This is a genomic window from Methylobacterium sp. AC433 (assembly GCF_979253015.1).
The window spans coordinates 1-55993 of the sequence record NZ_CEEDBN010000013.1; the positions used below are offsets into that span (position 1 = coordinate 1).

55 protein-coding genes, 1 pseudogene and 1 riboswitch (1 of these 57 cut by a window edge) are annotated in these 55993 nt (G+C 68.0%); of the genes and pseudogenes, 12 read left to right on the forward strand and 44 right to left on the reverse strand.

Features of this window, described 5'->3' with window-relative positions:
* Window positions 1–79 precede the first annotated feature (79 nt).
* Window positions 80–511: pseudogene (locus tag AC0IWM_RS17035) on the forward strand (IS5 family transposase); the annotation flags it as partial.
* A 268-nt stretch (window positions 512–779) separates the two neighbouring features.
* A complete protein-coding gene (locus AC0IWM_RS17040; RefSeq protein WP_471756946.1) occupies window positions 780–1292 on the forward strand; it encodes a helix-turn-helix domain-containing protein in 513 nt (170 codons plus the stop codon).
* A gap of 451 nt (window positions 1293–1743) precedes the next feature.
* Here AC0IWM_RS17040 and gcvP read toward each other — a convergent pair whose 3' ends face one another.
* From gcvP to gcvT, 3 genes are all read right to left on the reverse strand, one after another.
* Entirely contained in the window at window positions 1744–4590 is a 2847-nt protein-coding gene (gene gcvP / locus AC0IWM_RS17045; protein ID WP_471756948.1) for an aminomethyl-transferring glycine dehydrogenase, read from the reverse strand.
* A gap of 163 nt (window positions 4591–4753) precedes the next feature.
* Window positions 4754–5116, reverse strand: a complete 363-nt coding sequence (gene gcvH, locus AC0IWM_RS17050; protein WP_471756950.1) for a glycine cleavage system protein GcvH — start codon at window positions 5114–5116, stop codon at window positions 4754–4756.
* A gap of 48 nt (window positions 5117–5164) precedes the next feature.
* Complete coding sequence (gene gcvT / locus AC0IWM_RS17055) at window positions 5165–6295, reverse strand: glycine cleavage system aminomethyltransferase GcvT (RefSeq protein ID WP_471756952.1); 1131 nt, start codon at window positions 6293–6295, stop codon at window positions 5165–5167.
* Window positions 6296–6449: 154 nt separating this feature from the next.
* Window positions 6450–6564, reverse strand: a riboswitch (glycine riboswitch).
* Window positions 6565–6711: 147 nt separating this feature from the next.
* On the opposite strand from gcvT, the gene AC0IWM_RS17060 reads away from it, so the two are divergent.
* Window positions 6712–7503, forward strand: coding sequence for an endonuclease III domain-containing protein (locus AC0IWM_RS17060; protein WP_471756954.1), 792 nt, complete (start codon window positions 6712–6714; stop codon window positions 7501–7503).
* 149 nt (window positions 7504–7652) lie between these two features.
* On the forward strand, window positions 7653–8720 hold the full coding sequence (gene trpS, locus AC0IWM_RS17065; RefSeq protein WP_056469647.1) for a tryptophan--tRNA ligase: 1068 nt from the start codon (window positions 7653–7655) through the stop codon (window positions 8718–8720).
* A gap of 46 nt (window positions 8721–8766) precedes the next feature.
* Here the strand turns inward: trpS and AC0IWM_RS17070 are convergent, their stop codons facing one another.
* The 7 genes from AC0IWM_RS17070 to AC0IWM_RS17100 all read right to left on the reverse strand — a co-directional run bounded on the left by AC0IWM_RS17070 (window position 8767) and on the right by AC0IWM_RS17100 (window position 15518).
* Window positions 8767–9420, reverse strand: a complete 654-nt coding sequence (locus AC0IWM_RS17070) for a pyridoxamine 5'-phosphate oxidase family protein (RefSeq protein WP_471756956.1) — start codon at window positions 9418–9420, stop codon at window positions 8767–8769.
* A gap of 342 nt (window positions 9421–9762) precedes the next feature.
* Window positions 9763–10782: a ketol-acid reductoisomerase gene (gene ilvC / locus AC0IWM_RS17075; protein WP_056469640.1), complete on the reverse strand. Its 1020-nt coding sequence runs from the start codon at window positions 10780–10782 to the stop codon at window positions 9763–9765.
* A 26-nt stretch (window positions 10783–10808) separates the two neighbouring features.
* Window positions 10809–11456: a TetR/AcrR family transcriptional regulator gene (locus tag AC0IWM_RS17080; protein WP_471756958.1), complete on the reverse strand. Its 648-nt coding sequence runs from the start codon at window positions 11454–11456 to the stop codon at window positions 10809–10811.
* A gap of 84 nt (window positions 11457–11540) precedes the next feature.
* The gene (locus AC0IWM_RS17085) at window positions 11541–12179 is read right to left on the reverse strand and encodes a glutathione S-transferase family protein (RefSeq protein ID WP_471756960.1); all 639 of its coding nucleotides are present in this window, start codon (window positions 12177–12179) and stop codon (window positions 11541–11543) included.
* A 306-nt stretch (window positions 12180–12485) separates the two neighbouring features.
* Window positions 12486–13028, reverse strand: a complete 543-nt coding sequence (gene ilvN, locus AC0IWM_RS17090) for an acetolactate synthase small subunit (RefSeq protein ID WP_056183565.1) — start codon at window positions 13026–13028, stop codon at window positions 12486–12488.
* A gap of 118 nt (window positions 13029–13146) precedes the next feature.
* Window positions 13147–14922 (reverse strand): acetolactate synthase 3 large subunit, encoded by a 1776-nt coding sequence (locus AC0IWM_RS17095; protein WP_471756962.1) that lies wholly within the window; start codon window positions 14920–14922, stop codon window positions 13147–13149.
* 326 nt (window positions 14923–15248) lie between these two features.
* Window positions 15249–15518: a PepSY domain-containing protein gene (locus AC0IWM_RS17100; protein ID WP_471756964.1), complete on the reverse strand. Its 270-nt coding sequence runs from the start codon at window positions 15516–15518 to the stop codon at window positions 15249–15251.
* A gap of 226 nt (window positions 15519–15744) precedes the next feature.
* Between AC0IWM_RS17100 and AC0IWM_RS17105 the strand changes: the two genes are divergently transcribed.
* The 8 genes from AC0IWM_RS17105 to AC0IWM_RS17140 all read left to right on the forward strand — a co-directional run bounded on the left by AC0IWM_RS17105 (window position 15745) and on the right by AC0IWM_RS17140 (window position 27009).
* A complete protein-coding gene (locus AC0IWM_RS17105; protein ID WP_471757116.1) occupies window positions 15745–16215 on the forward strand; it encodes a chemotaxis protein CheW in 471 nt (156 codons plus the stop codon).
* Between the two features lie 28 nt (window positions 16216–16243).
* On the forward strand, window positions 16244–17695 hold the full coding sequence (locus AC0IWM_RS17110; protein ID WP_471756966.1) for a CheR family methyltransferase: 1452 nt from the start codon (window positions 16244–16246) through the stop codon (window positions 17693–17695).
* Window positions 17692–18240, forward strand: coding sequence for a chemotaxis protein CheW (locus AC0IWM_RS17115; protein WP_471756968.1), 549 nt, complete (start codon window positions 17692–17694; stop codon window positions 18238–18240). The genes AC0IWM_RS17110 and AC0IWM_RS17115 overlap by 4 nt, the downstream gene beginning before the upstream one ends.
* A 108-nt stretch (window positions 18241–18348) precedes the next feature.
* Window positions 18349–20019 (forward strand): methyl-accepting chemotaxis protein, encoded by a 1671-nt coding sequence (locus AC0IWM_RS17120; RefSeq protein WP_471756970.1) that lies wholly within the window; start codon window positions 18349–18351, stop codon window positions 20017–20019.
* A 120-nt stretch (window positions 20020–20139) separates the two neighbouring features.
* A complete protein-coding gene (locus tag AC0IWM_RS17125; protein WP_471756972.1) occupies window positions 20140–22350 on the forward strand; it encodes a hybrid sensor histidine kinase/response regulator in 2211 nt (736 codons plus the stop codon).
* Between the two features lie 53 nt (window positions 22351–22403).
* Complete coding sequence (gene cheB, locus AC0IWM_RS17130; protein WP_471757118.1) at window positions 22404–23447, forward strand: chemotaxis-specific protein-glutamate methyltransferase CheB; 1044 nt, start codon at window positions 22404–22406, stop codon at window positions 23445–23447.
* Window positions 23444–25150, forward strand: a complete 1707-nt coding sequence (locus AC0IWM_RS17135) for a response regulator (protein ID WP_471756974.1) — start codon at window positions 23444–23446, stop codon at window positions 25148–25150. Before cheB ends, AC0IWM_RS17135 begins: the two co-directional genes overlap by 4 nt.
* 2 nt (window positions 25151–25152) lie before the next feature.
* Complete coding sequence (locus AC0IWM_RS17140) at window positions 25153–27009, forward strand: response regulator (protein ID WP_471756976.1); 1857 nt, start codon at window positions 25153–25155, stop codon at window positions 27007–27009.
* Between the two features lie 70 nt (window positions 27010–27079).
* Here the strand turns inward: AC0IWM_RS17140 and rplQ are convergent, their stop codons facing one another.
* The 34 genes from rplQ to rpoB form a co-directional block, all read right to left on the reverse strand.
* A complete protein-coding gene (gene rplQ / locus AC0IWM_RS17145) occupies window positions 27080–27490 on the reverse strand; it encodes a 50S ribosomal protein L17 (protein WP_055949338.1) in 411 nt (136 codons plus the stop codon).
* Window positions 27491–27685: 195 nt separating this feature from the next.
* On the reverse strand, window positions 27686–28705 hold the full coding sequence (locus AC0IWM_RS17150; protein WP_056183544.1) for a DNA-directed RNA polymerase subunit alpha: 1020 nt from the start codon (window positions 28703–28705) through the stop codon (window positions 27686–27688).
* Window positions 28706–28825: 120 nt separating this feature from the next.
* A complete protein-coding gene (locus AC0IWM_RS17155) occupies window positions 28826–29701 on the reverse strand; it encodes an MBL fold metallo-hydrolase (protein ID WP_471756978.1) in 876 nt (291 codons plus the stop codon).
* A 44-nt stretch (window positions 29702–29745) separates the two neighbouring features.
* A complete protein-coding gene (gene rpsK, locus AC0IWM_RS17160; protein ID WP_056091630.1) occupies window positions 29746–30135 on the reverse strand; it encodes a 30S ribosomal protein S11 in 390 nt (129 codons plus the stop codon).
* A gap of 170 nt (window positions 30136–30305) precedes the next feature.
* On the reverse strand, window positions 30306–30674 hold the full coding sequence (gene rpsM, locus AC0IWM_RS17165; protein WP_019904471.1) for a 30S ribosomal protein S13: 369 nt from the start codon (window positions 30672–30674) through the stop codon (window positions 30306–30308).
* Window positions 30675–30905: 231 nt separating this feature from the next.
* Window positions 30906–31505: an adenylate kinase gene (locus AC0IWM_RS17170; RefSeq protein ID WP_056469616.1), complete on the reverse strand. Its 600-nt coding sequence runs from the start codon at window positions 31503–31505 to the stop codon at window positions 30906–30908.
* A 111-nt stretch (window positions 31506–31616) separates the two neighbouring features.
* The gene (gene secY, locus AC0IWM_RS17175) at window positions 31617–32954 is read right to left on the reverse strand and encodes a preprotein translocase subunit SecY (RefSeq protein WP_056469611.1); all 1338 of its coding nucleotides are present in this window, start codon (window positions 32952–32954) and stop codon (window positions 31617–31619) included.
* Window positions 32955–33075: 121 nt separating this feature from the next.
* Window positions 33076–33579 (reverse strand): 50S ribosomal protein L15, encoded by a 504-nt coding sequence (rplO, locus tag AC0IWM_RS17180; RefSeq protein WP_056469608.1) that lies wholly within the window; start codon window positions 33577–33579, stop codon window positions 33076–33078.
* An 11-nt stretch (window positions 33580–33590) separates the two neighbouring features.
* Window positions 33591–33782 carry a 50S ribosomal protein L30 gene (rpmD, locus tag AC0IWM_RS17185; protein WP_056469605.1) on the reverse strand — a complete coding sequence of 64 codons (192 nt, stop codon included), beginning with the start codon at window positions 33780–33782 and terminating at the stop codon, window positions 33591–33593.
* Window positions 33783–33794: 12 nt separating this feature from the next.
* Window positions 33795–34382 (reverse strand): 30S ribosomal protein S5, encoded by a 588-nt coding sequence (gene rpsE / locus AC0IWM_RS17190; protein ID WP_055949312.1) that lies wholly within the window; start codon window positions 34380–34382, stop codon window positions 33795–33797.
* Between the two features lie 93 nt (window positions 34383–34475).
* Window positions 34476–34838 (reverse strand): 50S ribosomal protein L18, encoded by a 363-nt coding sequence (rplR, locus tag AC0IWM_RS17195; protein WP_056469602.1) that lies wholly within the window; start codon window positions 34836–34838, stop codon window positions 34476–34478.
* Between the two features lie 12 nt (window positions 34839–34850).
* The gene (rplF, locus tag AC0IWM_RS17200) at window positions 34851–35384 is read right to left on the reverse strand and encodes a 50S ribosomal protein L6 (RefSeq protein WP_055949306.1); all 534 of its coding nucleotides are present in this window, start codon (window positions 35382–35384) and stop codon (window positions 34851–34853) included.
* Between the two features lie 24 nt (window positions 35385–35408).
* Complete coding sequence (gene rpsH, locus AC0IWM_RS17205) at window positions 35409–35804, reverse strand: 30S ribosomal protein S8 (protein WP_055881679.1); 396 nt, start codon at window positions 35802–35804, stop codon at window positions 35409–35411.
* 12 nt (window positions 35805–35816) lie between these two features.
* Window positions 35817–36122, reverse strand: coding sequence for a 30S ribosomal protein S14 (gene rpsN, locus AC0IWM_RS17210; RefSeq protein WP_056183527.1), 306 nt, complete (start codon window positions 36120–36122; stop codon window positions 35817–35819).
* A 40-nt stretch (window positions 36123–36162) separates the two neighbouring features.
* Window positions 36163–36729, reverse strand: a complete 567-nt coding sequence (rplE, locus tag AC0IWM_RS17215; protein ID WP_056469600.1) for a 50S ribosomal protein L5 — start codon at window positions 36727–36729, stop codon at window positions 36163–36165.
* Window positions 36722–37039 carry a 50S ribosomal protein L24 gene (gene rplX, locus AC0IWM_RS17220; protein WP_056183523.1) on the reverse strand — a complete coding sequence of 106 codons (318 nt, stop codon included), beginning with the start codon at window positions 37037–37039 and terminating at the stop codon, window positions 36722–36724. Before rplX ends, rplE begins: the two co-directional genes overlap by 8 nt.
* A complete protein-coding gene (rplN, locus tag AC0IWM_RS17225) occupies window positions 37039–37407 on the reverse strand; it encodes a 50S ribosomal protein L14 (RefSeq protein ID WP_055949294.1) in 369 nt (122 codons plus the stop codon). The genes rplX and rplN overlap by 1 nt, the downstream gene beginning before the upstream one ends.
* Window positions 37408–37756: 349 nt before the next feature.
* Window positions 37757–38020 (reverse strand): 30S ribosomal protein S17, encoded by a 264-nt coding sequence (gene rpsQ / locus AC0IWM_RS17230; protein ID WP_056469597.1) that lies wholly within the window; start codon window positions 38018–38020, stop codon window positions 37757–37759.
* A gap of 10 nt (window positions 38021–38030) precedes the next feature.
* A complete protein-coding gene (gene rpmC / locus AC0IWM_RS17235) occupies window positions 38031–38246 on the reverse strand; it encodes a 50S ribosomal protein L29 (RefSeq protein WP_018044221.1) in 216 nt (71 codons plus the stop codon).
* 13 nt (window positions 38247–38259) lie between these two features.
* Window positions 38260–38673 carry a 50S ribosomal protein L16 gene (gene rplP, locus AC0IWM_RS17240; RefSeq protein ID WP_055949287.1) on the reverse strand — a complete coding sequence of 138 codons (414 nt, stop codon included), beginning with the start codon at window positions 38671–38673 and terminating at the stop codon, window positions 38260–38262.
* Window positions 38674–38720: 47 nt separating this feature from the next.
* Complete coding sequence (gene rpsC, locus AC0IWM_RS17245; RefSeq protein WP_055949284.1) at window positions 38721–39461, reverse strand: 30S ribosomal protein S3; 741 nt, start codon at window positions 39459–39461, stop codon at window positions 38721–38723.
* Window positions 39462–39471: 10 nt separating this feature from the next.
* The gene (gene rplV, locus AC0IWM_RS17250; RefSeq protein ID WP_055949281.1) at window positions 39472–39858 is read right to left on the reverse strand and encodes a 50S ribosomal protein L22; all 387 of its coding nucleotides are present in this window, start codon (window positions 39856–39858) and stop codon (window positions 39472–39474) included.
* A gap of 2 nt (window positions 39859–39860) precedes the next feature.
* Window positions 39861–40139 carry a 30S ribosomal protein S19 gene (rpsS, locus tag AC0IWM_RS17255; protein ID WP_055949278.1) on the reverse strand — a complete coding sequence of 93 codons (279 nt, stop codon included), beginning with the start codon at window positions 40137–40139 and terminating at the stop codon, window positions 39861–39863.
* A gap of 5 nt (window positions 40140–40144) precedes the next feature.
* Window positions 40145–40981 (reverse strand): 50S ribosomal protein L2, encoded by an 837-nt coding sequence (rplB, locus tag AC0IWM_RS17260; protein WP_055949274.1) that lies wholly within the window; start codon window positions 40979–40981, stop codon window positions 40145–40147.
* Window positions 40982–41008: 27 nt separating this feature from the next.
* Window positions 41009–41305 carry a 50S ribosomal protein L23 gene (locus AC0IWM_RS17265; protein WP_018044227.1) on the reverse strand — a complete coding sequence of 99 codons (297 nt, stop codon included), beginning with the start codon at window positions 41303–41305 and terminating at the stop codon, window positions 41009–41011.
* On the reverse strand, window positions 41302–41922 hold the full coding sequence (rplD, locus tag AC0IWM_RS17270) for a 50S ribosomal protein L4 (RefSeq protein ID WP_056469592.1): 621 nt from the start codon (window positions 41920–41922) through the stop codon (window positions 41302–41304). Before rplD ends, AC0IWM_RS17265 begins: the two co-directional genes overlap by 4 nt.
* Entirely contained in the window at window positions 41922–42662 is a 741-nt protein-coding gene (gene rplC / locus AC0IWM_RS17275; protein WP_055949264.1) for a 50S ribosomal protein L3, read from the reverse strand. Before rplC ends, rplD begins: the two co-directional genes overlap by 1 nt.
* Window positions 42663–42712: 50 nt before the next feature.
* Complete coding sequence (gene rpsJ, locus AC0IWM_RS17280) at window positions 42713–43021, reverse strand: 30S ribosomal protein S10 (protein ID WP_018044230.1); 309 nt, start codon at window positions 43019–43021, stop codon at window positions 42713–42715.
* A gap of 90 nt (window positions 43022–43111) precedes the next feature.
* Window positions 43112–44302, reverse strand: coding sequence for an elongation factor Tu (gene tuf, locus AC0IWM_RS17285; RefSeq protein ID WP_471756979.1), 1191 nt, complete (start codon window positions 44300–44302; stop codon window positions 43112–43114).
* A 69-nt stretch (window positions 44303–44371) separates the two neighbouring features.
* Window positions 44372–46447 (reverse strand): elongation factor G, encoded by a 2076-nt coding sequence (gene fusA / locus AC0IWM_RS17290; protein ID WP_471756981.1) that lies wholly within the window; start codon window positions 46445–46447, stop codon window positions 44372–44374.
* A 30-nt stretch (window positions 46448–46477) separates the two neighbouring features.
* Window positions 46478–46948, reverse strand: coding sequence for a 30S ribosomal protein S7 (rpsG, locus tag AC0IWM_RS17295; RefSeq protein WP_056183508.1), 471 nt, complete (start codon window positions 46946–46948; stop codon window positions 46478–46480).
* A gap of 105 nt (window positions 46949–47053) precedes the next feature.
* The gene (rpsL, locus tag AC0IWM_RS17300) at window positions 47054–47425 is read right to left on the reverse strand and encodes a 30S ribosomal protein S12 (protein ID WP_018044234.1); all 372 of its coding nucleotides are present in this window, start codon (window positions 47423–47425) and stop codon (window positions 47054–47056) included.
* A 448-nt stretch (window positions 47426–47873) separates the two neighbouring features.
* Window positions 47874–52082 carry a DNA-directed RNA polymerase subunit beta' gene (rpoC, locus tag AC0IWM_RS17305; protein ID WP_471756983.1) on the reverse strand — a complete coding sequence of 1403 codons (4209 nt, stop codon included), beginning with the start codon at window positions 52080–52082 and terminating at the stop codon, window positions 47874–47876.
* A 172-nt stretch (window positions 52083–52254) separates the two neighbouring features.
* Window positions 52255–55993, reverse strand: partial view of a DNA-directed RNA polymerase subunit beta gene (gene rpoB, locus AC0IWM_RS17310; RefSeq protein ID WP_056473103.1) — the 3' portion only. It continues 386 nt past the right edge of the window; the window shows 3739 of its 4125 coding nt (coding positions 387–4125); its start codon lies off the right edge, out of view; the stop codon is at window positions 52255–52257.

Below are 55993 nucleotides of genomic sequence, written 5' to 3' on the forward strand. Positions count from 1 at the left end.
TCGGTCCGCTCCATCCCTCGTGTGAGCCACACTGCAAACCTAGCAGTGAAGCCCAGTGAGGGGCGGGCCATCCATAAGGGGGGCGCGGGCGCAAGGCATCGGCCCGTCGCGCGGGGGCCAGACCACCAAGATCCACGCCCTCACCGATGTGCTCGGTCGCCCCGGCGTCCTCCTGCTGACCGCAGGCAACGCCAGCGACGTGAAGACTGCCCCGGAGGTGCTGGCCGAAGCCCCCGGACGCATCCGCCGCCTCAGCGCCGACAAGGGCTACGACGCCGAGTGGCTGCGCGCCGACCTTCGGAAGAACGGCATCACGCCCATCATCCCCGGCAAGCGCGGACGCAAACGCAGGATCCGCCATGACAGGCGCCGCTATCGTGAGCGCTGGCGCTTCGAGGCCACCTTCTGCCATCTGAGGGATTTTCGTCGCATCGCAACCCGCTACGACAAACTTGCCCGCAACTACGCCTCAGCCGTCGCGCTCGCCGCCGTCATCGTGTTCTGGTGCTGATCGAGTCCAGACCCTAACGGCACGATCTTGTTTGTCAGGATTACGCAGTTTCATATCGATATCGCGAAAACTTGACATTTATCTTGGTTGGTCATACTATAGCCGAAGTACCATGCTGTTGACGCTCCGGTGGCTGTAGCGATAGTACTTAGAGGTATGGGCGGGGGGCGTATTGATGTGCTGTCGCTGTCTCGGTTGTATCTGCTGTCCTATCCTATGATGTGCGTTGTGAGCTCTCCGTCGATGGTCAAGCCTCACGTGTCGCCAGATGCCGTATACTGAACCCACCCTCGCTTGGCTCGAGAATCTGAATCGGCGCGAACTCGTCGCGCCGCAGTCGTGTGCCAAGGACACCGCGGCGGGCCCGATCGGGACCCGAACGCCGTCCGTCGACGTCGTTCCCGCCGGCCTCGAGGACGAACTCCAGAAGCGCCTCGGACAGGTCGTGTTCTCGACGCTCTGCGAGAAGCTCGGCAGGCCGAATGTGGTGCCGACGGAGGTGATTCCGACGGAGGCCGACGCCGAGGCCGACGGGCTGACGGCCGACCACCTGCGGGCCGCACGGGCGTTGCTCAACTGGTCGATGTCCGATCTGGCCCTGAAGAGCGGTCTGTCCATCTCGACGATCAAGCGCGTCGAAGTGGAACCGCAGGACGTGACCCGGCGGAGCTATCGGCTCGTGGTCGAGACGTTCCGGCGGGGCGGCATCCGCTTTCTCACCCTCGATGACGGCACCATCGCGGTCGCCAAGGTCGTCCCGACCACCCCCGGCGTCGCTTAACTCCCGCACCTGCAAGGCTCCACGTCTCCGCGCCGCACCGGGTGATCCAGTCGACCGGACCTGGCTTGGCTTAGCTTCCCCGCGGCGTCGTGGGCCGGGTGCACCCCCGGCTCGGACGATCGCGGTCGCCGGAGGCGATGTCGCGTGGTCCGCGCATCCGCGTGTTTCCCGACCTTCGATGCCGGTGGTCGGGAGGCGGGTTTCGCTGCGGGATGGAATGTATTCCCCGGTGATCAACAGGCTCGATGCTTGTGGATAACCCTAAGGTCAAGTTCCAGCCACAATCGAGCGAAAGGTTCGGCGCTCGGCTGTTTCAGCGGAGGCTGTCATGACAGTGACGATCTTTGATCCTCTGACCGGGAAGATGGTAACCATCACGCTGCCCGACCGTGTCTAGGCCGGGTCGGCGCTCCCGCCCCGGGGTGGGACGGGAGCGTTCGACGGACGGGCGCTACTCTGCCGCCTCATTGTAGGACTCCACGGGCGGGCAGGCGCAGACGAGGTTGCGGTCGCCATAGGCGTTGTCGACCCGGTTGATCGGGGGCCAGTACTTGTCCATCCCCAGGCTTCCGGAGGGGAAGCACGCCGCCTCGCGCGAATAGGGGCGTTCCCAGGTCCCGACGAGATCGCGCACCGTGTGGGGGGCGTGCTTGAGGGGATTGTTCGCCTTGTCCATCCGCCCCTCCTCGATCGCGCGAATTTCCTCGCGGATCGCCAGCATGGCGTCGCAGAAGCGGTCGATCTCCCCCTTGGTCTCGGATTCGGTGGGTTCGATCATCAGGGTGCCGGCCACCGGCCAGGACATGGTCGGCGGGTGGAAGCCGCAATCGATCAGGCGCTTGGCGATGTCGTCGACGCTGACGCCGGCACTCTTCTGGAAGGGCCGCACGTCGACGATGCACTCGTGCGCCACCCGGCCGTTGGCGCCGGAATACAGCACCGGGTAGGCGCCCTTCAGGCGGCAAGCGATGTAGTTGGCGTTGAGGATGGCGATACGGGTCGCCTGGGTCAGGCCGCGACCGCCCATGAGCAGGCAGTAGCTCCAGGAGATCGGCAGGATCGAGGCCGAGCCGTAGGGTGCGGCCGAGACCGCGCCCTCCTCTCCGTTGCGTGGGTCGGAGGGCAGGAACGGGATCAAGTGCGCCTTGACGCCGATCGGACCCATGCCGGGGCCGCCGCCGCCATGCGGGATGCAGAAGGTCTTGTGCAGGTTGAGGTGGCTGACATCGGCGCCGATGTCGCCGGGTCGGGCGAGGCCCACCAGGGCGTTGAGGTTGGCCCCGTCGAGGTAGACCTGCCCGCCATGGCCGTGGACGATGTCGCAGATCGCGCGGACCTGGACCTCGAACACCCCGTGGGTCGACGGGTAGGTGATCATGCAGGCGGCGAGCTTTTCGGAATGCTGCTCGGCCTTCCGGCGGAAATCGTCGAGATCGACGTTGCCCTGCGCATCCGCGCCGACGACCACCACGCTCATGCCGCACATCTGCGCCGAGGCCGGGTTGGTGCCGTGGGCCGAGGACGGGATCAGGCAGACGGTCCGGTGCGCGTCGCCCCGCGACAGGTGGTAGGCGCGGATGGCCAGCAGCCCCGCGTACTCCCCCTGCGCGCCGGAATTCGGCTGCATCGAGATCGCGTCGTAGCCGGTGATGGCGCAGAGCTTCTCGGACAGATCCCCGATGAGGGCCTGATACCCTTGCGCCTGATCCACCGGCACGAAGGGGTGGATCTCGGCGAATTCCGGCCAGGAGATCGGCAGCATCTCGGCGGTGGCGTTGAGCTTCATCGTGCAGGAGCCGAGCGGGATCATCGCCCGGTCGAGGGCCAGGTCCCGGTCGGCGAGGCGGCGCATGTAGCGCGTCATCTCGCTCTCGGCCCGGTTCATGTGGAAGATCGGGTGCGTCAGGTAGGGCGAGGTCCGCACCAGCCCGGCGGGCAGGCGGGTCTCGGGCCAAGCCTCGTCATAGGCCGGGTCCGTGGCCCCGAAGGCGCGCCAGACGGCCTGGAGGATGTCGGGGCGGGTGCGCTCGTCCACCGTGATGCCGATGCGGTCCGCGCCGACCTTTCGCAGGTTGACGCCGTTGGCCACCGCCTGTCCGAGGATCAGGCCCTGGAAGGCGCCGACCCGCACGGTGATCGTGTCGAAGAAGTGCTTTGGCTCCACCGTGAACCCGAGGGCTTCCAGGCCGCCGGCGAGGCGCACGGCGTCGCGGTGGACCCGGGCGGCGATGGCCTTGAGCCCGCGCGGGCCGTGGAACACCGCATACATGCCGGCGATGACGGCGAGCAGCACCTGCGCGGTGCAGATGTTCGACGTCGCCTTCTCGCGGCGGATGTGCTGCTCGCGGGTCTGGAGCGCCAGGCGGTAGGCCCGGTTGCCGCGGGCATCCACCGAGACCCCGACGAGGCGCCCCGGCAGGGTGCGCTTGTGCGCGTCGCGGGTGGCCATGTAGGCCGCGTGCGGGCCGCCATAGCCCATCGGCACGCCGTAGCGCTGCATCGAGCCCACGGCGATGTCGGCGCCCATCTCGCCCGGCGAGGTCAGGAGCGTCAGGGCCAGGGGGTCGGCCGCCACGACCGCGACCGCACCGGCCGCGTGCAGGTCGGCGATGGGCCGGGTCAGGTCGCGGATGCCGCCGCAGACGCCGGGATACTGGAAGATCGCGCCGAAGACCTGGGCGGGGTCGAGGTCTCTGGTCGGATCGCCGACCACGATGGTCCAGCCCAGCGGCGCGGCGCGGGTGCGCAGCACCGCGATGGTCTGGGGCAGGCACTCGGCATCGACGAAGAAGGTGGTCTTTCCATTGGCACAGATCCGCTGAGCCATGCCCATGGCCTCCGCGGCGGCGGTGGCCTCGTCGAGGAGCGAGGCATTGGCGATGTCGAGGCCGGTCAGGTCGCAGACCAGGGTCTGGAAGTTCAGGAGCGCCTCGAGGCGGCCCTGGCTGATCTCGGGCTGGTAGGGCGAGTAGGCGGTGTACCAGGCCGGGTTCTCGAAGATGTTGCGCTGGATCACCGGCGGCATGGTGGTGCCGTGGTAGCCCTGCCCGATCAGCGAGACGAGGAGCCGGTTCTTGTCGGCGATGCCGCGCATGTGCTCGATCACCCGGCGCTCGGTCATGGCGACCCCGAAATCGAGGCGCTCCTCCTGGCGGATGTCGGCCGGTAGGGTCTCGTCCATCAGGGTGTGAAGGCTCTCGGCGCCCACGACGCCCAGCATCGCGTCGATTTCCTGCGTCGTCGGGCCGATATGGCGGCGGTTGGCGAAATCGTAGGGGTCGTAGCGGTCGTGGGGCATGAGGGCCTCGTCGGGAGGGATGAATTCAAATGCGCCTCGTGCGCGTCCCTCTCCCCACCGCAAGTCGGGCCTGCCCGACTTGCGCACGCGAGAGACTTGCGCACGCGAGATCGGATCTCGGGCAAGCCCGAGGTCTGTGGGGGGAGGGTCTGGGGTCCGCGCGTTACTTCGCGAACTCGGCGTAGGCGGCCTCGTCCATCAGCCCCTCGATGCTGGCCGGATCGTCGAGGCGGATGCGGTAGAGCCAGCCGGCGCCCTGCGGGTCGGCGCCGACGCTGGACGGGTCGGCCACCGCCGCCTCGTTGACCTCGGTCACCTCGCCGGAGACCGGCGCGTAGACGTCGGAGGCCGCCTTCACCGACTCGACCACGGCCGCGGCCTCGCCCTTTGTCAGCTTGGCGCCGACCTTCGGCAGCTCGATGAAGACGAGGTCGCCGAGCTGCTCGGCCGCATGGGTGGTGATGCCCACCGTGGCGACGTCGCCGGCGCAGTCCAGCCACTCGTGCTCGTCCGTGAACTTCCGCATCGCTCTCTCCTGGTTGATGGCAAGGTCGGGGTGATGGAACGGGCCGGATCAGGTCCGCTTGAAGCCCGCCGGCACGAAGGGCAGGCCCGCCACCGTGACGGCGAGGCGTTTGCCGCGCACCTCGGCGAAGACGCGGGTGCCGGGGGCGGCGAGCGCGGCCGGCAGGTAGCCCATGGCGATCGGCGCCTGCAGGCTCGGCCCGAAGCCGCCGGAGGTCACCTGGCCGACCGCCGCGCCGGTCTCGTCGGCGAAGAGCGGCGCGCCCGCCCGCACGGGCGTCGGTCCGTCGGGGGCCAAGCCGACGCGCCTGCGGGCCGGGCCGGCCTCCAGGGCGTCGAGGATGCGCCCGGCGCCGGGAAAGCCGCCGGCCCGGGCGCCGCCGCGCCGGCGCACCTTCGGAATGGCCCAGGACAGGCCGGCCTCCACAGGGTCGGTGCCGGGATCGATGTCGTTGCCGTGCAGGCACAGGCCCGCTTCGAGGCGCAGGGAGTCGCGGGCGCCGAGCCCGATCGGCAGCACGGCCGGATCGGACAGCAGCGCTTCGGCCAGGGCCTCGGCCCTGTCCTCGGGTACGGAGATCTCGAAGCCGTCCTCGCCGGTATAGCCGGAGCGGGTGACGATGGCGGATGTGCCGAGGAGGCCGAGCATCCGCACGTCCATGAAACGCATCTCGGCCACCTCCGGTGCCAGGCGGGCGAGGACCCCCTCCGCACCCGGCCCCTGCAGGGCGACGAGGGCACGGGCCAGCACGGTCACTTCGCAGATGTCCGACAGGTGCGCTCGGAGGTAGGCCTCGTCGGCCGCCTTGTTGGCGGCGTTGACCACGAGGAACAGGCTGTCGCCGCAATGGGCGACCATGAGATCGTCGCGGATGCCGCCCGAGCCGTCGAGCAGGAGTCCGTAGCGCTGTCGGCCCGGCTTCAGGCCGAGCACGTCGATGGGAAGCAGGGTCTCCAGGGCGCGCGCGGCATCGTCGAGGTCGCCCGAGCGCGGGGTGAGCCGGATCTGGCCCATATGCGAGACGTCGAACAGGCCGGCCTGCGCCCGCGTGTGCAGGTGCTCCTTGAGCAGGCCGGCCGGGTACTGCACCGGCATGGCATAGCCCGCGAACGGAACCATCCGGCCGCCATGGCGGAGGTGCAGGGCATGCAGGGGGGTGCGGGCCACATCAGGGGACATCGGATCTCTCCACGACACAAAGCCTCCGGAAGCTCGAATGAGCGTTTCCGGCTGCCCCCATCTGTCGCGGTTACCTGAGAGCTTCTCCCCAACCGCGAATGCGGTTCGGGATTTCTCCTTCGGTGGACGCCGTCAGGCGCCTCTCTCCAGATTGTCCAACGGTACGGTGATTGTGCCTGAGAGTTTCCGGGGGTGGTTGCTCCGTCGGCGCCATGGTTCAAGGCTTCTGAGTGTGAAACGCTCGACCTGGGCTCTCCCGTATCGTCTTTGATGACCCGTTCAGGGTTTCACATTGCACTGCATCATGCAAGGCGCTCAGCCCGGCTGGCACGTTACGCTTTGCCAGATCCGTCAGCACCGGCATGGTCCGGCATGGCCGTCGGGAACCACGAAGACTCGGGCTGGATTCCTCCAGCATGCCGATCGCATCAGGGCACGACCTCGCCGGCCCCCGCCCCCGCCGGACCCGCTCCGCAAAGCCCGCAACGGCTGCGGTCGACCCGGCCCTGACCGACAAGGCGCTGGCGATCCACGCGCGCCTCTGTCCGGTCTACGGCTGCCCGATCCCGTACTTCCATAGCCTCGACCCGTTGAGCGAGCTCGTTTCCTCGCTCCTCTCCCATCGGACCCGCAACGCCGAATCCGGCCGGGCCTTCAAGGCTCTGAGGACGCGCTACCCCGACTGGGCGCGGATGCTGGCCGCGCCCGTCTCCGAGATCGAGGCGACGATCGCCGGGGTGACCTGGCCCGAGCTGAAGGCGCCACGGCTCCAGGCGATCCTCTCCGCCGTGCAGGCCCGTCACGGCGCGCTCACCCTCGACTTCCTGGAGGACATGGCGGTGCAGGAGGCCCGGGCCTGGCTCGAGGCGATTCCCGGGGTCGGTCCGAAGACCAGCGCGGCGGTGCTCTCCTTCAGCGTCCTGCGGATGCCGGCCCTGCCCGTGGACAGCCATCACCACCGGGTGGCCCAGCGCACCGGGCTCATCGGGCCCCGCGTCGATGTCGGACCGTCGCACCCGATCCTGCGCGCGCAACTGCCCGCCGACTGGAGCGCGCAGGCCCTCTACGACAACCACGAAGTGCTGATGCTGCACGGGCAGAAGGTCTGCCACCACCGCAATCCCGCCTGCGGGCGCTGCGTCCTCCTCGACCTCTGCCCCGAGGGACAGGCCCGCATGGGCGCCGGCGGGGCGATCCGCGAGCCGTGACGGGGTCGGCGTGATCGGCACGCCGTGTTCGGGTCGCCTGGACCGATCAGCCTTGACCGGTTCCGGCGCGGCGTTCAGAAACCGGCGCTCGGCCTTGCCGGTCTTGCCGGCGGCCGCCTCACCCCAATCCACACGAGGACCCCGCCGCGATGACCGCGTTCAAGGAACTGGTGTTCTCGGGCGTACAGCCGACCGGGAACCTGCATCTCGGCAACTATCTCGGCGCCATCAAGCGCTTCGTCGAGATGCAGGCACGCGATGCGCAGTGCCTGTACTGCGTCGTCGACATGCACGCGATCACCCTGTGGCAGGACCCGGCCGCGCTGAAGGGCCAGATCCGCGAGGTCACCGCCGCCTTCCTCGCCGCCGGCATCGATCCGAAGCGATCGATCGTCTTCAACCAGAGCCAGGTGCCCCAGCACGCCGAACTCGCCTGGATCTTCAACTGCGTGGCGCGGCTGGGCTGGCTCAACCGCATGACCCAGTTCAAGGACAAGGCCGGCAAGGACCGGGAGAACGCCTCGATCGGGCTCTACGCCTATCCGGTGCTGATGGCGGCCGACATCCTGGCCTACCGCGCCACCCACGTGCCCGTGGGCGAGGACCAGAAGCAGCACCTCGAACTAACCCGCGACATCGCCCAGAAGTTCAACAACGATTTTTCGGATTCCATCGCGGCGCATGGACACGATGCCGGGGAAGGCTTCTTCCCCGTCACCGAGCCGCTGATCGGCGGTCCGGCCGCCCGGGTCATGAGCCTGCGCGACGGCACCAAGAAGATGTCGAAGTCGGATGCCTCCGACAATTCGCGCATCAACCTCACGGACGACGCCGATGCGATCGCCGCCAAGGTGCGGAAAGCCAAGACCGACCCGGACGCCCTCCCCTCCGAGGTGGCCGGCCTCGCCGGTCGCCCCGAGGCCGACAATCTGGTGGGCATCTTCGCGGCCCTGAAGGACGTCTCGCGAGAGGATGTGCTGCGCGATTACGGCGGCGCGCAGTTCTCCGCCTTCAAGGGCGCGCTGGTCGAACTCGCCGTCGAGACCCTGGCGCCGCTCGGCGCCGAGATGAAGCGCCTCGTGTCCGACCCGGCCGAGATCGACGCGGTGCTCGCCGATGGCGCCGAGCGCGCCGAAGCCATCGCGGCCCCGACCCTGGATGCCGTCAAGGACATCGTCGGCTTCGTCCGGCGCGGGCCGCGCCTGCGGATGGTCTGAGGTAGCCCGCCCTCTCCCCCGACGAAGAGAGGGCGGGCTCGCTGTTTCAGCTCTCGCCGCGCGCCACCCGGGCCTCGTACTCGGGCAGCTCGATCTTGCCTTCCTTCGCCACGCGGGCCTTGTCCTCCTCGGGGATGACGTCCGCGACCATGTCGAGACGCTTCCAGAGGGCGAGCGGCGTCTCCTTCTCGGGAGTCGGGACGTATCGGTTCTGCGCCACTTTCTGGTACTTGTGGATGTAGCGCGGGCAGTTGACCCAGGCCTTCGTGACCTCGACGCGAACGAGGTACTTGGCTTCCGTGTACTCGGCCATCAGGGGATCGTCGCGCAGCATCCGGGCATGGCCCTGGACGCGGACCCGGTGCGGGGTCTCGAAGTCGATGAACAGCAGGCCGACCTTGGACTGGCCCTCGATGTTGCCCATCGAATACCACATGCCGTTGCCGTCGAAGCCGGGGAACACCAGCGTGTTACCGTCGATCACCTTCACGAATCCCGGGCTTCCGCCCTTGTAGGAGACGGTGGGCATGCCGTCGGGGTCGACGGTCGAGAGGAAGAACATGTCCCGGCTGCCGATGAAGGCGGCTTCGGTCTCGCCGATCCCGTCCTGCACCCAGCCCGTATCCAGGCGCTCGGCGAGCTTGACGGTCTTGAACTCTTCCTGCAGCGCGCGATGCGCGTCGTAGTAGAGCGATGCCATGGGGGTCCTCCGCGTTTCGGCTGCTCTCGTCTGGGCGACCGTTGGGCGGGATGATCGCGGGAAACCTGCCTGAGCACAACAGCGGCGCGGATCCTTCAGCCCCTCCGCGGGAGAATGGGGTCCGCAAAGGAAGTCGGCTGGGGAATCCCCGACCGGAGACGATGCTTCCCTCGCCCCGCTCGGCAAGGTGTCCGCCCACGCCGAGGGGAGACGGTTCGCACAGCCGTGAAAAAGCCGGCGCCGATTGCGCGGCGCCGGCTTCATCCAAGACGCGCGGCCGAGCCAAGCCCGGCCGCGCCTTCGAAGAACCAGGTCTTGGAAAAGATCAGGTCTTGGAAAAGATCAGTTCTTGGACTTGTCGACGAGGGCCTTCTCGGAGATCCACGGCATCATGCCGCGCAGCTTGGCGCCGACTTCCTCGATCGGGTGGGCGGCGAGCTTGGCGCGGGTGGCCTTGAACGAGGTCTGGCCGACCTTGTTCTCCAGCATCCAGTTGCGGGTGAAGATGCCCGACTGGATGTCGTTGAGGACGCGCTTCATCTCGGCCTTGGTCTCCGGCGTGACGATGCGCGGGCCGGTGACGTACTCGCCGTACTCGGCGGTGTTCGAGATCGAGTAGTTCATGTTGGCGATGCCGCCCTCGTAGATGAGGTCGACGATGAGCTTCACCTCGTGCAGGCACTCGAAATAGGCCATCTCGGGGGCGTAGCCCGCCTCGACCAGGGTCTCGAAGCCGGCCTTGATCAGCTCGACGAGTCCGCCGCAGAGCACGGCCTGCTCGCCGAAGAGGTCCGTCTCGCACTCTTCCTTGAAGGTGGTCTCGATGATGCCGGCGCGGCCGCCGCCATTGGCCGAAGCGTAGGACAGGCCGAGGTCGTGGGCGTTGCCCGAGGCGTCCTGGGCAATGGCGATCAGGGTCGGCACGCCGCCGCCCTTGAGGTACTCGCCACGCACGGTGTGGCCGGGACCCTTCGGGGCGACCATGAGCACGTCGAGGTCCTTGCGGGGCTCGATGAGGTTGAAGTGCACGTTGAGGCCGTGGGCGAACAGGAGGGCGGCGCCCTGCTTCATGTTCGGCTCCAGCGACTCCTTGTAGATGTCGCCCTGGAGTTCGTCGGGGGTGAGCATCATGACGACGTCCGCCTGCTTGGCGGCGTCGGCGACGTTCATCACCGTGAAGCCCTCGTGCTCCGCCTTCTTGGCGGTGGCCGAGCCCTCGCGGAGCGCGATGACGATGCCCTTGACGCCCGAGTCGCGCAGATTCAGCGCGTGGGCATGACCCTGGCTGCCGTAGCCGACGATGACGACCTTCTTGCCCTTGATCAGGTTGAGGTCGGCGTCGCGATCGTAATAGACCCGCATGGGTTGGTTCCTCTTCTCGTGGGGTGTCAGGGTCGGGCCTGGCCGTAGAGGGCCAGGAACTGATCGACGGCGCGGGCCGCGTCGCGTCGGATCTCGGCGGCGTCGAGGTCGAGGGCGTCGCCGAGAAGAAGTCTGATCTGGATGTCGCGCCCGACCAGACCCAGGAAGGTCCGGAAGGCCGTCTCGCTGTCCTCGAAGGTCAGGAACCCGGCCGCGCGTCCCGCCTCGAGCACGGGCTTGACCCGCCCACCAATGGCGAGCCGCCCGTTCGCCAGCACGATGCCACCGAGGTTGCTCTTGCGCGAGCCGGCATGCGCGATGGCGATGCGGTTGAGCACCACCGAGGTGCGGCCCGCGATGACGTCGAGCCAGGTCACCGCGAAATCGAGCAGGCGGTCGCGCAGGGTGGCCGCGTCGAGGGCGCTCCCGGCGTCGTGCCCCGCATGGACCCGCGAGGCCTGCCAGCGCACCGTGGCGGTGAGGAGACCGTCCCGGTCCCCGAACCACTTGTAGAGGGTCTCCTTCGAGCAGCTCGCGCGGCGCGCCACCGCATCCATGGTGAGTTGGTCGCCTTCCTCGACGAGGAGGGCGAGCACGGCATCGAGCACCGCCTGCTGGCGGACCGATGGCGCGTCGTGCACCCTCTCGTCAGGGAGAGCCGAACTCGGGGTCATGCTTTGAGGCTGCCAGTACCGTACCGTACGGTACGCGGCTCCCTAAGCCGATTCGGCCGCCCGGGCAAGGGGCCTCGCCCAATCTCAAACGGGCAGTTTGAGGCCTTCGCGGGCGAAGACCGCCTGGACGGCGGTTCGCGCGGCCATGGCACGGGCATGCGCCGTCCAGACGGGAAAGCGCTCGGCCATGTCGAAGCCCAGCGCCGGGCCGCGGCCCCAGATCCAGAACAGCAGCAGGTAAGGATCGGCGACGCTGTAGGCTTCGCCGACGGCCCAGCCGCCGTTGCAGAGCTTGACCTCCGTCATCGTGAACAGGTCGCCGCAGGTCTCCACCCCCTTGGCCTGGATGCCCGGGAAAGCGGACTCGTCACCCGTGTAGCGCTCGGCCCGGCGGATATGCGCGTAGGCGATGTGGTGGCCGGTGGAGAGCCAGCCGAGCCATTCGTCCACCCGGGCCTGGTCGCGCGGCGCCTCCGGCCAGAGGCCGGCCCCGGGATGCGTGCGGGCGATGTGGCGCAAGATCGCGGTGTTCTCGGTGAGGACCCACTCTCCCTCCACCAGCGCCGGCACGCGACCGCGCTCGTTGACGGCGAGGTATGCAGGCGCCCTCTGGTCGCCCCTGGCAAGGTCGAGCCGCACGGTCTCGTAGGGCGCGCCCGTCTCCTCCAGGGCGATGTGGGAGGCGAGCGAGCAGGCGCCGGGGGCGTAGTAGAGCGTGGTCATGAGGTCCTTCCAGGTCGCTTCAATCGGCGTCGAGGCCAAGCAGGGTAGCGGGCCTGTGCTGGACGTTCGCGAGCATCTCGTCCGGCCCATGATCCAGGATGCGCAGCGTGCGCTCCTGCAAGGCGATGGATCGCTCCTGATTCCGAGGCACTCGACTTCGATGGATTGCCCGATCCTGAAGCCGCACTGCGCTCCGGGCCCGCCGAGAATCCGAAGAACAAAATCGTACGCGGATCGCGTCAGCCTCGCCTCCGACGCGCGATCCTCCACCAGGAGGGCGGTGCATCACGCGCAGGTGCGCCGAAGCTACATCGGCTCGGCGCCGCGCCCCATCGCGGCGATGCCGGTGCGGGAGATCTCCACGAGGCCGATCACCGTCATCAGGCCGATGAAGCGGTCGATCTCCTCGGTGGTGCCTGTGACCTCGAACACGAAGGAGTTCAGCGTCGCGTCCAGGGTCTTGGCGCCGAAGGCGGCCGCGAGGGTCAGCGATTCGGTGCGGTGCTCGCCGGTGCCCGCCACCTTGACCAGGCAGAGCTCGCGCTCGAGGGCCTTGCCCTGGAGGGTGAGGTCGACGACCCGGTGCACGGGCACCAGCCGGTCGAGCTGCGCCTTGATCTGCTGGATCACCGCGTCGGTGCCGGCGGTGACGATGGTGATGCGGGAGAGGTGGCGCGCCACCTCGGTCTCCGACACCGTCAGGCTCTCGATGTTGTAGCCCCGGCCCGAGAACATGCCCGAGATCCGGGCCAGCACGCCGGGCTCGTTGTCGACGATGACCGCCAGGGTGTGCCGGTTGATCGGCTCGACCCGGCCGGCATCGGGATAGTGCGTGTTCATGGCGTTCATGGCGTGCCCCGGATCTAGCGTCTTGCGATGGCGTGTCGTGTGCGGCCCGGCCGGGCCGATCGGATGGGACCGGGCGCGGCGGCGCCCGGTCCGAGTGCGTCAGGATGCATCCGGAGGCTCAGACCAGCATCTTGCCCTCTGCTGAGATGACGTCGCCGAGCTCGACCCCGGTCTCGCCGAGGTAGTCGGACAGCAGCATCTCGTTATGCGCCTTGCCCGACGGGATCATCGGGAAGCAGTTCTCCTTCTTGTCGACGACGCAATCGAAGACGACCGGGCCGTCATAGTCGAGCATCTCCGCGATCGCCGCGTCGAGGTCGCCCGGCTTCTCGCAGCGGATGCCCTTGGCGCCGTAGGCCTCGGCCAGCTTGACGAAGTCCGGCAGGCTCTCAGAGTAGCTCTGCGAGTAGCGCGAGCCGTGCAGGAGCTCCTGCCACTGGCGCACCATGCCCATGTACTCGTTGTTCAGGATGAAGATCTTGACCGGCAGGCGGTACTGCACGGCCGTGGACAGCTCCTGCATGTTCATCAGGATCGAGGCCTCGCCGGCGATGTCGATGACGAGGCCGTCCGGGTGGGCGAGCTGGGTACCGATGGCCGCCGGCAGGCCATAGCCCATGGTGCCGAGGCCGCCCGAGGTCATCCAGCGGTTCGGCTCGTCGAACTTGAAGTACTGCGCCGCCCACATCTGGTGCTGGCCGACCTCGGTGGTGACGTAGGTCTCCCGATCCTTGCAGGCCTCGTAGAGGCGCTGCACGGCGTATTGCGGCTTGATGATCGTGCCCGACGGCCAGTAGGCGAGGCAGTCGCGCGCCTTCCAGGTGCGGATCTTCGTCCACCAATCCTCGAGGCGGGCCTTGTCCGGCTGGCGCGGCAGCGCCTTCCAGGCGGCGAGCATGTCCTCCAGCACCGAGCCGCAATCGCCGACGATCCCGACATCGACCTTGACGACCTTGTTGATCGACGAGGCATCGATATCGACATGGATCTTCTTCGAGAACGGCGCGAAGGCGTCGAGGCGGCCGGTGATGCGGTCGTCGAAGCGGGCGCCGATGCAGACCATGACGTCGCAATCATGCATCGCCAGGTTGGCCTCGTAGGTCCCGTGCATGCCGAGCATGCCGAGGAACTGGTCGTCGGACGCCGGGAAGGCGCCGAGACCCATCAGGGTCGAGGTGACGGGAAAGCCCGTTTCGGCGGCGAGCCGGCGCAGGAGGGCCGAGGCGTGTGGGCCGGCATTGATGACGCCGCCGCCGGTGTAGAGGATCGGTCGGCGGGCCGACGCCATCAGCTCGATGGCAGCTTGGATCTGGCCTGCATCGCCCTTGAAGGCCGGCTTGTAGGTCTTGTGGCCGTTCTGGGTCGGGCGCTCGTAGACGCCGGACGCGAACTGGATGTCCTTCGGCAGGTCGATGACGACCGGGCCGGGCCGGCCGTTGGCGGCGACGTAGAACGCCTCGTGCAGGATGCGCGGCAGGTCGTCGATCGATTTGACCAGGTAGTTGTGCTTCGTGCAGTGGCGCGTGATGCCGACCGTGTCGCATTCCTGGAAGGCGTCCGTGCCGATCAGGTGCGTCGGAACCTGGCCGGTGATGCAGACCAGCGGGATCGAGTCGAGCAGCGCGTCGGTGAGACCCGTGATGATGTTGGTAGCGCCCGGACCCGAGGTGACGAGCACGCAGCCGACCTTGCCGGACGAGCGGGCATAGCCCTCCGCCGCGTGGACGGCGCCCTGCTCGTGGCGCACGAGGATGTGCTTCAGGGTCTCCTGGTGGAAGAGCGCGTCGTAGATCGGCAGCACCGCGCCGCCGGGATACCCGAACAGCGTGTCGACCCCCTGATCCTGAAACGCCCGGATGACCATTTCGGCCCCGGTCATGACCTCGCCGCCCATCGTCCTGCTCCTTGAAACTGTCTGTGCTGCTCGTGTCGTCCGGCGCGTCGCGGCAATAAAAAAGGGTCCCGAGGGACCCTGCATGCGCCACCATTCGGATCGCGGACCCTGTTGTCAGGTCCGCCCCGTCGGTGGCGCTTCCGTTACGATAAGGATGGCACGCATCGCGTCTTCGTCCGCCTCGTTCGTCCGCCCGAGAGAGCGAATCGAAAAATCGTGTGGGGTGTCATACCGGAGGCCAAGACACCGGTCAACGCCGGGACGCACGATCTTGCCGGTTCCGGCGTCGCGCGGTCCGGGCTAACGGGCGGCGGACGGAGGCCGACCTACTCGACCGGAACTTCGCCCAGGATGGCGCCGGTCTTCGGGTCCGCATCGAACCGCATGCGCCGCCCGTCCTTGATCCCCTCGCCGTCCCAGTGCCCGTCATCGGCTTCGAGCTTGGTGATCTCGCTGTAGCCGGCACTCGTCAGGGCCTGCTTCGTCTGAGCCGGGGTCAGCCAATCCGCGCCGGGCGTATCGGCCGCCGCCACCCCGGGACCTGCCAGGAGGACGGTCAGGATAGCGGCACGGACGGCATGGGCGGGTCGGGACATGCGAAGGCTCCTGGGACGGGACGTTGCGGCGAGCGCCGGCGCGGAAGAGTCTAGGGGCGATCGACCGGCATCGCGAGTGCGGAGTCCGGGGCGAGACCACGGATTCGTGTTTGCCCCCTCGCGCATCGCCGTCCTATCAAGGCCGAGGTCCGCGCTCGGATCGCGTCCGGTTCCGTCCCGCCCACGAGGATATTCGCCCCTGTCCGAGACCAGCGCTTTCCTTCTCCTGGACGTGGCGGGCGTCCCCTGCGCACTCGCGCGGACGTCGGTGAGCGAGGTGCTGCCGCTCCCGGATCTGCACCTGCCGCCGGCTGGGGGCGGGCCCTTGGCGGGCTTCCTCAATCTCGGCGGCACTCCCGTGCCTGTGGTCGACCTCGCCCGGCTCCTCGGTCTGCGCACCGACGCTGCGCGCGGCGCTGCGGAGGACGCCTACCGGCACATCCTCCTCGATGCGCCGCGGGGCACCGGTTTCCTGGTCGACCGCGTCGAGGACCTGATCACGGTCGAGGACGCGGCGCTCCGCCCGATCGTGGCGGAGCGCACGCTCAACGGCTGCGTGGTCGCCGAGATCGCGCGCGCGGACGGGCTGGTCCACGTGCTCGGTATGTCCCGCCTCCTGACGGCGGAGGAGCAGGCGCGCCTGTCGGCCCTGGCCGATGCGGCGGCCGAGCGCCTCTCCGCGCTGACGGCCGCCTGACCCGGTCGCGACCCGGCATGCCGCGCCCATGACGCGTCCGCCGCGCTCCGGCCCGGAGGTCGATCCGGGCTTCCCCGCCCTCAAGGCCCGGATCATCGCGCGCACCGGCCATCACTATTATGCCGACAAGGACGACCTGCTGTTCGACCGCCTGCGCAAGCGCTTCCGCGCACTCGGGGTCGCGGATGCGACGGCGTATGCCGCCTGCCTCGACGACCGCCTCACCGGCGGTCCGGAATGGGCGGCGCTCGAGGCCGAGATCACCATCGGCGAGACGTTCTTCTTCCGCTACGCGGAGCAGTTCGCGGCCCTGCGCACCACCATCCTGCCCGCGCTGCTCGCTGCCCGTGCGGCCGAGCGCACCCTCCGGGTCTGGAGCGCCGGCTGCTCTACGGGAGCCGAGCCCTACTCGATCGCCATCCTGCTGCACGAGCTCCTCGGGGCTGCCCTGCCCGAGTGGCGGGTCTCGATCCTCGGCACCGACATCAGCACCGCCGCCCTCGAGACCGCGCGGGCGGGAATCTACGGCCGCTGGGCCCTGCGCACCCTGCCCCCCGGCGAGCGCCTGCGCTACTTCGTGCCGGGTCCGGCCGTCGCGGGGCCGGGCCGCGACGGCACCTACGCCCTGCGTCCGGAATTTCGCCGGATGGTGCGCTTCGAGCGACGCAACCTGATGGACCTCCTCAATGTCCGCGCCGCCCCGCCCATGGCCGAATTCGACCTAATCCTCTGCCGCAACGTGCTCATCTACTTCGAGGCCGAAATCGTCCTCGGCATCGTCCGTGGCCTTGGCCGACGCCTGACCCGCGAGGGCTGGCTCCTCATCGGCCATGCGGAACCGAATCCCGCCATCGCTGCGATGCTGGAGCCCGTGAACCTGCCCGGGACCGTCGCCTATCGCCCGCGCGGCGCGGTCCCGACCGTCGTCCCGCCGGCGCCCTGGGTGCCGGCGCCGATGCCCGACCCCGTGCCGTCCCCCGGTCCCGCCTGCGCGCCCGCCGTCGCGGTGCTGCCTCCGGCAGAGGTCGGACTGTCCGGGGGCCTGGTGCCGATCGAGCCGGAGGCCGACGAGCCGCCGGGCGATCTGGAGCGGATCCGGATGCTGGCCGATGCCGGCGAGACCGCGGAGGCTTGGCGGGCGGTACGGGGGGCGATCCAGGCGGCACCGACCGATCCTGTCCTGCACTACTACGAGGGCCTCCTCGCTCACAGCCTCGGACGGGAGGCGGAGGCCGAGCGGGCCTGGCGCGGCGCGCTCTACCTCGACCGCGCCTTCGTGATGGCGCATTACCAGCTCGGTCTGCTGATGATCGGCCTCGGCCGGCGCTCGGACGCGGTGCGGGCCCTCGACAACGCCATCCGTCTGGCCCAATCCCTGGCCCCGGATGCGGTGGTGGCCGAGGGCGATGGGCTCGGTCCGCACGAGCTCGCGCGTAGCGCTGCCCTTGCCCGTGCCGGCATGACAGGAGAAGGGCCGTGACGCAGACCCGGACCGAAGCCCCCGCCGCCCGCTTGCAGGCCCTGCGCGCCGAGCGCTCCCGCCTGCTCGCCCGGCGCCGACGCGCGACGGCCGAGGCTGGGACGCCGACCCGCGCCGTCCTCGTCTGTGCCTGCGGCGACGACCGTTTCGCCCTCGCCCTTACCCAGGTCGCGCAGGTGCTGCCGGCGCGGCCCGTGACTCCCCTACCCGGGGCGCCGCCGGCAATCCTCGGCGTCATCGCCATCTCCGGCCGCGTCGTCAGCCTGATCGCCCTGGGGCGCGCCCTCGGACGCGGCACCCAGGCGGCGAGCGGCGAGGGCCACGTGGTCCTGCTGCGCGGGGGCGCCGTTCCGGTGGCGCTCGCGGTCGACCGCGTCCTCGGGGTCGCCGAGATCGCCGAGGCGGCGGCGGCCCCGGCCTTCGGCGAGGCCGGTTTGAGCACGGAGGCGGTTTCGGGCTATGCCCCGCCCGGCGCCGGACCGGATGGGGAACCCGGCTTCGTCATCGTCGATGTGGCGCACCTGCTGCGCCGCTACCTGCCGTGACCGACCCTGCCCCGTTGCCGCTCCGGCGGTGAGACTTCTCGTGATGCCGAGACCCCGGGGCGCCGCCTGCCACGGCCTCGGTCGATTTTCCGGAGCCTGGAGCCCCACGTGTCGATCTCGATCGGAAAACGCATCCTCCTCGGCTTCGTCGCCATCACCGTCGTCATCGTGGCGCTCGGCTTCTATGCCCTCGGGCAGATCGGCGTGGTGCGCGACACCACCGATGCCATCGTCACCCGTGACCTCCTGGTGGGGCGCCAGCTCGACGACCTCGCCAACAAGGCCCGCGACATGGGCCTCCAGCGCCGCAACGCGATCATCGCGCTGCTGATGCGGGCCCGGGGCGGCCCGGAGCGGGATGACGGCTCAGCCTCGTGGCGACGGACCGCTACGGAGGCCGACGCGATCCTGGCCGAGCTCGTCCGCGCCACGGAGGGCTATCGGGCCCGCTCCGCATCCGAGGAACGCGCCCTCGCCTGGCGCAAGATCAACGGCGTCGCCATCGAAGCCATGGCCGAGCTGCGCGAGCTGCGCAGCGCGAGCGAGGCGCAGCTCGCCGCCGTCGTCGCCAAGGATGTCGATGGGGTCGAGGCGCGCAACGAGGCGCTCAACCGCAGCCAGGAGATGTTCCTCAACGACATCGAGCGCACCCGCAACGCCCTCGACGAGGGCATCGCCGCCGGGCAGCGCAGCGTCGCCGATCTCTACGAGCGCAGCCGTCTCTCCATCCTGCTGACGCTGGCCGCCTGCATCGTTCTCAGCATCCTCATCACCCTGCTGATCAGCCGCGCCGTGGTGCGGCCCCTGGAGGCGGTGATGGCCTTCGCCGAGCGGGTCGGCGAGGGCGACCTCTCGGGCACCCTCGACGCCCGCGGCAAGGACGAGATCGGACGGCTCGGGCGCACCCTCAACCGCATGGTGGCGGGCCTCGCCGATCTCGCCCGGACCAACCGGGCCGCCACCTCGGATCTCAACGCAGCGGCGGCCGAGATCCGCGCCTCCGCCCAGGAGCAGGCGGCCAGCGTCGAGGAACAGTTCGCAGCGGTGCAGGAAACGGCCGCCACGGTCGACGAGATCACCCATTCGGGCGCCCAGATCGGCAAACGCGCCGGCGAGGTCATCGCCACCGCGCAATCGACCGCCCAGACCTCCAGGGCCGGCCTGCGCGCGGTGGCCGACACGGCCCGCGCCATGGACTCGATCCGCGAGCAGGCCGAGGCGGTGGCCGGAAACATCGTCGCGCTCTCCGAGAAGACCCAGGCGATCGGCGACATCATCACCACGGTCAACGACATCTCGGAACGCACCCACCTCCTGGCGCTGAACGCCGCCATCGAGGCGGCGGCGGCCGGCGAGAGCGGGCGCAGCTTCGCGGTGGTGGCCTCCGAGATGAAGCTCCTGGCCGATCAGGCGAAGGCGGCCACCGGGCAGGTCCGCACGATCCTCGGCGAGATCCAGAGGGGCATCAACACCTCGGTCATGCTCACCGAGGAGGCGGTCAAGCGTGCCGCCGCCGGCAAGGCCCGCTCCGACACCACGCAGCGGACGATCGAGGAGATCACCGCCCGGGTCGAGGAGAGCGTGCAGACGTTCCAGCAGATCGTCGCCTCGACGAACCAGCAGCAGCTCGGCATCGAGCAGGTGATGGGCGCCCTGCAGAACATCCGCCAGGCGAGCCAGCAGACTGCTGCCGGCACCCGCGAGGTCGAGGCGGCCTCCGCCAATCTCACCGAACTCGCCCAGGCCCTGATGGCGCTGGCCGAGCGCTACCGGCACTGACACGGTTTTCGGGTTTCCAGAGCGCCGGAAGGACCTGGGAGCGCATGGTTCACGAATGGCTTCGCGCGGGTTCCGTCGGTTCGGAACCCGCCGCAACCCTGGGACGGCCTTAGGCGACCGATGGACATTCGCCAGCTTCTTCTCGCGGCGTTCGAGGTCGAGCACCGCGAGCACATCGATGCGATCCGCGCCGCCCTGGGGGGCGAGGGCAGCGAGCACGTACCCGATTGGAACGACGTCTTCCGGCGGGCGCACAGCCTGAAAGGCGCGTCCCGGGCCGTCGATCTTCCGGCGGTGGAAGCCGTTGCCCATCGCCTGGAGACCCTGTTCGAGCGCGTGGTGGCACAGGAGGGCGGCCTGTCGCGCACGGACACCGCCGCCGTCCACCTCGCCCTCGACCGGGTCGAGGCCTACGTGGCCGGGCTGACGGACGGCGCCGGTCCTGACATGCCGGACGACGCCCTCGCGGCCCTCGACCGTGCCCTCGACCCGCAGGCCATCGCGGTGCCGGAGCCGTCGCCCCCTGCCCCGCCTGCCCCCGGTGTCCTGCCCCCTCCTCCGGCACCGAGGCCCGTTCAGGCCGAGGCCCCTGGCGAGGCCGCGCAGACTCTCTTGCGGGTCCCGGCCGACGCGGTCGAGGCGCTGACGCGGGCGACGCACGAACTCGCCAGAGCCCTCGGCGGCGAGGCGGTGCTCGCCGAGGGCATCGCCCGCCTCGGCCGCCGTGCCGCGGACCTCGCCCGCCTCACCGAGCGTCGGCGCGCCGCCCGAGGTTCGGAAACCGAGGTCGACGTACGGGCCCTGGAGACCGGGCTCCTCGCCCTGGCGCGCGACGCCGCCGATCTGGCTCGGGTTCGTGGCGCCCTCGCCTCCTCCGTGGACGGCGCCATGAGCCGGGTCGCCGGCGAGGCCGAGCGCCTGGCCCTGGTCCCGGCCGAGACTGCCTTTGGCGGTTTCGCGCGGTCCCTGCGCGACCATGCCCGTGAGGCGGACCGGACCATCGAGGTGACCGCGCGCGGCCTCGATCTCCCCGTCGACCGGGGGATGCTCCAGACCCTCAAGGACCCCGTCCTGCACGCTCTTCGCAACGCGCTCAGCCACGGGGCCGAGACGCCCGAGACGCGCCGGCGCCTCGGCAAGCCGGATGCCCTGGCCATCGGCCTCGACGTCGAGGTCCAGGGGGGACGCCTCGTCGTCCGCGTGCACGATGACGGCCGCGGGCCGGACCTCGCCGCCATCGCCGAGACCGCCCGCCGCCGCGGCCTGCTCAGCGCCGATGCCGATCCGGAACCGGAGGCGCTCCTCGCCCTGGTATTCGAGCCCGGCTTCTCCACCGCCTCCGCCGTCGACACCCTCTCGGGTCGCGGCATCGGCCTCTCGGTGGTGGCCGACGCCGCGCGTCGGCTCGGCGGCACGGTCCGGCTCGGCCCGCGCAGCCCCTTCGGAACCGAGCTCGTGATGGCGCTGCCGCTCTCGGCCGCCCGCCGGGCGATGCTCCTCGTCCGTGCCGGCGGGATCACCTACGCGATCCCGAGCGCCTCGGCCGAGCGCCTGCTGCGTCTGGATCGTGGCAGTCTCGCGCAGGTGATGGGCCGCACGGTGGCGCAGGTGGAGATCGACGGCGGCGCCGTCAGCCTCCCGGTCCTCGATCTGGCGAGCCTCCTCGGCTTTCCGGCCCCGGCGGAAGGGGGCGAGGCCGGCCGTTCGGCGATCCTGCTCCGCGGCAACGGGCGCCGATGCGTGCTCGCCGTGGATGGACTGTCCGACGTGACGACGCTGCGGGTGCTGCCGGCCCCGCCGATCGGGATCGATCCCCGCCTGATCACCGGAACGGTGATCCTGCCCGGGGACCGGCCCGCCCTCGTCCTCGACGCCGAGGGGCTGGTCGCACGCGCGGGCGAGGCCGGCGCGGCTGCGGCGCCGCAACCCACGGGCAACCGCGGAACGATCGCGCGGGCGCCACGTTCGACGATCCTTGTCGTAGACGATTCCATCACCACGCGAACCTTGGAGAAGGGTATCTTGGAAGCGGCAGGGTACCGCGTCGTCGTCTGCGTGGACGGCCAGGACGCGCTCGACCGTCTGCGCGCGGGCATCGAGCCCGTGGATCTCGTCGTCGCCGACGTGGAGATGCCGCGTCTCGACGGATTCGGCCTGCTCAAGGCCCTGCGCGCCGATGAGGCCTTCGCGCGCCTGCCGATCGTCCTGATGACGTCCCGCGGCGATGCGGAGGACGTGGCCCGCGGCCTCGACCTCGGGGCGGACGCCTACCTGACGAAGCAGACCTTCGACCAGCGCAAGCTCCTCGACACCATCGGACAATTGCTGTGAGCGGACACGGGCGGGACGAAACGACGCCGGGGGTGCCCGCGCGCGTGCGGGTGATGCTGGTCGAGGATTCCCTGGTGGTGCGCCAGCTCCTCATCCACATCGTCGGCCGGGATCCGCGCCTGGAGGTCGTCGCGGCCGTGGCCTCCGGTGAGGAGGCCCTGGCGACGATCGGGCAGGTCCGGCCGGACGTCGTCTCGATGGATATCCGCCTGCCCGGCATCGACGGTCTGGAGACGACCCGGCGGATCATGGCCGAGCGACCGACGCCCATCGTGGTCATCGCCGATTCGATCGAGGATTCCTCCCTGCGGATTTCCATGAACGCCCTGCGGGCCGGCGCCCTGTCGGTGGTCGAGAAGCCGGTGGCCACCACCCATGCCGGCTACGATGCCGCCGCCAGCGAGATCTGCACGCAGCTGCGCATCATGGCCGCCGTGCCGGTGATCCGGCGCCGTCCGATCGGTTCGGAATGGGCCGGTCGCGTCGCTACCCCGCCGCCGGTGGCCGCGGCCCTGAAGGTACCGGAATCCGCCAGCGTGCTCGCCATCGCGGCCTCGACCGGCGGGCCTCCCGCCCTCGCCCGGGTGATCGGGGCGCTGCCCGCGAACTTTCAGCTTCCGGTCCTCGTCGTCCAGCACATGGGTCCCGCCTTCATGGAGGGCTTCGCCACTTGGCTGAATGGAGTCGTCGGGTTGCCGGTCGCCCTCGCCCGCGAGGGCGAGCGCGCCGAGCCCGGCCGTGTCTACGTGGCTCCGGGGGACCGGCACCTGGAACTCGGCGGCGGCGGTCACCTGCGGATCAGCGACGCCGCTCCCGTCGGCGGCCAGCGTCCGGCCGCCACCGCCCTGTTCCGCTCCGTCGCCCGGCATGCCGGCGCCCGCGGCATCGGTGTCCTCCTCACCGGGATGGGCGAGGACGGCGCCCTCGGCCTCCTCGACATGCGTCGCGCCGGAGGCCACACCGTGGCCGAGGACGAGACCACCGCGGTGGTGTTCGGGATGCCGGCCGCCGCCATCCGCCTCTCGGCCGCCGGAACCGTCCTGCCCCTGGACCGGATCGCCGCCCATCTCGCCCGCGTCGCGGAGGCCGCGCCGTGACCGAGGCCGCTCCGCCACGCCTCCTCCTCGTCGAGGATTCCGAGACTCAGGCCCTCGAATTGCGGCTCCTGCTCGAGTCCAAGGGCTACGCGGTGGAGCGTTGCGCCACCGCCGAGGCGGCCCTCGACCACCTCAACACCCGCCTGCCCGATCTCGTGGTGGCGGATCACCATCTCCCCGGCATGAACGGCGACGAGTTCGCCCGCCAGCTCCGGCTCTCCCTGCGCACCCGCGCCTTGCCCCTGCTGATGCTCACCGGCGCGCGCGATGGCGAGCGCCAGGGCCTGGAGAGCGGCGCCGACGCCTACGTGGCGAAGTCCGCCGATCGGGACCTCCTCGTGCTGCGCATCCGCGCCCTGCTGCGCGAGCGCATGGGCGGCAGCGACGGGCCGGGTGTCTCCGCCTTCCGCCGCGGCCGCGTCCTCGTGGTCGATGCGAGCGCCACCTACCGGACCTTTCTGGCCAGCCTCCTCGCCCACGAGGGCCAGGAGGTCACCACGGCCGACAGCCACGACGCGGCCCTCGCGGCCCTCGCGGCGGAGGGCGCCGCCTACGACTGCGTGACGATCGACCTCCTCGCCACGACCTATGACGGCCTCGCTCTGTGCCGGGCGATCAGCGACCACCGCAATGCCGGGCTCGCGGGCCGCGAGGCCGGTGCCCCGACCTTCCAGGTGGTCGGGATCGCCGGTTCCAATCCGGCCAAGGATTTCCTCGTGGAAGCCTTCGCGGCGGGGGCCGACGACGTCGTGTCGAAAGCCGACGGCGAGATCCTGGTGATGCGGGTGCGCAGCCTCGTGCGCCGCAAGCTCCTGGAGGAGGACAACCGCCGGATTGCCGGGGAATTCGGTGCCCGCGAGCGCGCCCTGGAGCGCGCCCGGGCGGAGGCCGAGGCGGCGGAGGCTCGCGCTGCCCTGGCCGGCGCCCTCGAGCAGGCCAATGCGGACCTCGCCACCGCCAATCGCAAGCTCACCGACGCTCAGGCCAAGCTCGTCCAGGCAGCCAAGATGGCCTCCCTCGGCGAGCTCGTGGCGGGCATTGCCCACGAGATCAACAATCCTCTGGCCTTCATCCTCGCCCATCAGGGCACCGTGGAGCGCATTCTCGGCGAGGTCGCCGCCGCACCTGATTCGCCCGACAGCCCGCGCCGGCTCAAGAAATGCGGCGACCGCGTCGGGGCCATGCGGATGGGCCTCACCCGCATCCAGGACCTCGTCCTCAACCTGCGCAAGTTCTCCCGCCTCGACGAGGGCGAGCGCACCCTGGTGCACGTGCCGGAGGCGATCGAGACCGTCCTCGCCCTGATCCAGCACAAGCTCGGCGACCGGATCGCGGTGGTGCGGGAGTTCGGCGGCCGGCCGGAGATCCACTGCACGCCCGCCCTCCTGAACCAGGTCGTCATGAACATCCTCGGCAATGCCGCGGACGCGATGCCCGAGGCCGGAACCATCGCCATCGAGACGCGCAGCCTTCCCGACACCGACGTCATCCGCATCAGCGACACCGGTCCGGGCATTCCCGAAGCGCTGCGCGAGAAGATCTTCGAGCCGTTCTTCACCACCAAGCCCGTCGGCTCGGGGACAGGCCTCGGCCTCGCGATTGCCTACAGTGTCGTCCAGGCGCATAGCGGCACGCTCAGCGTCGAGGCCGCTCCCGGAGGTGGGGCCTGTTTCGTGATCGGCATTCCACGGCAGACGGGTTGAGCATGTCACTGGGCACGATCCTCGCCGTCGACGACGAACCGGACATCCTCATCGCCCTCGAGGACCTTTTCGAGGACCAGTACCGCGTCCTCACGACGACGAAGCCGGCCGAGGCGCTGCAGATCCTGGCGGCGAACCCGGACGTCGCCGTCATCCTTTCGGACCAGCGCATGCCGGGCATGACCGGTGACGCCATGCTGGCCGAGGCGCGCAAGGTCCACGATGCCCAGGCGATCCTGCTCACCGGCTACGCCGACATGAGCGCGGTGGTCGCGGCCCTGAACCAGGGCGGAATCACCGGCTACGCGACGAAGCCCTGGGACGCCAACCTGCTGCGCAACACCGTGCGCCAGGCCTACGAGCGCCACCAGCTCGGCCGGGACCTCGCCACCGAGCGGGCGCTCCTGCGCGGCCTCCTCGACAACGCCGAGGACGCGATCTCCTTCAAGGATGCGGACGGACGCTTCGTGCGGCTCAACGCGCGCAAGGCCGCGCGCCTCGGCGGCGACGTCGTCGGCTGTCTCGGACGCACCGAGGATGCGGTTCTCGACGACGGGGAGGCGATCCGCAGCGCCGATGCCGCCGCCATCGCGGCCGGCGAGCCGAGCGACAGCCTGGTCGCCGAGGGCGCGATCGGGGCGGAACGCTGGCGCCACGTCACGCGCGTGCCGATCCGCGACGCGGCGGGTGAGATCACGCACCTTGCCACCATCGAGCGCGATGTGACCGAGCAGAAGACCCTGGAGGCGCGCCTGCGCCAGTCGGACAAGATGCAGGCCCTGGGCACCCTGGCCGGCGGCATCGCCCACGACTTCAACAACCTGCTGATGGCGATCCTCGGCAGCCTCGAACTCGTCGCGCCCAAGGTCGCCGAGCAGCCGCGGGTCCAGCGCCTCGTCGGCAACGCGATGCAGGCGGCTCAACGCGGCGCCTCCCTGACCAAGCGCCTCCTCAGCTTCAGCCGCTCCCGCGACCTGCGTCCCCGCGCCGTCGACGTGAATGGCCTCATCACCGGGATGCACGACCTGCTCGCCGGGAGCCTCGGCGGCCTCGTCACCGTCGAGACGATCCTCGCGCCCGAGGCGCCGGCCGCCTGCGTCGACCCTGACCAGCTCGAACTCGCGATCCTCAACCTCTGCATCAACGCCCGCGACGCGATGCCGGAGGGCGGCCGGATCGTCGTCGCCACCCGCAGCCTCGCCCTCGAGACCGATCCGGATCTGCCGGCCGGGGCCTACCTGTCCGTAGAGATCGCCGATTCGGGCAGTGGCATCGCCCCGGAAATCCTCGCCCGGGTCTGCGAGCCGTTCTTCACCACCAAGGCAGTGGGCCAGGGCACGGGACTCGGCCTCGCCATGGTGTTCGGTCTCGCCCAGCAATCCCACGGGCGCCTTCGCATCGAGAGTGCGCCGGGGGAAGGCACCCGCGTCCAGATCATCCTGCCGCGGGTCGAGGCGGCGAGCCCCAGCGAAGTGCCATCGCCCGGCGCCGCTTTGCCGGCCGCCCGGGCCGCCCGCATCCTCGTCGTCGACGACGATTCCGAGGTCCGGCACGTGACCGCCTCGTTCCTGTCGAGCTTCGGCTACAGCGAGCGCGAGGCCAGCGACGGCTCCACCGCCCTGTCGCTGATGGAACAGGGTCGCTTCGACCTCGTCGTCGCCGACCTGGCGATGCCCGGCATGACCGGCGTCGAGTTCGCCGAGATCGTGCGCGCGCGCTGGTCCGACGTGCCCGTGCTCATCGTCACGGGCCACGCCGAGGCGATCCCGATCCCGGCCGACCTGCCCGTGCTGCGCAAGCCCTTCGAGTCGGCCGAACTCGCGGCGGCGGTCTCGCGGCTCCTCGACCGGGCCGCCTGAGGCCGACGCGGCGGGCAACAAAAAAGGCGGCCCGGAGGCCGCCTGATTCGTCATTGGATCGAGGTGTGGCTTACGCCGCGTCGTCCACCAGCACCGGGCCGGAATCCTTACCGCGCGCGTCGACGTCACGGTCGACGAACTCGATCACGGCCAGCGGGGCGTTGTCGCCGTAGCGGAAGCCGGCCTTCATGATGCGGCAGTAGCCGCCCGGACGGGTGTTGTAGCGCGGGCCGATCACGGCGAAGAGCTTACGGACCATGGCCTCGTCGCGGATCTGCGACATGGCGAGGCGGCGGGCATGCAGGCTGTCGGTCTTGCCGAGGGTGATCAGCTTCTCGATGACCGGACGCAGATCCTTGGCCTTCGGCAGGGTGGTGACGATCTGCTCGTGCTTGATCAGCGCGGCCGACATGTTGGCGAACATCGCCTTGCGGTGCTCGGTGGTGCGGTTGAAACGACGACCGCGAAATCCATGACGCATGATGGCTGTCCTTGGTTGATGGCCGCCGTGCCACGGTACGGCCAAGCGCCCCTCCGAATGGTTCTTCGGGGCTGTTCATTCCGCATGACCCCGCGGCGGGATTCGTCCGGGAGTTCGCGTGAAGCGAACCCGATGGTGTCGGCCGAACCGGCGGCGCCGACAGGCGCCGCCACGTTTGGCTTGCGACGGCTCGCCTCAGTAGTGCTCTTCGAAGCGCTTGGCGAGATCCTCGATGTTCTCCGGCGGCCAGCCGGGGATGTCCATGCCGAGGTGGAGGCCCATCGCGGCGAGGACTTCCTTGATCTCGTTGAGCGACTTGCGGCCGAAGTTCGGGGTGCGCAGCATCTCGCCCTCGGACTTCTGGATGAGGTCGCCGATGTAGACGATGTTGTCGTTCTTCAGGCAGTTGGCCGAACGCACCGAGAGCTCGAGCTCGTCGACCTTCTTGAGAAGGGCCGGGTTGAAGGGGAGCTGCGGCGCGAGCGGCTGCGCCTCCTCCTTGCGGGGCTCCTCGAAGTTCACGAACACTTGGAGCTGGTCCTGGATGATGCGCGCGGCATAGGCCAGGGCATCCTCCGGAGACACGGCGCCGTTGGTCTCGATCGTCATCGTCAGCTTGTCCTTGTCGAGATCCTGGCCCTCGCGGGTGGTCTCGATGCGGTAGGACACCTTGGTGACGGGCGAGAACAGCGCGTCCACCGGGATCAGACCGATCGGCGCGTCCTCGGGACGGTTGCGCTCGGCCGGGACGTAGCCCTTGCCGGTGGCGACCGTGAACTCCATGCGGATCTCGGCGCCGTCATCGAGGGTGCAGATGACCAGGTCGGGATTCAGGATCTGGACGTCGCCCACCGTGCCGATGTCGCCGGCGGTGACGATTCCGGGGCCGGTCTTGCGCAGGGTCAGGCGCTTGGGCGCCTCGGTCTGCGAGCGGATGGCGATGGTCTTGATGTTGAGGACGATGTCGGTCACGTCCTCGCGCACGCCGGGGATCGACGAGAATTCGTGCAGCACGCCGTCGATCTGCACCGAGGTCACGGCTGCGCCCTGGAGCGAGGACAGCAGCACGCGGCGCAGGGAGTTGCCGAGCGTGGTGCCGAAGCCGCGCTCGAGGGGCTCGGCGACGACGGTGGCGACCCGCTTGGGGTCGTGCCCGGTCGAGACCTGGAGCTTGTTCGGCTTGATGAGCTCTTGCCAGTTCTTCTGAATGACCACGATGCTACCTCTCGCAAGATCGGCGCGGGCCACACAGGTGGTCCACGCATCGCCCGTCGACACCGCGCCATCGGCGCCCGGCGGGCTGGAAACTGTTGCGTCCGCGTCGAGCGCGGACCGTTACTGGGCCGCGACCCAGAGTTCCGGAACGAAACTGTAGGCGGCCCCGTCCCGGGCGACGTAGCCCAGGGCCGGAAACTCCAGGTGCGCACCCGCCACGAAGGTCCGGTCGGCCGCGACGGCGTCGAGTATCCGGCGGCGCACGGCGCGTGCCTGATCCACGTCGGTGTCGAAGACCATACCGGCTTCCGGCTGCTTGAACTGGATCGCCGGCAGGTGAACGATGTCCGCCCACATCAAAAGCGACGCGTCGCCCGACGTGATGCGGTAGCCGGTATGCCCCGGCGTGTGGCCCGGCAGCGGGACCGCCTCGATCCCGGGGGCGACGCTGCCGCCCGCGACGGTACGAAGGCGCCGGCCGTAGGGTGAGGTCGCCTTCCGGGCCATCTCGAAATAGGGCTTCGCCCCGTCCGGCGCGCGCGAGAGGGCTCCGTCGTCGAGCCAGTGCGCCGCCTCGTCGGCATGCACCACGAGCTCGGCATTCGGATAGGCCGCGGCGCCGTCATCCGTGATCAGGCCGCCGGCATGATCGGGATGCAGATGCGTCAGCAGCACGGTCTCGATGCTGTCCGGCGAGACGCCGGCCGCCGCGAGGGCCGCCGGAACGCGACCGAGGGACGGGCCACCGAAATGGCCCATCCCGCTGTCGATGAGGAGCGGCTTGCGCCCGGGACCCGTGATCAGGAACGCGTTGAGCGTGATCCGGGGATCCTGCGCGCGAAAGCCGGCGGCCTGTAAGGCGCCGGCCTCCGCACGATCGATCCCGGTGACGAGATCCAGCGACCCCTGAAGGTAGCCGTCATTCATCACCGTGACCGTCAGATCACCCAAGCTCCACCGCAGCACACCCGGAAGCGGATTCTGAGCATTCGACACGCGCGTCTCCGTGACAGGCCCCAAAGGTTCGCGAAGGCGTCCGCTCAGACGCGACGACGCTTGCGCGGACGGCAGCCGTTGTGCGGGATCGAGGTCACGTCGCGGATCGACGTCACGGTGAAGCCGGCGGCCTGCAGGGCGCGCAGGGCCGATTCACGACCGGAACCCGGGCCGGAGACTTCGACCTCGAGGGTGCGCATGCCGTGCTCGGCAGCCTTGCGGGCGGCGTCCTCGGCCGCGACCTGGGCAGCGTAGGGGGTCGACTTGCGCGAGCCCTTGAAGCCCATGGCGCCGGCGGACGACCACGAGATGGTGTTGCCCTGGGCGTCGGTGATGGTGACCATCGTGTTGTTGAACGAGGCGTTCACGTGCGCGACGCCCGAAACGATGTTCTTGCGTTCGCGGCGACGAACGCGGGTTGCTTCCTTGGCCATGTGTTCTCTCGTCCTTCAGGCGCGCCCGTCATTCCAGGCGCTCGGGAGTCTTCTAAGATGCCGGCGGCGCGGGCTTGGATCATCGTGCCACGTGGCGGGATTCGCCGCGCGGGAAGTCCTGCGCGATGGGCGGGAGGCCGAGCGGAGCGGGGCCTCCCAATTCGATCTAATTACTTCTTTTTGCCGGCGATCGGCTTGGACTTACCCTTGCGGGTGCGCGCGTTGGTGTGCGTGCGCTGGCCGCGGACGGGCAGGTTGCGGCGATGGCGCAGGCCACGGTAGCAGCCGAGATCCATCAGGCGCTTGATGTTCATCGAGACTTCGCGGCGCAGGTCGCCCTCGACGATGTAGTCGCGGTCGATGGTCTCGCGGATCGACAGCACTTCGGCGTCGGTCAGCTGGTTGACGCGGCGCTCGGCCGGGATCCCGACCTTGCCGGTGATCTCCTCGGCCTTCTTGGGGCCGATGCCGTGGATGTACTGCAGCGCGATGACGACGCGCTTGTTGGTCGGAATGTTAACGCCAGCGATACGAGCCAAGGTGTCTCTCCATGGGGGCACCGGACCTGAGGCCGGGCCGAGTGTCACGCGCGTCCGGTGGAGACCGGCCCCTGCGCGCCGTCCAAAACGACAAATCGGCCCGCATCAGCCTCTTGGAGAGGCGATCCGGACCCACTTCCTCTGAACGAAGACCGGCCCACTAGCGCGGGCCGGAGGATGTGTCAACCCGGGAAGACCGCGGCCGAAGGGCCGCGCCACCCGCGCCTCGGGTCAGTTCGCGGGGGCGGTGTGGCGGTCGAGGATCGCCACGAGATCCTCGGAGACGGCGTCGACCGGCTTCATGCCGTCGATGGTCTGCAGGAGCCCGGTCCCGGCGTAATAGTCGGACAGGGGCGCCGTCTGCTTGCGGTAGGCGTCGAGGCGGGTCTTGAACACCTCGGGTGTGTCGTCCTTGCGCACGGGCTGACCGCGGGCCGCCGTTTCCTGGGCGCGCTTCGCGATCCGGCCGACCAGGGCATCCTCGTCCACGACGAACTCGATGACGGTGTCGAGGGCGATGCCCTTCTGCGCCAGCATCGCATCGAGGGCCTTGGCCTGCTCCACGGTGCGCGGAAATCCGTCGAGGATGAAGCCCGTCTTGGCGTCCGCCTCCTCGATGCGGTCGGCGACGATGCCGACCACGATCGCGTCCGAGACGAGGCCGCCCGATTCCATCACGCTCTTGGCCTGCAGGCCGACCGGCGTGCCGGCCGCGACGGCGGCGCGCAGCATGTCGCCGGTCGAGAGCTGCGGAATGCCATAGCGTGCCACGATCCGCTCGGACTGCGTCCCCTTCCCCGCGCCGGGCGGCCCAAGCAGGATGATGCGCATGGTGTCGTTTCCTCAGGTCCGTTCGGCTTGGTTATCCGGCGATCCTGCGCGGGGCCGGGTCTCTGAACTCTAGCGAGGGCGGCGGTGGGCGCGAAGCCCGCCGACGCACCGTCAGCGCCGGCGCGTCGCCCCGCGCAGCTTCGCCTTCTTGACGAGGCCTTCGTACTGGTGGGCCATCAGGTGACCGTGGATCTGCGCCACCGTGTCCATGGTCACCGAGACCACGATCAGCAGGGATGTGCCGCCGAAGCCGATGGCGGCCGAAGAGTAGGATGCCAGGATCTCGGGCACCAGGCAGACGAAGGTGAGGTACAGCGCGCCGATCAGGGTGATGCGGGTCAGCACCTTGTCGATGAAGGCCGCGGTGCGCTCGCCCGGCCGGATGCCGGGAATGAAGCCGCCGTGCTTCTTCAGGTTGTCCGCCGTCTCCTCCGGATTGAAGACCACGGCGGTGTAGAAGAACGCGAAGAAGATGATCAGGGCCGCGTAGAGCACCATGTAGAGCGGCCGGCCATGGCCGATATAGGTGGTGATCGTGGCCAGGATGCCGGTGCCGCCGTTATTGGCCGAGAAGCTCGCCACCGTCGCGGGCAGGAGCAGCAGCGACGAGGCGAAGATCGGCGGAATCACGCCGGCGGTGTTGAGCTTCAGCGGCAGAAACGAGGTCTGGCCCTCGTACATGCGGTTGCCGACCTGGCGCTTCGGGTAGTTGATCAGCAGGCGACGCTGGGCCCGCTCCATGAACACGATGAAGTAGACCAGGGCGATGGCGGCCACACCCATGCCGAGGATGACGGCCGAGGACAGCGCACCGGTGCGGCTCAGCTCGAGCGCGCCGACGATCGCCACCGGCAGGTGGGCGACGATGCCGGCGAAGATGATCAGCGAGGAGCCGTTGCCGATGCCGCGCGACGTGATCTGCTCGCCGATCCACATCAGGAAGAGCGTGCCGCCCGTCAGGGTGATGACGGTGGACAGGATGAAGAACGGACCGGGCTCGATCGCGGCGCTCGATCCCTGCAGGCCGAAGGCGATGCCCCAGGACTGGACCAGCGCCAGCACGACCGTGAGGTAGCGCGTGTACTGGTTGATGACCTTGCGGCCGGACTCGCCTTCCTTCTTCAGCGCCTCGAGGCTCGGGATCACCGAGGTCAGGAGCTGGATGATGATGGAGGCCGAGATATACGGCATGATGTTGAGCGCGAATATCGCCATGCGCTCGACGGCACCGCCGGAGAACATGTTGAAGAGCCCAAGCACGCCGCCCGATTGCTGCTGGAAGTTCCGCGCGAACTGCTCCGGATCAATGCCCGGGATCGGGATGTAGGTCCCGAGGCGGAACACGATGAGCGCGCCCAGCGTGAACCAGATGCGCTTCTTAAGCTCGTCGGCCTTGGCGATGGCCCCGAAATTGAGGTTCGCGGCAAGCTGCTCGGCGGCTGAGGCCATGGCACCGGTTCCTGATATCGATCCGTACGGGAGCCGAGGCTCCCCATAAACTGATACGGCGGCCACGCGCGAGGTTGCACGGGCCGCCGCTCAGAGCTTCGACTTAAAGTCTGGCGTTGGGCTACGCAACCACGCGGGCGGGCTTGCCCCGGGTGGAGACACCGTCGCCATAGGTCACGGCGACCGTGCCGCCGGCCTTCTCGACACCCTCGATCGCCGACTTCGACGCGCGGGTGACCTCGAAGGTCAGCTTGGTGGTCAGTTCGCCGACGCCGAGGAGCTTCACGCCGTCACGGGCGCGAGCGCAGATGCCGGCGGCGATCAGCGTCTCGACGGTGACGGTGGCGCCCGCCTCGATGCGGCCGGCATCGACAGCCTGCTGGACGCGACCGAGATTCACCTCGTTCAGGTCCGTGGAGTACAGGTTGTTGAAGCCACGCTTCGGCAGGCGGCGATGCAGCGGCATCTGGCCGCCCTCGAAGCCCTTGATGGAGACGCCGGTGCGGGCCTTCTGACCCTTCACGCCGCGTCCCGCGGTCTTGCCCTTGCCGGAGCCGATGCCCCGGCCGACGCGCATCCGGTTCTTGGTGGCGCCGTCGTTGTCGCGGAGTTCGTTGAGTTTCATGATGCCCTCCCTCAGGCCGCGTCGCTGAGAACGCGCACGAGGTGCTGCACCTTGCGGATCATGCCGCGCACGGAGGGGGTATCCTCCAGCTCGGAAACCCGGTGCAGCTTGTTGAGCTTCAGGCCGATCAGCGTCGCGCGCTGGTCGCCTTCGCGGCGGATGGGCGAGCCGATCTGCTCGACCCGGAGAGTCTTCTGTGCCATCGGACCCTCCCCTTACGCGACTGCGGCTTCGGACATGTCGGACGGATCGGCATCGCGGCGACGGGCCTGGAGGGCCGACACCTTGAGGCCGCGACGGGCCGCGACGGAGCGCGGGCTGTCTTCGTTCTTGAGCGCCTCGAAGGTGGCGCGCACGAGGTTGTAGGGGTTCGAGGAGCCGAGGCTCTTGGCAACCACGTCCTGCATGCCCAGCGTCTCGAAGACGGCGCGCATCGGACCGCCGGCGATGATGCCGGTGCCCTGGGGGGCGGCGCGCAGGATGACCTTGCCGGCGCCGTGACGCCCGTAGACGTCGTGGTGAAGGGTGCGGCCCTCGCGGAGCGCCACGCGGACGAGACCGCGCTTGGCGGCTTCCGTGGCCTTGCGGATCGCCTCGGGCACTTCGCGCGCCTTGCCGTGGCCGAAGCCGACGCGGCCCTTCTGATCGCCGACGACGACGAGGGCTGCGAAGCCGAAGCGACGGCCGCCCTTCACCACCTTGGCGACGCGGTTGATGTGGACGAGCTTGTCCACGAACTCGCTGTCGCGCTCCTCGCGCTCGTCGCGGCGGCCGCGGCCCCCGCCTTCACGTTCACGTGCCATATTGAATGTCCATCTCACTGGCGCGGGTGGCGGACCCGCTCGCTTGAATCGTCTGGAACGGAGAGCGGCGCGAGCCGCCCTCCTCCGCCAATCTTAGAACTCGAGGCCACCCTCGCGGGCGGCTTCGGCGAGCGCCTTGACGCGCCCGTGATAGAGGTAGCCCGAGCGATCGAAGATCACCTGGGTGACGCCGGCGGCCTTGGCGCGCTCGGCGACGAGCTTGCCGACGGCCTGGGCCGCCGAGACGTCGGCCCCGGTCTTCAGGCCGGTGCGGAGATCCTTGTCGAGGCTCGAAGCCGCAGCGAGGGTCTTGCCCGCCGCGTCGTCGATGACCTGGACGTAGATCTGCTTGGACGAACGGAACACCGAGAGCCGGGGCCGTCCGTTGGCCGCCGCCCGCAGCGCGCGGCGCACACGCGCCTTGCGGCGGTCGAGTGCATCGATTTTGCGTGACATGTTCGGCGGCCCTTACTTCTTCTTGCCTTCCTTGCGGAAGATGAACTCGCCCGCGTACTTCACGCCCTTGCCCTTGTAGGGCTCCGGGCCGCGATAGTCGCGGATCTCGGCGGCCACCTGGCCGACCACCTGCCGGTCGATGCCGGAGATGACGATCTCGGTGGGCTTCGGCACCGCGATCGTGATCCCCGCTGGGATCTCGTACTCGATGTCGTGGCTGTAGCCGAGCGAGAGCTTCAGAGCCTTGCCGGCCATCGCGGCGCGGTAACCCACGCCGGTGATCTCGAGCTTCTTCTCGAAGCCCTTGGAGACGCCCTCGACGAGGTTCGCCACCTGTGCACGGGAGGTCCCCCAGAGCGAGCGGGCCTCCTTGGTCTGGTTCTTGGGCTGCACCGAGACGGCACCGTCCTCGAACTTCACGTCGACCACGTTGGGCACGACGTACTGGAGCTCGCCCTTGGAGCCCTTCATCTTCACCGTTTGACCGGTCACCGTGGCCGTCACGCCGGACGGGACGGGAACGGGCTTCTTGCCTACGCGAGACATCGCCTTATTCCTCCAAGTCCGAGATCAGAACACCTTACAGAGCACTTCGCCGCCGACGTTGCGCTCACGCGCCTCGTGGTCGGCCATGACGCCCTGCGGGGTGGACACGATGGTGACGCCGAGACCGTCGGCGACGCGCGGCAGCTCGCCGACCGACGAGTAGACGCGGCGGCCGGGCTTCGACACGCGCTGGATCGAGCGGATGACGGGCTGGCCGTCGTAGTACTTCAGCTCGATCGCGAACTCGGTGCGGCCGTTGCCGTAATCCGTGGTCGCGTAGTCGCGGATGTAGCCCTCGGACTTGAGGACGTCGAGCACGCTGGCGCGCAGGCGGGAACCGGGCGTCTGGACGACGTTGCGGCGGCGCTGCTGACCGTTGCGGATGCGGGTGAGCATATCACCCACGGGATCGTTGACCATGGTGGTTGCTCCTTACCAGCTCGACTTGACGAGACCGGGGATCAGACCCTGGTTGCCGAGTTCGCGCAGCGCGATGCGCGAGATGCCCATCTTGCGATAGAAGGCGCGCGGACGGCCGGTCATGCCGCAGCGGTTGCGGATGCGGGTGGGGGACGAATTGCGGGGCAGTTCCGCGAGCTTGAGGCGCGCCTCGAAGCGCTCCTCCATCTCGAGGGATTCGTCATTCGCCGTGGCAAGCAGCGCCTTGCGCTTGGGAGCGTAGAGCTTCACCAGCGCTTCGCGGTGCTTGTTCTTCTCGATCGAGCTTTTCTTTGCCATTTCTCTCTCCGGTGTCCGCGTCTGAGACCTTAGGAAGGGCTCACTGCCGGAACGGGAATCGGAACTGCGTGAGGAGCGCGCGCGCCTCAGCATCGGTGCGGGCCGTCGTCTGGATGACGATGTCCATGCCCCAGGTGGCCTCGGCCTTGTCGTACGAGATCTCCGGGAACACGAGGTGCTCCTTGAGGCCCAGCGCGTAGTTGCCGTTGCCGTCGAAGGAACGCGGGTTGAGGCCGCGGAAATCGCGGACGCGCGGGAGGGCGATCGTGATCAGGCGATCCATGAACTCGTACATGCGCTGCTTGCGCAGGGTCACCTTGCAGCCGATCGGCATGCCCTCGCGGACCTTGAAGGTCGCGATGGCCTTGCGGGCCTTGGTGATCACCGGCTTCTGGCCGGCGATGAGGGCGAGATCGCCGGCGGCGACGGACGCCTTCTTCGAATCGGCGGTCGACTCGCCCACGCCCATGTTGATCACGATCTTCTCGATGACCGGAACCTGCATGGGATTCTTGTAGCCGAACTCTTCGATCAGCTTCTGGCGCACCACTTCGTCGTAGTGCTTGCGCAGGCGCGGGACGTACCCGTCAGTGTTCTTCTCAGCCATCGATCAGATCCCCCGAGCGCTTGGCGAACCGGACTTTGCGGCCGTCGTCGAGAATGCGGAAACCAACGCGCGTGGGCTGACCATCCTTGGGGTCGGCGACGGCGATGTTGGACAGGTGAATCGCAGCTTCCTTGGAGACGATGCCGCCTTCCTGGTTCTGCGTCTGCTTCTGGTGCTTCTTGACCAGGTTGATGCCACGCACCAGGGCGCGGTCTTCCTTGGGGAGCACCTGGATGACCTCGCCCGAGCGACCCTTGTCGCGACCGGTGAGGACGACGACCTTGTCGCCTTTCTTGACCTTGGCGGCCATTACAGCACCTCCGGCGCGAGCGAGATGATCTTCATGTGGTTGCGGGCGCGCAGCTCGCGCGGAACCGGTCCGAAGATGCGGGTGCCGATCGGCTCCTTCTGATTGTTGATCAGAACGGCGGCGTTCTTGTCGAAGCGGATCACCGAACCGTCGGGACGCTTCACTTCCTTCGCCGTGCGAACGACGACCGCCTTCATGACGTCGCCCTTCTTCACGCGACCCCGGGGAATCGCTTCCTTGACGGAAACCACGATGATGTCGCCGACACCGGCGTACTTACGCTTCGACCCGCCCAGAACCTTGATGCACATCACGCGGCGCGCACCAGAGTTGTCGGCGACGTCCAGATTCGTCTGCATCTGGATCACGGGCAGTGACCTTTCCATTGTTTCAGGCGGGTTTCCGCACGCGGACGGTATTGTCCGGCGGACGACGCCTGATGGGGATCTGATGTCCCCGGCTCATATGAAACGCCGCGCAATCGGTGTCCGTGGACCCCGGCGCGGTCGCCGCGTACGAAGGGTGCGAACACCCCTCTCATCTGTCGCGAAGGCATGCCCACTACACCGGGCGGCACCAACGCGCAAGGTCTATTTGCGGATCCGCGCGCTCCGACGGGAACGCGCGGCTCGCACGATTTCCGGCCGCCAGGCCGAAGGTGGCAACGAAAAAGCGGACGCCACGATGAGCGCCCGCTTCAACGTCTGTGCATGACGCTCAGGCCTCGGCCGGAGCAGCCCCGGTGGCGGCGGCGCCCTCGACCAGCTTCCAGGTCTTGGTCTTCGAGAAGGGACGGCATTCCTCGATCGACACGGTCTGGCCGACCTTGGCGACGTTGGCCTCGTCGTGGGCGTGGTAGTTCTTCGAGCGACGGACGGTCTTCTTCATCACCGGGTGGGTGAAGCGGCGCTCCACCTTCACGACGATGGTCTTCTCGCCCTTGTCGCTGACGACGACGCCCTGCAATACGCGCTTCGGCATGGTGTACTCCTCAGGCCTGCGCCGACTTCAGCGTCTTCTGACGCTGGAGCGTACGGACGCGGGCGATATCGCGGCGGACTTCGCGGACGCGCGCGACGTTCTCGAGCTGGCCGGTGGCGCCCTGGAAGCGCAGGTTGAACTGCTCCTTCTTCAGGTTCAGCAGCTCATCGTTCAGCTGATCGGGCGACAGGGCGGCCAGATCCGACTGTCTCTGCGACGACTTCATGATCCCCTCCCTCTCAATCAGCGATGCGCTGAACGACGCGCGTGCGGATCGGGAGCTTCGCCGCGCCGAGGCGCAGGGCCTCCTTCGCGACGTCCTCGGCCACGCCGTCGACTTCGAACATGATACGACCGGGATGCACGCGGGCAGCCCAGAACTCGGGTGCACCCTTACCGGAGCCCATGCGGACCTCGGTGGGCTTGGCCGTGACCGGAACGTCCGGGAAGATCCGGATCCAGACGCGGCCCTGGCGCTTCATCTCGCGGGTGATCGCGCGGCGGGCCGCCTCGATCTGGCGCGCGGTGATGCGCTCGGGCTCGACGGCCTTCAGGCCGAACGTCCCGAAGTTGAGGTCGAAGCCGCCCTTGGCCGCACCGTGGATGCGACCCTTGAACTGCTTACGGAACCTGGTCTTCTTGGGTTGCAACATGGCAGCCTCTCAACACCTTTCTGGGTGACGGGGTCACGAACACGCCGTCAGGCGTGCTCGCGCCGGCCGCGCTCGCGGCCACCCTCACCATCGCGCTCGCGACGGCCGCCCGAACGGCCACCCTCTTCCTGCGCCTTCTTGTCCTGTGCCATCGGGTCGTGCTCGAGGATCTCGCCCTTGAACACCCACACCTTGATGCCGCACGTCCCGTAGGTCGTGAAGGCGGTGGCGACGCCGTAATCGACGTCAGCGCGAAGGGTATGCAGGGGAACGCGGCCCTCGCGGTACCACTCCTGGCGGGCGATCTCGGCGCCGCCGAGACGACCCGAGCAGTTGATACGGATGCCTTCGGCTCCGAGACGCATGGCCGACTGCACGGCGCGCTTCATGGCGCGACGGAAGGCGACGCGGCGCTCGAGCTGCTGGGCGATCGAGTCGGCCACCAGGGTGGCGTCGATCTCGGGCTTGCGCACCTCGACGATGTTGATCGTCACGTCGGCCTTGGTCAGCGTGCCGACCAGCTTGCGCAGCTTCTCGATGTCCGCGCCCTTCTTGCCGATGACCACGCCCGGACGACCCGAGTGGATGGTGACGCGGCACTTCCGGTGCGGGCGCTCGATGACGATCTTCGAGACGGCGGCCTGCTTGAGCTGCTTCATGAGGGCGGCGCGGATCGCGACGTCCTCGTGCATGAGCTTGGCGTATTCACCCTTCTGGGCGAACCAGCGGGAGTCCCAGGTCCGGTTGATACCGAGCCGCAGACCGATCGGATTGACTTTCTGGCCCATCAGGTCCTCCTCACGCCGCTTCGGCGGTCGGGACTTCGCGCACCACGATGGTGAGGTTCGCGAAGGGCTTCAGGATACGGGCGCCGCGGCCACGCGCACGGGCGTGGAACCGCTTCAGCACGAGCGCCTTGCCGACGAAGGCCTGGGAGACGACGAGATCGTCGACGTCCAGGTTGTGGTTATTCTCGGCATTGGCGATGGCGCTCTCGAGGCACTTCTTGACCTCGCGGGCGATCCGCTTGCGGGAGAATTCGAGGTCGGCGAGCGCCGAGTCGACCTTCTTGCCGCGAATGAGCTGCGCGACGAGATTGAGCTTCTGCGGGCTGACGCGCAGCATGCGCGCGACGGCCTGAGCCTCGTTCTCGGGGAGCGCGCGGGGAGTGGCGGGCTTGCCCATGATCAGCGCCTCTTCGACTTCTTGTCGGCTGCGTGACCGTGGAAGGTGCGGGTCGGCGAGAACTCGCCGAACTTGTGGCCGACCATTTCCTCGGAGACGTAGACCGGGATGTGCTTCTGTCCGTTGTGCACACCGAAGGTGAGCCCGACGAACTGCGGCAGGATCGTGGAGCGGCGGCTCCAGATCTTGATGACTTCGTTACGGCTGGAACCGCGAGCGGCTTCGGCCTTCTTGAGGAGGTAGCCGTCGATGAACGGCCCCTTCCAGAGCGAGCGTGCCATGGGCGTTACTTCTTACGGTTATGACGGCTGGACAGGATGAAGACGTCGGTCCGCTTGTTCGAGCGGGTCTTCTTCCCCTTCGTGGGAACGCCCCAGGGCGTGACCGGGTTACGGCCGCCGGAGGTACGTCCCTCGCCGCCGCCGTGCGGGTGGTCGACCGGGTTCATGGCAACACCGCGCACGTGCGGGCGCTTGCCGAGCCAGCGGTTGCGGCCGGCCTTGCCGAGCGAGATGTTCATGTGGTCCGGGTTCGACACCGCGCCGACGCTGGCGAAGCACTGACCGTGGACCAGGCGCTGCTCGCCCGAGTTCAGGCGGAGCGTGACGTAGCCCTGATCGCGGCCGACGATCTGGGCGTAGTTGCCGGCGGAGCGGGCGATCGCGCCGCCCTTGCCGATCTTGAGCTCGACGTTGTGGACGATCGTGCCCACCGGCATGTTGCCGACCGGACCGGCATTGCCGGGCTTGATGTCGACCTGCTCGGCCGCGATCACCTTGTCGCCGGGCGACAGGCGCTGCGGAGCCAGGATGTAGCTCTGCGTGCCGTCGGGGAAGGCGATCAGGGCGATGAACGCGGTGCGGTTCGGATCGTATTCGATCCGCTCGACCGTTGCGGACACGCCCATCTGCTCGCGACGCTTGAAGTCCACGTTGCGGAGCGTGCGCTTGTGACCGCCGCCGCGAAAGCGGACCGTGATGCGGCCGAGGTTGTTGCGGCCGCCGGACGACGACTTGCCCTCGGTGAGCTTCTTGACCGGCTTGCCCTTGTAGAGCTCACGGCGGTCGACGAGCACGAGCTGGCGAAGGCTCGGCGTGACCGGTTTGAATGTCTTCAAGGCCATCGGTGGTAATCCTTAACCCGACTTGTCTCAGAGGCCGGTCGTGACGTCGATCGTCTCACCCTCGGCGAGGGTCACGATCGCTTTCTTCACGTCCGAGCGCTGTCCGCGAAGCCCGCGGAAAATCTTCTTCTTTCCCTTGGTGACGAGCGTGTTCACGCCCGTGACCTTGACGTCGAACAGCTTCTCAACCGCTTCTTTGATCTGCGGCTTGGTCGCCTTCGGGGAAACCCGGAACACGACCTTGTTCTGCTCGGTGAGGTTCGTCGCCTTCTCGGTGATGACCGGGGAGACGATGATGTCGTAGTGGCGCGGATCGGCACTCATTGGAAACGCGCCTCCAGCGCATCGATCGCTGCGCGGGTCAGCACGAGCTTCTCGCGACGCAGGATGTCGTACACGTTGATGCCCTGGATCGGCAGCACGTCGATCTGCGGGATGTTGCGGGCGGCGCGGGCGAAGTTCACGTCCACCTCGGCACCGCCGATGATCAGGGCACTGGACAGGCCCATCTTCTCGAAGCGCTCGACGAGGCCCTTGGTCTTGCCCTCGGCCAGCTTCACGTCGTCGACGATGATGAGGGTCGAATCCTTCACCTTCGCCGAGAGGGCGTGCTTCAGGGCGAGTGCACGGACCTTCTTCGGCAGGTCGTGGGCATGGCTGCGCACGACCGGACCGAAGGCGCGTCCACCACCGCGGAACTGCGGGGCGGAAGCGGCGCCGTGACGGGCGTTACCGGTGCCCTTCTGCTTGTACAGCTTCTTGCGCGTCCGGTTCACGTCCGAACGGTTCTTGACCGCATGGGTGCCGGCCTGACGCTTGGCGAGCTGCCAGCGGACCATGCGCTGGAGCAGGTCGACGCGGGGCTCGAGACCGAAGATGGTCTCGTCCAGATCGACGGAACCGGCACCGGCGCCATCGAGCGTGGTGATATCGAGCTTCATCACGCGTTCTCCTCGGAAGCGGGAGCCTCGGGAGCCGGCGCTTCGGTGGCGGGGGCCGAGGCACCCTGCTCACGGAACTTGCCAGGCTGCGGAACGTCCGCGGGAAGCTTGCGCTTCACCGCGTCGCGGATCTGGATCCAGCCGCCGGCGACGCCGGGGACGGCACCTTCGACGAGGATCAGGCCGCGCTCAGGATCCGTGCGCACGACGCGCAGGTTCTGGGTCGTGACCCGGTCGACGCCCATGTGACCGGGCATCTTCTTGTTCTTGAAGGTCTTGCCCGGGTCCTGACGGCCACCGGTCGAACCGATCGAACGGTGCGAGATGGAGACGCCGTGGGTGGCGCGCAGACCGCCGAAGTTCCAGCGCTTCATGCCGCCAGCGAACCCCTTACCCGTGGTGGTGCCCGTCACGTCGACGAACTGCCCCGGGATGAAGTGGTCGGCGGTGATCTCGGCGCCGACCGGGATCAGCTTGTCCTCGGACACGCGGAACTCGGCGAGCTTCTGCTTGGGCTCGACCTTGGCGACCGCGAACCGGCCGCGCTCGGCAGCCGACACGTTCTTCACCTTGGCCTTGCCGACGCCGACCTGAAGGGCGACGTAGCCGTTCTTCTCGACGGTACGGTGGGCAACCACCTGGCATTGATCGATTTTGAGCACTGTGACGGGCACATGTTCCCCAGCATCCGTAAAGATGCGGGTCATGCCGACCTTCTGTGCGATGACGCCTGAGCGCATAGGTGTCTCCCTCGCGCGATTCTACGGTAAGCTCTAAATCCCGGCGGGACTTAGAGCTTGATCTCCACGTCCACGCCGGCGGCGAGGTCGAGCTTCATCAGCGCGTCCACGGTCTGGGGCGTCGGATCGACGATATCGAGGACGCGCTTGTGGGTGCGCATCTCGAACTGCTCGCGCGACTTCTTGTCGATGTGCGGCGAGCGGTTGACGGTGAACTTCTCGATATGCGTCGGCAGCGGGATCGGACCACGGATGGTGGCGCCGGTGCGCTTGGCCGTCGAGACGATCTCGCGGGTCGACGCATCGAGGATGCGATGGTCGAACGCCTTGAGGCGGATGCGAATATTCTGACCGTTCATGACCTGAAACCTTGGCGGGGCGAGGGAGGGGCGGGCGCGAGGACCCGCCCCTCAATCGTTCCCTGCAGACTGACCGTTTGGACGGCGCGATTAATCGTTGATGGCGGCGACGACGCCGGCGCCGACGGTGCGTCCGCCTTCACGGATGGCGAAGCGCAGCTTCTCTTCCATGGCCACCGGCACGATCAGGGTGACGTCCATGGTCACGCTGTCGCCGGGCATCACCATCTCGGTGCCCTCGGGCAGCACGCACACGCCGGTCACGTCCGTGGTGCGGAAGTAGAACTGCGGGCGGTAGTTGGTGAAGAACGGGGTGTGGCGGCCGCCCTCCTCCTTGGTCAGGATGTAGGCCTCGGCCTTGAACTTGGTGTGGGGCTTGACCGAGCCGGGCTTGCACACGACCTGGCCGCGCTCGACGTCCTCGCGCTTGGTGCCGCGCAGCAGCACGCCGACGTTGTCGCCCGCCTGGCCCTGGTCGAGCAGCTTGCGGAACATCTCGACGCCCGTGACCGTCGTGGTCTGGGTGTCGCGGATGCCCACGATCTCCACCGTCTCGCCGACCTTGACGATGCCGCGCTCGACGCGACCCGTCACCACCGTGCCGCGGCCCGAGATCGAGAACACGTCCTCGATCGGCATCAGGAACGGCTTGTCGATCGGACGCTCCGGCTGCGGGATGTAGGCGTCCACCGACGCCATCAGCGCCAGCACCGCGTCGTGGCCGATCGCCTTGTCGCCGTTGTCCAGCGCCACCTTGGCCGAGCCCTTGGTGATCGGGATGTCGTCGCCGGGGAAGTCGTACTTCGAGAGGAGCTCGCGCACCTCCATCTCGACGAGCTCGAGCAGCTCGGCGTCGTCCACGAGGTCGACCTTGTTGAGGAACACCACCAGGGCCGGCACGCCGACCTGGCGCGCCAGCAGGATGTGCTCGCGGGTCTGCGGCATCGGGCCGTCGGCCGCCGACACCACCAGGATCGCGCCGTCCATCTGCGCCGCACCCGTGATCATGTTCTTCACGTAGTCGGCGTGGCCCGGGCAATCCACGTGCGCGTAGTGCCGGTTCGCGGTCTCGTACTCCACGTGCGCCGTCGAGATCGTGATCCCGCGCGCCTTCTCCTCCGGCGCCTTGTCGATCTGGTCATACGCCGTGAACGTCGCACCGCCCGTCTCGGCCAGAACCTTCGTGATCGCCGCCGTCAAAGACGTCTTGCCGTGATCCACGTGACCAATCGTGCCAATGTTGCAGTGCGGCTTCGTACGCGCGAATTTCTCTTTGGCCATGATAGCCTCCGTCTGATCTGATGTTGCGTCTGAAGGGGTGCGGGAGGCGCCCCGAAGGGCGCCGCCGTCTTAGGCGTACTTGGCGACGACCTTTTCGGCCTCGCCGCGCGGCACCTCTTCGTAATGGTCGAACTGCATCGTGAAGTTGGCGCGGCCCTGCGAGAAGGACCGGAGCTGGTTCACATAGCCGAACATGTTGGCCAGCGGCACCATCGCGTTGATGACGTTCGCATTGCCGCGCATGTCCTGGCCCTGGATCTGGCCACGGCGGGAGTTGAGGTCGCCGATCACAGAACCGGTATACTCTTCCGGCGAGACGACCTCGACCTTCATCACCGGCTCGAGGAGCACCGAGCCGCCCTTCTGGAGGGCTTCACGGAGCGCCGCGCGCGACGCGATCTCGAAGGCTAGGGCCGACGAGTCGACGTCGTGGTAGGCGCCGTCGATCAGCTCGACCTTGATGTCGACCACCGGGAAGCCGGCGAGGATGCCGGCACCGAGCACCGAATTCAGGCCCTTCTCGACGCCCGGGATGTACTCCTTGGGCACCGCGCCGCCAATGATCTTCGAGGCGAACTCGAAGCCCTTGCCGGGCTCGTTCGGCTCGACAACGAACTTCACCCGAGCGAACTGACCGGTACCGCCGGTCTGCTTCTTGTGGGTGTAGTCGATCTCGGTGCGCTTCGTGAGCTTCTCGCGGTACGCCACCTGCGGCTGGCCGATATTCGCGTCGACCATGTAGGTGCGGCGCAGGATGTCGACCTTAATGTCGAGGTGGAGCTCGCCCATGCCACGCAGGATGGTCTGGCCCGATTCCTGGTCCGTGGAGACCCGGAAGGATGGGTCCTCGGCCGCCAGCTTGGCGAGGGCGATGCCCAGCTTCTCCTGGTCGGCCTTGGACTTCGGCTCGACGGCGATCTCGATCACCGGCTCGGGGAATTCCATCTTCTCGAGGATGACGGCCTTCTGCGGATCGCAGAGGGTGTCGCCCGTACGGGTGTCCTTGAGGCCGGCAAGCGCCACGATGTCGCCCGTGAAGGCTTCCTTGACGTCCTCGCGGTTGTTGGCGTGCATGAGAAGCATGCGGCCGACGCGCTCTTTCTTATCGCGCGACGAGTTCAGGACGTTGGCGCCCGACTCGATCTTGCCCGAGTAGACGCGGCAGAAGGTGATCGTGCCGACGTGCGGATCGTCCATGATCTTGAAGGCGAGCATGGAGAAGGGATCCGTATCCGACGGGTGCCGGACGGTCTCTTCCTCGGTCTTGAAGTCGATGCCCTTGATCTCGCCGCGATCGGCGGGAGACGGCAGGTATTCGACGACGGCGTCGAGCAGGGGCTGGACGCCCTTGTTCTTGAAGGCCGAGCCGCAGAGCACGGGGTGGAAGGCACGGCGCTGCACGGCGGTGCGGACGAGGCGGTGCATGGTCTCGGCATCCGGCTCGACACCGTCGAGGTAGGCCGACATGGCGTCGTCATCCATCTCCACGCAGGCTTCGACGAGCTTGACGCGATACTCGGCGGCCTGGTCGGCGAGGTCGGCCGGGATCTCGGCCTCCGAGAAGTCCGCGCCGAGCTTCTCCGACGTCCAGACGATGGCCTTCATCTTGATCAGGTCGATGACGCCCTTGAAGGTGTTCTCGGCGCCGATCGGCAGCTGCAGACACACCGGCTTACCGGCGACGCGATCGATGATGTCGGCCACGCACTTGAAGAAGTCGGCGCCGATCTTGTCCATCTTGTTGACGAACACGACGCGCGGCACGTCGTACTTGTCGGCCTGGCGCCAGACCGTCTCGGTCTGCGGCTCGACGCCCTGGTTACCATCGAGCACGCAGACGGCGCCGTCGAGCACGCGGAGCGAGCGCTCAACCTCGATCGTGAAATCCACGTGGCCGGGGGTGTCGATGATGTTCAGGCGCTTGTCGCGCCAGAAGCAGGTCGTCGCAGCCGAGGTGATCGTGATGCCACGCTCCTGCTCCTGCGTCATCCAATCCATCGTCGCGGCGCCGTCATGGACTTCGCCGATCTTATGGGACTTGCCGGTGTAGTAGAGGATCCGCTCGGTGGTCGTGGTTTTGCCGGCATCGATGTGGGCCATGATGCCGAAGTTGCGGTAGTCCTCGATCGCGTGCGTGCGGGGCATCGGATTGCTCCTGAAAGGGTCCGGGTCCGCTTACCAGCGGTAGTGCGAGAAGGCGCGGTTGGCTTCGGCCATCCGGTGGGTGTCTTCCCGCTTCTTCACGGCGTTGCCGCGGTTGTTGGCGGCGTCGAGCAGCTCGGCCGAGAGGCGCTCCACCATGGTGCGGTCGTTGCGGCCGCGGGCGGCCTGGATCAGCCAACGGATGGCCAGCGCCTGGCGGCGCTCGGTGCGCACTTCGACGGGGACCTGGTAGGTCGCGCCGCCGACGCGGCGGGAACGGACCTCGATCGCGGGGGCGACGTTGTCGAGGGCGGCGCGGAAGACTTCGATCGGGTTGGCGCGGGCGCGGTTCTCGACGATGTCGAAGGCACCGTAGACGATGCGCTCGGCGGTCGACTTCTTTCCCTCGTACATGATCGAGTTCATGAACTTGGTCAGCACGATGTCCCCGTACTTCGGGTCCGGGATGATCTCACGCTTCTCGGCAGAATGGCGGCGGGACATCGCTCGCTCCGTCTTAAACTTGGTCTTCTTGAAACCACCCCGCGCAGGCCGCCTTGAGCCTCTGAGAGGCCGGCGACATCCTTACGGGGTGCGCGAATATCGGTCTTACTTCGGCCGCTTGGCGCCGTACTTGGAACGGCGCTGCTTGCGACCCTTGACGCCCTGCGTGTCGAGCACGCCGCGTAGGATGTGGTAGCGCACACCCGGAAGATCCTTCACACGGCCACCGCGGATCATCACCACGGAGTGCTCCTGAAGGTTGTGGCCCTCGCCCGGGATGTAACCGATGACCTCGAAGCCGTTGGTCAGACGAACCTTGGCGACCTTGCGGAGCGCGGAGTTCGGCTTCTTCGGGGTCGTCGTATAGACGCGGGTGCAGACGCCACGCTTCTGCGGGCAGGCGTCGAGCGCCGGCACCTTGTTGCGGCTCTTCTGCGCCTTGCGCGGCTGAGCGATCAGCTGGTTGATCGTCGGCATGCCAATCCTCTCGAAACGCGTCACCTGCGTCGGTGACCGTCGAAATCCAAATCTCGTTCTGGCCGGCCCCGGCATCGCACATGAGTGTGCGACGAAACGCAAAACCGCGCCCCAGGCTGATTTCAGCCTTTGGCGCGCCGTTGCAAGCAGAGGATCACCTGCATCGAAGCAAGCGATCGTGCCGGGCTGACACGTGTTCGTCTGTTGAAGTCGGATGCGTTTAGGAAGCCTGGATCGAGGCCCTGGGCCTCACGATCGATTGCTGCCTACGGCCAGCCGTTCAATGAGGGCCTGATAGAGGCGGATTCGTCCCGCGTCAACCCATTCCGTTACAAGTTCATGAAGTTGCGGGGTCCGGAGGGGCCGCAAATTCGGGCTATTACCCCTCACGAAAAAGGGGCCACCCGGCGGGCAGCCCCTTCTTCTCTGGCGCGATGCGCCGATCCGTCTACTCGGCGGCGGGCGGCAACTCGGAGAGGGGCTGCGCCCCGCTCTCGGCGGCTTTCTGCTGCAGGATCAGGTTGTCGCGACGGCGCGCCACGGCGCGGATCTCGGCAGCCATGGAGCCCGTACCGGCCGGGATGAGAGACCCGACGATGACGTTCTCCTTCAACCCCTCGAGGTAGTCGATCTTGCCGTTGACGGCCGCCTCGGTGAGCACGCGGGTGGTCTCCTGGAACGAGGCCGCCGAGATGAACGACTTCGTCTGCAGGCTCGCCTTGGTGATGCCGAGGAGGACCGGCACGCCGACGACCGGCTTCTTACCCTCGGCAAGCAGCTTCTCGTTGACTTCCGCCAACTCCGTCCGGTCGATCTGGTCGCCGGTCAGGATGTCGGAATCGCCGCCGTCGGTGATCTCGACCTTCTGCAGCATCTGCCGGACGATGACCTCGATGTGCTTGTCGTTGATCGACACGCCCTGGAGCCGGTAGACCTCCTGGATCTCGTTGACGAGGTAGGCAGCGAGTTCCTCCACGCCTTTGATCGCCAGGATGTCGTGCGGCGCGGGGTTGCCGTCGACGATGTAGTCGCCGAGCTCGACCACGTCCCCGTCCTGGAGGTGGATGTGCTTGCCCTTCGGGATCAGGTACTCGACCGCATCGGACCCGTCATGCGGCGTCAGCGTCAGGCGACGCTTGTTCTTGTAGTCGCGCCCGAACTGGATCGTGCCAGACTTCTCCGCGATGATCGCCGCGTCCTTCGGACGACGTGCCTCGAACAGCTCCGCCACCCGCGGCAGACCGCCGGTGATGTCGCGGGTCTTGGCCGAGTCCGCCGAGACGCGGGCCAGGATGTCGCCGGCCTTCACCTTTGCGCCCGGGTCGTAGCCGATGATGGCGTCGACGGGCAGGAAGTAGCGCGCATCCGAGCCGCGCGGCAGCTTCATCGGCTTGCCGTCGGCATCGAGCACCAGCATCGCCGGCTTGAGGTCGGCGGTGCGGGCGGTCCCCCGCCAATCGATGACGACGCGCTTGGCGATGCCGGTCGACTCGTCGGTGGTCTCGGTGATCGACTGACCGTCGATGAGGTCCTCGTAGGCCACCACGCCGTCCGTCTCGGTGATGATCGGACGGGTGTAGGGATCCCACTCGGCGATGCGCTGGCCGCGCTTGACGGTGTCGCCCTCGTCCACGCGGAGCTTCGCGCCGTATTGCAGGCGGTGGTTCGCGCGCTCGGTCCCGTCGGACCCGACGATGACGATGGAGACGTTACGGCCGGTGGCGATGAGATCGCCATCCGAGTTCCGTGCCAGGGCGCGGTTGCGGATCTTGATCGTGCCCTCGAAGCTCGATTCGATGAAGGACGAATCGGAGATCTGGGCAGCGCCACCGATGTGGAAGGTACGCATGGTGAGCTGGGTGCCCGGCTCGCCGATGGACTGCGCCGCGATGACGCCGACGGCCTCGCCCATGTTGACGGGCGTGCCGCGGGCGAGATCGCGCCCGTAGCAGGTGGCGCAGACGCCGCTCTTGGTGGCGCAGACGAGCACCGAGCGGATCTTGACCTCCTGGATCCCGGCCGCCTGGATGGCCGGCAGGTGCTTCTCCTCGATCGTCTCGTTGGTCTTGACGATCACCGTTCCGTCGAGGGCCACCAAGTCCTCGGCCGTCGCGCGGCCGAGGATGCGGATGGCGAGCGGCGCCACGACCTGGCCCGCATCCACGATGGCGCGCATGCGGATCCCGTTGGTGGTGCCGCAATCGACCTCGCGGATGACGGCGTCCTGGGCCACGTCGACGAGACGACGGGTCAGGTAGCCCGAGTTCGCGGTCTTCAACGCCGTGTCCGCGAGGCCCTTGCGGGCGCCGTGGGTGGAGTTGAAGTACTCGAGCACGTCGAGGCCTTCCTTGAAGTTCGAGATGATCGGCGTCTCGATGATCTCGCCCGAGGGCTTGCTCATCAGGCCGCGCATGGCGGCGAGCTGGCGCATCTGCTCGCGGGAGCCGCGGGCGCCGGAATTCGCCATCATGTAGACCGAGTTGACCTGCTTGTCGGTCCCGTTCTCGTCCTTCTGGACCGCGGAGATCGCGGCCATCATCTCGTCGGCGAGGCGGGCCGAGCACTTGCCCCAGGCATCGACGACCTTGTTGTACTTCTCACCCTGGGTGATCAGGCCGTCGTTGAACTGCTGCTCGAACTCCTTGACCAGGTCGCGGGTCGACCCGACGATCGACCACTTGTTGGCCGGCACGACCATGTCGTCCTTGCCGAACGAGATGCCGGCCTTGAACGCGTGGTTGAAGCCGAGCGCCATGATGCGATCACAGAAGATCACCGACTCCTTCTGACCGCAGTGGCGGTAGACGGTGTCGATCATCGCCGAGATCTCCTTCTTGGTCATCAGCTTGTTGACGACGTCGAAGGGCACCTTGGCGTGCTGCGGCAGGGCCGTGGACAGGATGACCCGGCCCGGCGTGGTGTCGTAGGTCTTGGTCAGCGGCTCGCCGTCGGGGCCGATGCCGTTCCAGCGCCAGCGGATCTTCGAGTGCAGCTTGACGGTCTTGGCGGCCAGGGCGTGCTCGAGCTCGCCGATGTTGCCGAAGACACCCTGCATCGGGTTCTGCTTGTTGGTCGGGTCGAAGGCGCCGATCGCCCCCTCGGCCACGATCGACAGGTAGTAGAGGCCGAGCACGATGTCCTGCGACGGCACGATGATCGGGTGACCGTTCGCCGGGTGCAGGATGTTGTTGGTCGACATCATCAGGACGCGCGCTTCCAGCTGAGCCTCGAGGCTCAGGGGAACGTGCACGGCCATCTGGTCGCCGTCGAAGTCCGCGTTGAAGGCGGTGCAGACCAGCGGGTGCAGCTGGATCGCCTTGCCCTCGATCAGCTTGGGCTCGAAGGCCTGGATGCCGAGGCGGTGCAGGGTCGGCGCGCGGTTCAGCATCACCGGGTGCTCGCGGATCACCTCGTCGAGGATATCCCAGACCTCCGGCTTCTCCTTCTCCACGAGCTTCTTGGCCTGCTTCACCGTGGCGGAGAAGCCCTTGGCGTCGAGGCGCGCGTAGATGAACGGCTTGAACAGCTCCAGCGCCATCTTCTTCGGCAGGCCGCACTGGTGCAGCTTCAGCTCCGGACCGACGACGATGACCGAGCGGCCGGAGTAGTCGACGCGCTTGCCGAGGAGGTTCTGGCGGAAGCGGCCCTGCTTGCCCTTCAGCATGTCGGCGAGCGACTTCAGCGGACGCTTGTTGGCGCCCGTGATCACGCGACCGCGGCGGCCGTTGTCGAAGAGCGCATCCACCGCCTCCTGGAGCATACGCTTCTCGTTGCGGATGATGATGTCCGGCGCGCGCAGCTCGATCAGCCGCTTGAGGCGGTTGTTGCGGTTGATGACGCGGCGGTAGAGGTCGTTCAGGTCGGACGTGGCGAAGCGACCGCCATCCAGGGGGACGAGCGGGCGCAGGTCCGGCGGGATCACCGGCACCACGGTGAGGATCATCCACTCGGGCTTGTTGCCCGACATCTGGAAGGCCTCGATGATCTTCAGGCGCTTGAGAAGCTTCTTGGGCTTCAGCTCCGACGTGGTGGTGGCGATCTCCTCGCGCAGGGAATCGGCGATGCCGTCGAGGTCCAGCTCCTGCAGGATCCGGCGGATGGCCTCGGCGCCGATCATGGCGGTGAAGCTGTCCTCGCCGTACTCCTCCTGGGCGCGCAGGTACTCCTCCTCCGACAGGAGCTGACGCTCCTTGAGGGGGGTGAGGCCCGGCTCGATGACGCAGTAGGACTCGAAGTACAGGATCCGCTCGAGATCCTTCAGCGCCATGTCGAGGAGCAGGCCGATGCGGCTCGGCAGCGACTTCAGGAACCAGATGTGGGCGACGGGCGCGGCGAGCTCGATATGGCCCATGCGGTCGCGCCGGACGCGCGCGAGGGTGACCTCGACGCCGCACTTCTCACAGATGACGCCCTTGTACTTCATGCGCTTGTACTTGCCGCACAAGCACTCGTAGTCCTTGATGGGTCCGAAGATGCGCGCGCAAAACAGGCCGTCACGCTCGGGCTTGAACGTGCGATAGTTGATCGTCTCGGGCTTCTTGATCTCGCCGAAAGACCACGAGAGGATCTTCTCCGGCGACGAGATCGAGATCTTGATCTGGTCGAAGCTCTGGGGCTGAGCCTGCTGGTTGAAAAGATTCATGACCTCTTGGTTCATGATCTACTCCTGCTGACGAGGCGCACCCTCCGCCGAGGGGCTGACCGCGTGCTGTAAACGGGTGCGGCGCGACGACCGGCCGGATCGTCGCTGACCGTAGAACGGGAGGCCCTGCCCCTCCCCGCTCCGACCGCGCCGGGGTCGAGCCCGGCGCGGGAGCGTGATGCGGTGGTTATTCGGCCGCCTCTGCGGGCGGCTCGATCTGGTCGTTGGCGAGCTTCTTCGAGGAGGTGAGCTCCACGTTGAGGCCCAGCGAGCGCATTTCCTTGACGAGCACGTTGAACGACTCGGGGATGCCGGCCTCGAAGGTGTCGTCGCCGCGCACGATGGCCTCGTAGACCTTGGTGCGGCCGGCCACGTCGTCCGACTTGACCGTGAGCATCTCCTGCAGCGTGTACGCGGCGCCGTAGGCTTCGAGGGCCCAGACCTCCATCTCGCCGAAGCGCTGACCGCCGAACTGCGCCTTTCCGCCCAGCGGCTGCTGGGTGACGAGGGAGTACGGGCCGATCGACCGCGCGTGGATCTTGTCGTCCACGAGGTGGTGCAGCTTCAGCATGTAGATGTAGCCCATCGTCACCTTGCGGTCGAAGGGCTCGCCCGAGCGGCCGTCGTAGAGCGTCGACTGGGCCGACCGGTCGAGACCGGCCATCTCCAGCATCTGCTCGATGTCGGCTTCCTTGGCGCCGTTGAACACCGGGGTCGCCATCGGCACGCCGCGGCGCACGTTGTTGGCGGCCTCGGCCAGCTCCTCGTCGGACAGCCCTTCGAGCTCGGACGGCGAGTAGATCGCCTTCATCTCGTCCCGGAGGGGCTCGATGTCCTGGCTGCGCAGGTAGGCATCCACCGCCTGGCCGACCTTCCGGCCGAGTCCGGCCGCGGCCCAGCCGAGGTGGGTCTCGAGGATCTGACCGACGTTCATGCGCGAGGGCACGCCGAGCGGGTTCAGCACGATGTCGGCATGGGTCCCGTCCTCCAGGAACGGCATGTCCTCGATCGGCACGATCCGGGAGACGACACCCTTGTTGCCGTGACGGCCGGCCATCTTGTCGCCGGGCTGGATCTTGCGCTTCACCGCCACGAAGACCTTGACCATTTTCATGACGCCGGGCGGAAGCTCGTCGCCGCGCTGCAGCTTCTCGACCTTGTCGAGGAAGCGCTGCTCGAGGCGCTTCTTCGACTCGTCGTACTGCTTCTGCATCGCTTCCATCTCGGTCATGAGACGGTCGTCGATGACGGCGAACTGCCACCATTGCGAACGCGGGTACTCGCTGAGGAGCTCACGGCTGAGCGTCGTCTCCTTCTTGAAGCCCTTCGGACCGGCGATGGGGGCCTGACCGATGAGCACAGTGGCGAGACGCGCGTAGGTGTTGCGATCGAGGATCGCCTGCTCGTCGTCGCGATCCTTGGCGAGACGCTCGATCTCCTCGCGCTCGATCGCCTGGGCGCGCTCGTCCTTGTCGACGCCGTGGCGGTTGAACACCCGGACCTCGACGATTGTGCCGGTCACGCCCGGGGGGACCCGGAGCGAGGTGTCGCGCACGTCGGACGCCTTCTCGCCGAAGATGGCGCGCAGGAGCTTCTCCTCCGGCGTCATCGGGCTCTCGCCCTTCGGCGTGATCTTGCCGCACAGGATGTCGCCCGCGTGGACCTCGGCGCCGATGTAGACGATGCCGGCTTCGTCGAGGTTCTTGAGCGCCTCTTCCGAGACGTTCGGGATGTCGCGGGTGATTTCCTCCGGACCGAGCTTGGTGTCTCGGGCCATCACCTCGAATTCCTCGATGTGGATCGAGGTGAACACGTCATCCTTCACGATCCGCTCGGAGAGCAGGATCGAGTCCTCGAAGTTGTAGCCGTTCCACGGCATGAACGCGACGAGCACGTTCCGGCCCAGCGCCAGCTCGCCGAACTCCGTCGAGGGACCGTCGGCGATGATCTCGCCCTTCTTCACGGCCTCGCCGACGCGCACCAGCGGCTTCTGCGTGATGCAGGTCGACTGGTTGGAGCGCTGGAACTTCTGAAGGCGGTAGATGTCGACGCCCGGCTTGTTGGCGTCGGCCTCCTCGGTGGCCCGGATGACGATACGGGTGGCGTCCACCTGATCGACGATGCCGGTCCGGCGCGCCGCGATGGCGGCACCGGAGTCGCGTGCGACCACGGCCTCCATACCGGTGCCGACGAAGGGCGCGTCGGCGCGAACCAGCGGCACGGCCTGGCGCTGCATGTTCGAGCCCATCAGGGCGCGGTTGGCGTCGTCGTTCTCGAGGAACGGAATGAGCGCGGCCGCCACCGAGACGAGCTGCTTGGGCGACACGTCCATGAGGTCGACGCGATCCGGCGGCACGACGATGACGTCGCCGGCCCGACGGCAGACCACCAGGTCCTCCGTCAGCTTGAAGTTCTCGTCCATCTGGGCGTTGGCCTGGGCGACGTAGTACTTCGCCTCCTCCATCGCCGACAGGTAGGCGACGTCGGTGGTGACGACGCCGTCCTTCACCCGCCGGAACGGGGTCTCGATGAAGCCGTACTTGTTGACCCGCGCGAAGGTGGCCAGCGAGTTGATCAGGCCGATGTTCGGGCCTTCCGGCGTCTCGATCGGACAGATGCGGCCGTAATGGGTCGGGTGCACGTCGCGCACCTCGAAGCCGGCGCGCTCGCGGGTCAGGCCGCCAGGGCCGAGCGCCGAGAGGCGACGCTTGTGCGTCACTTCCGAGAGCGGATTGGTCTGGTCCATGAACTGCGACAGCTGGGAGGAGCCGAAGAACTCGCGCACGGCCGCAGCTGCGGGCTTCGCGTTGATGAGGTCCTGCGGCATCACCGTGTCGATATCGACGGAGGACATCCGCTCCTTGATGGCGCGCTCCATGCGGAGCAGGCCGAGGCGGTACTGGTTCTCCATCAACTCGCCGACCGAGCGCACGCGGCGGTTGCCGAGGTGATCGATGTCGTCGATCTCGCCCTTGCCGTCGCGCAGGTCCACCAGGGCCTTGACGACCGCGAGCATGTCCTCGCGGCGCAGCGTCCGCACGGTGTCCTCGGCGTCGAGGTCGAGGCGCATGTTCATCTTCACGCGGCCGACGGCCGAGAGGTCGTAGCGCTCGGGGTCGAAGAACAGCGAGTGGAACATCGCCTCGGCGGTGTCCAGGGTCGGCGGCTCACCGGGACGCATGACACGGTAGATGTCGAACAGCGCGCCTTCGCGGCCCGAGTTCTTGTCCACCGCGAGGGTGTTGCGGATGTAGGGGCCGACGTTGATGTGGTCGATGTCGAGCACGGGCAGCTCGGACACGCCGACATCCTCGAGGCTCTTGAGGAGCTTGTCGGAGATCTCGTCGCCGGCCTCGGCCCAGATCTCGCCGGTCTTGGCGTTGACCAAGTCCTCGGCGATGTACTGGCCGATCAGGTCCTCGTCGGTGGCCTTCAGGAACTGCACGCCGCGCTCGGCGATCTGCCGGGCGTTGCGAGCGTTCAGCTTCTTGCCGGCCTCGAGCACGACCTCGCCGGACTCGGCGTCGATCAGATCGACGGAAGCCTTGAAGCCCTTCAGGCGATCGGCGTCGTAGGGCACCCGCCAATCCGCGCCATCGCGGTCGTAGACCACGCGGTTGTAGAAGGTCGACAGGATCTCCTCGCCATCCAGGCCGAGTGCGAACAGCAGCGACGTCACGGGGAGCTTGCGCTTCCGATCGATGCGGACGTGCACGATGTCCTTGGCATCGAACTCAACGTCGAGCCAGGAGCCGCGATACGGGATAATGCGGGCGGCGAAGAGGAGCTTGCCGGAGGAGTGCGTCTTACCCTTGTCGTGGTCGAAGAACACGCCCGGGGAGCGGTGCATCTGGGAGACGATGACGCGCTCGGTGCCGTTGACGATGAAGGTGCCGTTCTCCGTCATCAGGGGCATGTCGCCCATG

Excerpts from the sequence above, each read along its gene's own strand:
- AC0IWM_RS17040 (WP_471756946.1), top strand. The coding sequence starts at position 780 with ATGCCGTATACTGAACCCACCCTCGCTTGGCTCGAGAATCTGAATCGG.
- gcvP (WP_471756948.1), bottom strand. The coding sequence starts at position 4,590 with ATGCCCCACGACCGCTACGACCCCTACGATTTCGCCAACCGCCGCCAT.
- gcvH (WP_471756950.1), bottom strand. The coding sequence starts at position 5,116 with ATGCGGAAGTTCACGGACGAGCACGAGTGGCTGGACTGCGCCGGCGAC.
- gcvT (WP_471756952.1), bottom strand. The coding sequence starts at position 6,295 with ATGTCCCCTGATGTGGCCCGCACCCCCCTGCATGCCCTGCACCTCCGC.
- AC0IWM_RS17060 (WP_471756954.1), top strand. The coding sequence starts at position 6,712 with ATGCCGATCGCATCAGGGCACGACCTCGCCGGCCCCCGCCCCCGCCGG.
- trpS (WP_056469647.1), top strand. The coding sequence starts at position 7,653 with ATGACCGCGTTCAAGGAACTGGTGTTCTCGGGCGTACAGCCGACCGGG.
- AC0IWM_RS17070 (WP_471756956.1), bottom strand. The coding sequence starts at position 9,420 with ATGGCATCGCTCTACTACGACGCGCATCGCGCGCTGCAGGAAGAGTTC.
- ilvC (WP_056469640.1), bottom strand. The coding sequence starts at position 10,782 with ATGCGGGTCTATTACGATCGCGACGCCGACCTCAACCTGATCAAGGGC.
- AC0IWM_RS17080 (WP_471756958.1), bottom strand. The coding sequence starts at position 11,456 with ATGACCCCGAGTTCGGCTCTCCCTGACGAGAGGGTGCACGACGCGCCA.
- AC0IWM_RS17085 (WP_471756960.1), bottom strand. The coding sequence starts at position 12,179 with ATGACCACGCTCTACTACGCCCCCGGCGCCTGCTCGCTCGCCTCCCAC.
- ilvN (WP_056183565.1), bottom strand. The coding sequence starts at position 13,028 with ATGAACGCCATGAACACGCACTATCCCGATGCCGGCCGGGTCGAGCCG.
- AC0IWM_RS17095 (WP_471756962.1), bottom strand. The coding sequence starts at position 14,922 with ATGGGCGGCGAGGTCATGACCGGGGCCGAAATGGTCATCCGGGCGTTT.
- AC0IWM_RS17100 (WP_471756964.1), bottom strand. The coding sequence starts at position 15,518 with ATGTCCCGACCCGCCCATGCCGTCCGTGCCGCTATCCTGACCGTCCTC.
- AC0IWM_RS17110 (WP_471756966.1), top strand. The coding sequence starts at position 16,244 with ATGACGCGTCCGCCGCGCTCCGGCCCGGAGGTCGATCCGGGCTTCCCC.
- AC0IWM_RS17125 (WP_471756972.1), top strand. The coding sequence starts at position 20,140 with ATGGACATTCGCCAGCTTCTTCTCGCGGCGTTCGAGGTCGAGCACCGC.
- cheB (WP_471757118.1), top strand. The coding sequence starts at position 22,404 with ATGCTGGTCGAGGATTCCCTGGTGGTGCGCCAGCTCCTCATCCACATC.
- AC0IWM_RS17140 (WP_471756976.1), top strand. The coding sequence starts at position 25,153 with ATGTCACTGGGCACGATCCTCGCCGTCGACGACGAACCGGACATCCTC.
- rplQ (WP_055949338.1), bottom strand. The coding sequence starts at position 27,490 with ATGCGTCATGGATTTCGCGGTCGTCGTTTCAACCGCACCACCGAGCAC.
- rpsK (WP_056091630.1), bottom strand. The coding sequence starts at position 30,135 with ATGGCCAAGGAAGCAACCCGCGTTCGTCGCCGCGAACGCAAGAACATC.
- AC0IWM_RS17170 (WP_056469616.1), bottom strand. The coding sequence starts at position 31,505 with ATGCGCATCATCCTGCTTGGGCCGCCCGGCGCGGGGAAGGGGACGCAG.
- secY (WP_056469611.1), bottom strand. The coding sequence starts at position 32,954 with ATGGCCTCAGCCGCCGAGCAGCTTGCCGCGAACCTCAATTTCGGGGCC.
- rplO (WP_056469608.1), bottom strand. The coding sequence starts at position 33,579 with ATGAAACTCAACGAACTCCGCGACAACGACGGCGCCACCAAGAACCGG.
- rpmD (WP_056469605.1), bottom strand. The coding sequence starts at position 33,782 with ATGGCACAGAAGACTCTCCGGGTCGAGCAGATCGGCTCGCCCATCCGC.
- rpsE (WP_055949312.1), bottom strand. The coding sequence starts at position 34,382 with ATGGCACGTGAACGTGAAGGCGGGGGCCGCGGCCGCCGCGACGAGCGC.
- rplR (WP_056469602.1), bottom strand. The coding sequence starts at position 34,838 with ATGTCACGCAAAATCGATGCACTCGACCGCCGCAAGGCGCGTGTGCGC.
- rplF (WP_055949306.1), bottom strand. The coding sequence starts at position 35,384 with ATGTCTCGCGTAGGCAAGAAGCCCGTTCCCGTCCCGTCCGGCGTGACG.
- rpsH (WP_055881679.1), bottom strand. The coding sequence starts at position 35,804 with ATGGTCAACGATCCCGTGGGTGATATGCTCACCCGCATCCGCAACGGT.
- rpsN (WP_056183527.1), bottom strand. The coding sequence starts at position 36,122 with ATGGCAAAGAAAAGCTCGATCGAGAAGAACAAGCACCGCGAAGCGCTG.
- rplE (WP_056469600.1), bottom strand. The coding sequence starts at position 36,729 with ATGGCTGAGAAGAACACTGACGGGTACGTCCCGCGCCTGCGCAAGCAC.
- rplX (WP_056183523.1), bottom strand. The coding sequence starts at position 37,039 with ATGGCCGCCAAGGTCAAGAAAGGCGACAAGGTCGTCGTCCTCACCGGT.
- rpsQ (WP_056469597.1), bottom strand. The coding sequence starts at position 38,020 with ATGCCGAAGCGCGTATTGCAGGGCGTCGTCGTCAGCGACAAGGGCGAG.
- rpmC (WP_018044221.1), bottom strand. The coding sequence starts at position 38,246 with ATGAAGTCGTCGCAGAGACAGTCGGATCTGGCCGCCCTGTCGCCCGAT.
- rplP (WP_055949287.1), bottom strand. The coding sequence starts at position 38,673 with ATGTTGCAACCCAAGAAGACCAGGTTCCGTAAGCAGTTCAAGGGTCGC.
- rpsC (WP_055949284.1), bottom strand. The coding sequence starts at position 39,461 with ATGGGCCAGAAAGTCAATCCGATCGGTCTGCGGCTCGGTATCAACCGG.
- rplV (WP_055949281.1), bottom strand. The coding sequence starts at position 39,858 with ATGGGCAAGCCCGCCACTCCCCGCGCGCTCCCCGAGAACGAGGCTCAG.
- rpsS (WP_055949278.1), bottom strand. The coding sequence starts at position 40,139 with ATGGCACGCTCGCTCTGGAAGGGGCCGTTCATCGACGGCTACCTCCTC.
- rplB (WP_055949274.1), bottom strand. The coding sequence starts at position 40,981 with ATGGCCTTGAAGACATTCAAACCGGTCACGCCGAGCCTTCGCCAGCTC.
- AC0IWM_RS17265 (WP_018044227.1), bottom strand. The coding sequence starts at position 41,305 with ATGAGTGCCGATCCGCGCCACTACGACATCATCGTCTCCCCGGTCATC.
- rplD (WP_056469592.1), bottom strand. The coding sequence starts at position 41,922 with ATGAAGCTCGATATCACCACGCTCGATGGCGCCGGTGCCGGTTCCGTC.
- rplC (WP_055949264.1), bottom strand. The coding sequence starts at position 42,662 with ATGCGCTCAGGCGTCATCGCACAGAAGGTCGGCATGACCCGCATCTTT.
- rpsJ (WP_018044230.1), bottom strand. The coding sequence starts at position 43,021 with ATGAACGGTCAGAATATTCGCATCCGCCTCAAGGCGTTCGACCATCGC.
- tuf (WP_471756979.1), bottom strand. The coding sequence starts at position 44,302 with ATGGCCAAAGAGAAATTCGCGCGTACGAAGCCGCACTGCAACATTGGC.
- fusA (WP_471756981.1), bottom strand. The coding sequence starts at position 46,447 with ATGCCCCGCACGCACGCGATCGAGGACTACCGCAACTTCGGCATCATG.
- rpsG (WP_056183508.1), bottom strand. The coding sequence starts at position 46,948 with ATGTCCCGCCGCCATTCTGCCGAGAAGCGTGAGATCATCCCGGACCCG.
- rpsL (WP_018044234.1), bottom strand. The coding sequence starts at position 47,425 with ATGCCGACGATCAACCAGCTGATCGCTCAGCCGCGCAAGGCGCAGAAG.
- rpoC (WP_471756983.1), bottom strand. The coding sequence starts at position 52,082 with ATGAACCAAGAGGTCATGAATCTTTTCAACCAGCAGGCTCAGCCCCAG.